Source organism: Sphingomonas sp. P3_C6 (genome assembly GCF_056402595.1).
This window is the reverse complement of the sequence record NZ_JBFUHB010000006.1, coordinates 57672-113656: the sequence shown is the minus strand read 5'-3', so window position 1 is coordinate 113656 and position 55985 is coordinate 57672. Positions and strand designations below refer to the sequence as shown.

55 protein-coding genes (2 of these 55 cut by a window edge) are annotated in these 55985 nt (G+C 66.3%); 35 read left to right on the top strand and 20 right to left on the bottom strand.

Translation table 11 applies throughout. The features are described from left to right. Positions 1-403 carry the 5' portion of a lysozyme inhibitor LprI family protein gene (locus AC1DT7_RS09205; protein WP_478035639.1) on the bottom strand. Its footprint begins 287 nt before the window's first position, so 403 of the gene's 690 nt are visible here — the first part of the coding sequence; it begins with the start codon at positions 401-403; the stop codon falls past the left edge of the window. Between the two features lie 187 nt (positions 404-590). Continuing rightward, entirely contained in the window at positions 591-1346 is a 756-nt protein-coding gene (locus AC1DT7_RS09200; RefSeq protein ID WP_478035638.1) for a competence/damage-inducible protein A, read from the bottom strand. A 65-nt stretch (positions 1347-1411) separates the two neighbouring features. Here AC1DT7_RS09200 and map point away from each other — a divergent pair, with 65 nt between their 5' ends. Then, positions 1412-2239, top strand: a complete 828-nt coding sequence (map, locus tag AC1DT7_RS09195) for a type I methionyl aminopeptidase (protein WP_478035637.1) — start codon at positions 1412-1414, stop codon at positions 2237-2239. Between the two features lie 18 nt (positions 2240-2257). Here map and AC1DT7_RS09190 read toward each other — a convergent pair whose 3' ends face one another. After that, positions 2258-3463, bottom strand: coding sequence for a TCR/Tet family MFS transporter (locus tag AC1DT7_RS09190; RefSeq protein WP_478035636.1), 1206 nt, complete (start codon positions 3461-3463; stop codon positions 2258-2260). Between the two features lie 170 nt (positions 3464-3633). Between AC1DT7_RS09190 and AC1DT7_RS09185 the strand changes: the two genes are divergently transcribed. From AC1DT7_RS09185 to glnA, 5 genes are all read left to right on the top strand, one after another. Further along, on the top strand, positions 3634-4020 hold the full coding sequence (locus AC1DT7_RS09185; RefSeq protein ID WP_478035635.1) for a hypothetical protein: 387 nt from the start codon (positions 3634-3636) through the stop codon (positions 4018-4020). Positions 4021-4326: 306 nt separating this feature from the next. After that, positions 4327-5988: a YbaL family putative K(+) efflux transporter gene (gene ybaL, locus AC1DT7_RS09180; protein WP_478035634.1), complete on the top strand. Its 1662-nt coding sequence runs from the start codon at positions 4327-4329 to the stop codon at positions 5986-5988. Positions 5989-6046: 58 nt separating this feature from the next. Beyond that, on the top strand, positions 6047-6589 hold the full coding sequence (locus tag AC1DT7_RS09175) for an RNA 2'-phosphotransferase (protein ID WP_478035633.1): 543 nt from the start codon (positions 6047-6049) through the stop codon (positions 6587-6589). Positions 6590-6966: 377 nt separating this feature from the next. Further along, positions 6967-7305 carry a P-II family nitrogen regulator gene (locus tag AC1DT7_RS09170; RefSeq protein ID WP_260598561.1) on the top strand — a complete coding sequence of 113 codons (339 nt, stop codon included), beginning with the start codon at positions 6967-6969 and terminating at the stop codon, positions 7303-7305. Between the two features lie 99 nt (positions 7306-7404). Next, the gene (gene glnA, locus AC1DT7_RS09165) at positions 7405-8817 is read left to right on the top strand and encodes a type I glutamate--ammonia ligase (protein ID WP_478035632.1); all 1413 of its coding nucleotides are present in this window, start codon (positions 7405-7407) and stop codon (positions 8815-8817) included. A 107-nt stretch (positions 8818-8924) separates the two neighbouring features. On the opposite strand, the gene AC1DT7_RS09160 is transcribed toward glnA, so the two are convergent. Continuing rightward, entirely contained in the window at positions 8925-9680 is a 756-nt protein-coding gene (locus AC1DT7_RS09160; RefSeq protein WP_478035631.1) for an SDR family NAD(P)-dependent oxidoreductase, read from the bottom strand. Positions 9681-9864: 184 nt separating this feature from the next. Here AC1DT7_RS09160 and AC1DT7_RS09155 point away from each other — a divergent pair, with 184 nt between their 5' ends. From AC1DT7_RS09155 to AC1DT7_RS09120, 8 genes are all read left to right on the top strand, one after another. Next, positions 9865-10815 (top strand): AraC family transcriptional regulator, encoded by a 951-nt coding sequence (locus AC1DT7_RS09155; protein ID WP_478035630.1) that lies wholly within the window; start codon positions 9865-9867, stop codon positions 10813-10815. A 302-nt stretch (positions 10816-11117) separates the two neighbouring features. Then, on the top strand, positions 11118-11519 hold the full coding sequence (locus AC1DT7_RS09150; RefSeq protein ID WP_478035629.1) for a GreA/GreB family elongation factor: 402 nt from the start codon (positions 11118-11120) through the stop codon (positions 11517-11519). After that, positions 11516-12322 (top strand): uroporphyrinogen-III synthase, encoded by an 807-nt coding sequence (locus tag AC1DT7_RS09145; RefSeq protein ID WP_478035628.1) that lies wholly within the window; start codon positions 11516-11518, stop codon positions 12320-12322. Before AC1DT7_RS09150 ends, AC1DT7_RS09145 begins: the two co-directional genes overlap by 4 nt. Before the next feature lie 78 nt (positions 12323-12400). Beyond that, positions 12401-12919 (top strand): DUF2975 domain-containing protein, encoded by a 519-nt coding sequence (locus tag AC1DT7_RS09140; protein WP_478035627.1) that lies wholly within the window; start codon positions 12401-12403, stop codon positions 12917-12919. After that, the gene (locus tag AC1DT7_RS09135) at positions 12919-13134 is read left to right on the top strand and encodes a helix-turn-helix domain-containing protein (protein WP_478035626.1); all 216 of its coding nucleotides are present in this window, start codon (positions 12919-12921) and stop codon (positions 13132-13134) included. Before AC1DT7_RS09140 ends, AC1DT7_RS09135 begins: the two co-directional genes overlap by 1 nt. Continuing rightward, positions 13134-13874 carry a hypothetical protein gene (locus AC1DT7_RS09130; RefSeq protein ID WP_478035625.1) on the top strand — a complete coding sequence of 247 codons (741 nt, stop codon included), beginning with the start codon at positions 13134-13136 and terminating at the stop codon, positions 13872-13874. Before AC1DT7_RS09135 ends, AC1DT7_RS09130 begins: the two co-directional genes overlap by 1 nt. A gap of 96 nt (positions 13875-13970) precedes the next feature. Continuing rightward, positions 13971-15842: an AsmA family protein gene (locus AC1DT7_RS09125; RefSeq protein ID WP_478035624.1), complete on the top strand. Its 1872-nt coding sequence runs from the start codon at positions 13971-13973 to the stop codon at positions 15840-15842. 52 nt (positions 15843-15894) lie between these two features. Beyond that, positions 15895-16503, top strand: a complete 609-nt coding sequence (locus tag AC1DT7_RS09120; protein WP_478035623.1) for a flavodoxin family protein — start codon at positions 15895-15897, stop codon at positions 16501-16503. A gap of 99 nt (positions 16504-16602) precedes the next feature. On the opposite strand, the gene AC1DT7_RS09115 is transcribed toward AC1DT7_RS09120, so the two are convergent. Then, positions 16603-17577 carry a quinone oxidoreductase family protein gene (locus AC1DT7_RS09115; protein WP_478035622.1) on the bottom strand — a complete coding sequence of 325 codons (975 nt, stop codon included), beginning with the start codon at positions 17575-17577 and terminating at the stop codon, positions 16603-16605. A gap of 120 nt (positions 17578-17697) precedes the next feature. Here AC1DT7_RS09115 and AC1DT7_RS09110 point away from each other — a divergent pair, with 120 nt between their 5' ends. From AC1DT7_RS09110 to AC1DT7_RS09090, 5 genes are all read left to right on the top strand, one after another. Next, entirely contained in the window at positions 17698-19122 is a 1425-nt protein-coding gene (locus AC1DT7_RS09110; protein ID WP_478035621.1) for an aldehyde dehydrogenase family protein, read from the top strand. A 4-nt stretch (positions 19123-19126) separates the two neighbouring features. Further along, positions 19127-19960 carry an ATP-grasp domain-containing protein gene (locus AC1DT7_RS09105; RefSeq protein ID WP_478035620.1) on the top strand — a complete coding sequence of 278 codons (834 nt, stop codon included), beginning with the start codon at positions 19127-19129 and terminating at the stop codon, positions 19958-19960. Between the two features lie 97 nt (positions 19961-20057). Continuing rightward, a complete protein-coding gene (locus tag AC1DT7_RS09100; protein WP_478035619.1) occupies positions 20058-20417 on the top strand; it encodes a hypothetical protein in 360 nt (119 codons plus the stop codon). A gap of 157 nt (positions 20418-20574) precedes the next feature. Further along, positions 20575-20958 carry a hypothetical protein gene (locus AC1DT7_RS09095; RefSeq protein WP_478035618.1) on the top strand — a complete coding sequence of 128 codons (384 nt, stop codon included), beginning with the start codon at positions 20575-20577 and terminating at the stop codon, positions 20956-20958. A gap of 137 nt (positions 20959-21095) precedes the next feature. Continuing rightward, positions 21096-21536 carry an Imm30 family immunity protein gene (locus tag AC1DT7_RS09090; RefSeq protein ID WP_478035617.1) on the top strand — a complete coding sequence of 147 codons (441 nt, stop codon included), beginning with the start codon at positions 21096-21098 and terminating at the stop codon, positions 21534-21536. 175 nt (positions 21537-21711) lie between these two features. On the opposite strand, the gene AC1DT7_RS09085 is transcribed toward AC1DT7_RS09090, so the two are convergent. From AC1DT7_RS09085 to AC1DT7_RS09070, 4 genes are all read right to left on the bottom strand, one after another. Continuing rightward, entirely contained in the window at positions 21712-23487 is a 1776-nt protein-coding gene (locus AC1DT7_RS09085) for an SLC13 family permease (protein WP_478035616.1), read from the bottom strand. 179 nt (positions 23488-23666) lie between these two features. Next, positions 23667-27851, bottom strand: a complete 4185-nt coding sequence (locus tag AC1DT7_RS09080) for a translocation/assembly module TamB domain-containing protein (protein WP_478035615.1) — start codon at positions 27849-27851, stop codon at positions 23667-23669. Continuing rightward, positions 27848-29860, bottom strand: coding sequence for an autotransporter assembly complex protein TamA (locus AC1DT7_RS09075; protein WP_478035614.1), 2013 nt, complete (start codon positions 29858-29860; stop codon positions 27848-27850). Before AC1DT7_RS09075 ends, AC1DT7_RS09080 begins: the two co-directional genes overlap by 4 nt. Before the next feature lie 53 nt (positions 29861-29913). Continuing rightward, the gene (locus tag AC1DT7_RS09070) at positions 29914-30126 is read right to left on the bottom strand and encodes a hypothetical protein (RefSeq protein WP_478035613.1); all 213 of its coding nucleotides are present in this window, start codon (positions 30124-30126) and stop codon (positions 29914-29916) included. A 166-nt stretch (positions 30127-30292) separates the two neighbouring features. On the opposite strand from AC1DT7_RS09070, the gene AC1DT7_RS09065 reads away from it, so the two are divergent. Next, positions 30293-30472 carry a hypothetical protein gene (locus AC1DT7_RS09065; RefSeq protein WP_478035612.1) on the top strand — a complete coding sequence of 60 codons (180 nt, stop codon included), beginning with the start codon at positions 30293-30295 and terminating at the stop codon, positions 30470-30472. A gap of 18 nt (positions 30473-30490) precedes the next feature. On the opposite strand, the gene AC1DT7_RS09060 is transcribed toward AC1DT7_RS09065, so the two are convergent. Then, positions 30491-31105: a S24 family peptidase gene (locus AC1DT7_RS09060; RefSeq protein WP_478035611.1), complete on the bottom strand. Its 615-nt coding sequence runs from the start codon at positions 31103-31105 to the stop codon at positions 30491-30493. Positions 31106-31217: 112 nt separating this feature from the next. On the opposite strand from AC1DT7_RS09060, the gene AC1DT7_RS09055 reads away from it, so the two are divergent. Both AC1DT7_RS09055 and AC1DT7_RS09050 read left to right on the top strand, forming a co-directional pair. Further along, positions 31218-31397 (top strand): hypothetical protein, encoded by a 180-nt coding sequence (locus tag AC1DT7_RS09055; protein WP_478035610.1) that lies wholly within the window; start codon positions 31218-31220, stop codon positions 31395-31397. Beyond that, complete coding sequence (locus AC1DT7_RS09050) at positions 31394-31711, top strand: hypothetical protein (RefSeq protein ID WP_478035609.1); 318 nt, start codon at positions 31394-31396, stop codon at positions 31709-31711. The genes AC1DT7_RS09055 and AC1DT7_RS09050 overlap by 4 nt, the downstream gene beginning before the upstream one ends. Here AC1DT7_RS09050 and AC1DT7_RS09045 read toward each other — a convergent pair. Together AC1DT7_RS09045 and AC1DT7_RS09040 are read right to left on the bottom strand one after the other, a co-directional pair. Then, on the bottom strand, positions 31708-32973 hold the full coding sequence (locus AC1DT7_RS09045; protein ID WP_478035608.1) for a hypothetical protein: 1266 nt from the start codon (positions 32971-32973) through the stop codon (positions 31708-31710). The two genes, AC1DT7_RS09050 and AC1DT7_RS09045, sit on opposite strands and share 4 nt — an antisense overlap. After that, on the bottom strand, positions 32943-34184 hold the full coding sequence (locus AC1DT7_RS09040; protein WP_478035607.1) for a TIGR04063 family PEP-CTERM/XrtA system glycosyltransferase: 1242 nt from the start codon (positions 34182-34184) through the stop codon (positions 32943-32945). The genes AC1DT7_RS09045 and AC1DT7_RS09040 overlap by 31 nt, the downstream gene beginning before the upstream one ends. A 91-nt stretch (positions 34185-34275) precedes the next feature. On the opposite strand from AC1DT7_RS09040, the gene AC1DT7_RS09035 reads away from it, so the two are divergent. The 3 genes from AC1DT7_RS09035 to AC1DT7_RS09025 are packed head-to-tail and all read left to right on the top strand — an operon-like array spanning position 34276 to position 36906. Next, positions 34276-34422, top strand: coding sequence for a hypothetical protein (locus tag AC1DT7_RS09035; RefSeq protein ID WP_478035606.1), 147 nt, complete (start codon positions 34276-34278; stop codon positions 34420-34422). Then, entirely contained in the window at positions 34415-35782 is a 1368-nt protein-coding gene (locus AC1DT7_RS09030) for a putative O-glycosylation ligase, exosortase A system-associated (RefSeq protein ID WP_478035605.1), read from the top strand. The genes AC1DT7_RS09035 and AC1DT7_RS09030 overlap by 8 nt, the downstream gene beginning before the upstream one ends. Then, on the top strand, positions 35728-36906 hold the full coding sequence (locus AC1DT7_RS09025; protein ID WP_478035604.1) for an acyltransferase family protein: 1179 nt from the start codon (positions 35728-35730) through the stop codon (positions 36904-36906). Before AC1DT7_RS09030 ends, AC1DT7_RS09025 begins: the two co-directional genes overlap by 55 nt. Before the next feature lie 41 nt (positions 36907-36947). On the opposite strand, the gene AC1DT7_RS09020 is transcribed toward AC1DT7_RS09025, so the two are convergent. Further along, the gene (locus AC1DT7_RS09020; RefSeq protein ID WP_478035603.1) at positions 36948-37499 is read right to left on the bottom strand and encodes a type 1 glutamine amidotransferase domain-containing protein; all 552 of its coding nucleotides are present in this window, start codon (positions 37497-37499) and stop codon (positions 36948-36950) included. 103 nt (positions 37500-37602) lie between these two features. Between AC1DT7_RS09020 and AC1DT7_RS09015 the strand changes: the two genes are divergently transcribed. From AC1DT7_RS09015 to AC1DT7_RS09005, 3 genes are read left to right on the top strand one after another with little or no spacing between them, the layout of a single operon-like run. Beyond that, positions 37603-38607 carry a DNA topoisomerase IB gene (locus AC1DT7_RS09015; RefSeq protein ID WP_478035602.1) on the top strand — a complete coding sequence of 335 codons (1005 nt, stop codon included), beginning with the start codon at positions 37603-37605 and terminating at the stop codon, positions 38605-38607. Positions 38608-38611: 4 nt separating this feature from the next. Continuing rightward, positions 38612-39868, top strand: coding sequence for a mechanosensitive ion channel family protein (locus AC1DT7_RS09010; RefSeq protein WP_478035601.1), 1257 nt, complete (start codon positions 38612-38614; stop codon positions 39866-39868). Next, positions 39865-40236, top strand: coding sequence for a nuclear transport factor 2 family protein (locus AC1DT7_RS09005; RefSeq protein ID WP_478035600.1), 372 nt, complete (start codon positions 39865-39867; stop codon positions 40234-40236). Before AC1DT7_RS09010 ends, AC1DT7_RS09005 begins: the two co-directional genes overlap by 4 nt. Positions 40237-40288: 52 nt before the next feature. Here the strand turns inward: AC1DT7_RS09005 and AC1DT7_RS09000 are convergent, their stop codons facing one another. Then, positions 40289-40780: a hypothetical protein gene (locus AC1DT7_RS09000; RefSeq protein ID WP_478035599.1), complete on the bottom strand. Its 492-nt coding sequence runs from the start codon at positions 40778-40780 to the stop codon at positions 40289-40291. 137 nt (positions 40781-40917) lie between these two features. Next, positions 40918-41847, bottom strand: coding sequence for a DUF2167 domain-containing protein (locus AC1DT7_RS08995; RefSeq protein WP_478035598.1), 930 nt, complete (start codon positions 41845-41847; stop codon positions 40918-40920). A 293-nt stretch (positions 41848-42140) separates the two neighbouring features. On the opposite strand from AC1DT7_RS08995, the gene AC1DT7_RS08990 reads away from it, so the two are divergent. From AC1DT7_RS08990 to AC1DT7_RS08980, 3 genes are all read left to right on the top strand, one after another. Next, complete coding sequence (locus AC1DT7_RS08990) at positions 42141-42599, top strand: MaoC family dehydratase (protein WP_478035597.1); 459 nt, start codon at positions 42141-42143, stop codon at positions 42597-42599. Positions 42600-42734: 135 nt separating this feature from the next. Further along, positions 42735-43913, top strand: coding sequence for an acetyl-CoA C-acyltransferase (locus tag AC1DT7_RS08985; RefSeq protein WP_478035596.1), 1179 nt, complete (start codon positions 42735-42737; stop codon positions 43911-43913). 149 nt (positions 43914-44062) lie between these two features. Then, positions 44063-45019 (top strand): glucokinase, encoded by a 957-nt coding sequence (locus AC1DT7_RS08980; protein ID WP_478035595.1) that lies wholly within the window; start codon positions 44063-44065, stop codon positions 45017-45019. Between the two features lie 12 nt (positions 45020-45031). Here the strand turns inward: AC1DT7_RS08980 and AC1DT7_RS08975 are convergent, their stop codons facing one another. After that, the gene (locus tag AC1DT7_RS08975; protein ID WP_478035594.1) at positions 45032-45181 is read right to left on the bottom strand and encodes a hypothetical protein; all 150 of its coding nucleotides are present in this window, start codon (positions 45179-45181) and stop codon (positions 45032-45034) included. Between the two features lie 115 nt (positions 45182-45296). Further along, positions 45297-46511 carry a polyhydroxyalkanoate depolymerase gene (locus tag AC1DT7_RS08970; RefSeq protein WP_478035593.1) on the bottom strand — a complete coding sequence of 405 codons (1215 nt, stop codon included), beginning with the start codon at positions 46509-46511 and terminating at the stop codon, positions 45297-45299. A 167-nt stretch (positions 46512-46678) separates the two neighbouring features. On the opposite strand from AC1DT7_RS08970, the gene AC1DT7_RS08965 reads away from it, so the two are divergent. From AC1DT7_RS08965 to AC1DT7_RS08950, 4 genes are all read left to right on the top strand, one after another. Next, positions 46679-48481 (top strand): ABC transporter transmembrane domain-containing protein, encoded by a 1803-nt coding sequence (locus AC1DT7_RS08965; protein ID WP_478035592.1) that lies wholly within the window; start codon positions 46679-46681, stop codon positions 48479-48481. A gap of 1 nt (position 48482) precedes the next feature. Next, positions 48483-49937: an FAD/NAD(P)-binding protein gene (locus AC1DT7_RS08960; protein ID WP_478035591.1), complete on the top strand. Its 1455-nt coding sequence runs from the start codon at positions 48483-48485 to the stop codon at positions 49935-49937. Between the two features lie 98 nt (positions 49938-50035). After that, positions 50036-50932, top strand: coding sequence for a glyoxalase (locus tag AC1DT7_RS08955; protein WP_478035590.1), 897 nt, complete (start codon positions 50036-50038; stop codon positions 50930-50932). Positions 50933-51152: 220 nt separating this feature from the next. Then, a complete protein-coding gene (locus AC1DT7_RS08950) occupies positions 51153-52316 on the top strand; it encodes a saccharopine dehydrogenase family protein (protein WP_478035589.1) in 1164 nt (387 codons plus the stop codon). A gap of 201 nt (positions 52317-52517) precedes the next feature. Here AC1DT7_RS08950 and AC1DT7_RS08945 read toward each other — a convergent pair whose 3' ends face one another. The 3 genes in view from AC1DT7_RS08945 to AC1DT7_RS08935 are tightly spaced (at most 17 nt apart) and all read right to left on the bottom strand, a layout consistent with a single transcriptional unit that may run on beyond the window. Next, positions 52518-52820 carry a hypothetical protein gene (locus AC1DT7_RS08945; protein ID WP_478035588.1) on the bottom strand — a complete coding sequence of 101 codons (303 nt, stop codon included), beginning with the start codon at positions 52818-52820 and terminating at the stop codon, positions 52518-52520. Continuing rightward, positions 52817-55162: a ribonuclease R family protein gene (locus AC1DT7_RS08940; RefSeq protein WP_478035587.1), complete on the bottom strand. Its 2346-nt coding sequence runs from the start codon at positions 55160-55162 to the stop codon at positions 52817-52819. Before AC1DT7_RS08940 ends, AC1DT7_RS08945 begins: the two co-directional genes overlap by 4 nt. Before the next feature lie 17 nt (positions 55163-55179). Continuing rightward, positions 55180-55985 carry the 3' portion of a spinster family MFS transporter gene (locus AC1DT7_RS08935; RefSeq protein ID WP_478035586.1) on the bottom strand. Its footprint extends 547 nt past the window's final position, so the window shows 806 of its 1353 coding nt (coding positions 548-1353); its start codon lies beyond the right edge, outside the window — the gene reads right to left on this strand; the stop codon is at positions 55180-55182.

Below are 55985 nucleotides of genomic sequence, written 5' to 3'. Positions count from 1 at the left end.
AGCTGAACTGCATCGGGCCTTCATGCGCGATGTGGAGATAGGCGACATCGGCCGTCTTGTAGCTGGCCAACCAGTCCTCCTCCCTGAAGCCTTCGAGAAAGGCGAGCTGCTGCGTGTAATCGCGCTCGACCTCGGCGGCTCGGCAGGTCTTTGCGCAATGCGTGCGCAGGATCTGCTGCCAGTTGCGCTGCTGGGCGCGGAACGCGACCTTGTCGAACACGATGGCGAGCTTGTCGCGATAGGCCTCGGCCACACGGCTATTGAGCAGGGCGAGTTCCTCGCTGCCGCAGATCGTCTTTTCGAGCGGGTGTGTCGCCCTGGTGCAGCTGAAGCTGGGTTGCTGCTGGGGCGCGGCGGGCGTGCCGAACAGCGCGGCCATCAACAGCGGAATCAGGTCGATCATCAGGGCCTCCCGGGTTGGCCGTGCAACGTTCCTGGGGAGGATTATGTCATGGCTGCACCGACCGGGGAAGGTCGCGCTTCTCCCCTCCGACTTGTGGGAGGGGTCGGGGGATGGCCTGTTTTCCTCGCAGACACCTGCACCTGCGGACAGGCCCTCCCCTAGCCCCTCCCGCGAGCGGGAGGGGGATTTAGATTCCGTCGACCACTACGGCCCTGCCCTCGGCTTCGAGCCGGGCGGTGAGGTCGGCTACGCAGGCGTCGAGCACCGCCTGGTCGGTCGAGCGGACCACGAAGTTCGCGCCGGTCCGCCCCTCGCGAAAAAAGGGGTAGCTGCCGATCGCGACGCCGTCATGGGCGCGCTCGACCGCCGCCAGCGTGGCGGCGACCTCGCTCTCCGCGACCCAGCAGCCGATGGTGCGCGAGAGTACGGGCAGGCCGCCTTCGAGCGTGCCGGTCAGGGCGTCGAGCATGCCCGCCGTGATGTGCGGCACGCCGGCCATCACGAAGATGTTGCCGATGCGGATGCCGGGGGCGCCGGACATGCGGTTCTCGATCAGGTCGGCGCCCTCGGGCACGCGCGCCATGCGCTTGCGCACCTCGGTCAGGCCGCCGCGGGTTTCGTAATAGCGCTCCAGCACCGCCACCGCCCTGGGGTGAAAGGTGACGGGCACGCCAAGCGCCTCGGCGATGGCATCAACCGTGATGTCGTCGTGAGTCGGGCCGATACCGCCGGTGGTGAAGAGATAGTCGTTGCGGGCGCGCAGCGCATTGACCGCCTCGACGATGGCCGTGGTCACGTCCGGCACCACGCGTACCTCGGCGAGGCGGATGCCCTGCACGTTGAGCCACGTCGCGATCTGCGCGACATTCTTGTCCTGGGTCCGGCCCGAGAGAATCTCGTCGCCGATCACGACCAATGCAGCAGTCCAGATCCTCTCGCTCATGGAACTGCGCATAGACCGGTAACCCCACTCTCGCAAAGTGCGCCGTTGCGCGCTATATCAGCCGCATGACAGATTATGTAACCGTCACCCCGGATGCGCCCGCCGGCCGCACCGGCGCGATCAAGCTGCATGGACGCGAGGCGTTCGAAGGTATGCACCGGGCCGGCCGCCTGGCCGCCGAGACGCTCGACATGGTCGTGCCGCACATGGTGCCCGGCGTCGCCACCGCCGACATCGACGACATGATCCGCCAGTTCATCGTCGACGGCGGCGGCGTGCCCGCGACGCTGGGCTATCGCGGCTATACCCATTCGAGCTGCATCTCGATCAACCATGTGGTGTGCCACGGCATCCCGAGCGAGAAGACGCTGAAGGCCGGCGACATCGTCAATGTCGACGTGACCCCGATCCTGGACGGCTGGCATGGCGATTCGAGCCGGATGTACCTGATCGGCGACGTGCCGATCAAGGCGAGGCGGCTCGTCGACGTGACTTATGAATGCCTGATGCTCGGCATCGAGCAGGCCAAGCCCGGCAACCATCTGGGCGACATCTCCAACGCGATCCAGGTCCATGCCGAGAAGCATCGCTACGGCGTGGTGCGCGATTTCTGCGGCCATGGCCTGGGCCAGCTGTTCCACGACGCGCCCGAGGTGGTGCATGTCGGCCGCCCCGGCACCGGGCCGGAACTGAAGCCGGGCATGATCTTCACGATCGAGCCGATGATCAATATCGGCCGCCCGGACGTGAAGCTGCTCGACGATGGCTGGACGGCGGTGACGCGCGACCGATCGCTGTCGGCGCAGTTCGAGCATTCGATCGGCATCACCGAAACCGGCTGCGAGATCTTCACGACCAGCCCCAAGGGCCTGCACCAGCCACCCTATGCCTGATCATGTGACGGCCGGCCGCTAAAAACAGCGCCGGATCGTCCGCGCCAGCAGCAGCCATGCCGCGATGATCAGCACGCTCGCCAGCACGAACGGCGCGCCGGGGAAATACACCCCCTTCGCGTCGGCGAAATGGCCGAAAACCCAGGTCATCACCAGCGGGCCGACGATCGATGTCAGGCCGATCGTGCTGGCCACCGCGCCCTGGAGTTCGCCTTGCGCGTCCTCCTCGATCCTGGTGGTCATCATGCCCTGGATCGCGGGGAAGGTGACGCCGGTCATCGCGCCGATTATGATGCCGAGATAGACGGCCCAGCCCGAGCCGGCGACGGCGAGCACGATATAGCTGGGCAGGCCGAAGGCGAGGCTGATCAGCGCGCTGCGCCGTTCGCCGAAGCGGGCGATGGCGTGGCCGGTGACCACGCCCTGCACCACTGCGACCATGATGCCGAAGGTCGCGACCGACAGGCCGATCAGCAGCGGCGACCAGTTCAGCCGGGCGATCAGGAAATAGGGCCAGGTCGACAGCTGGGACTGGGCGGCAAGCTGCATCAGGAAGATCGTTCCGAGCGCGCCGAGCACGAAGGGATAGCGCCTCATGCGGATCAGCGTGCCGAACGGGTTGGCGCGCGCCATGGTGAAGGGGCGCCGCCGTTCGGGCGGCAGCGTCTCGGTGAAGATGACATAGCCGATCGCGGCGCCGGTCAGCGCCAGCGCGCTTGCCGCCATGAACGGCAGGCGCAGCCCGATCGTGCCGAGCAGCCCCCCGATCGCAGGGCCGAGCACGAAGCCCGACGCCCCTGCCCCGCCGAGCAGGCCGAACAGCCGGCCGCGCTGTTCCGGCGGATAGAGATCGGCGATGCAGCTGTTCGCCGCGGCCCAGGTCGCGCCCATCACGCCGGAGATGATCCGCCCGGCGAACAGCCAGGCGAGCGTCGGCGCCCAGGCCATCATTGCATAGTCGATGCCGAGCGCGACCAGGGTGCCGAGCAGCACCGGCCGGCGGCCGAACCGGTCGCTCAAGCCGCCGATCACCGGCGAGAACAGGAACTGCATCGCCGCATAGGCGAACAGCAATTCGCCGCCGATGAGCGCGGCGTGCGCGACATCGGTATGGCCAAGGCTTTCGACCAGCGAGGGCAGGATCGGGATGATGAGGCCGATGCCCGCCATGTCGATGAAGACGATGAACGCGATCAGCGGCAGCCGATTGTCGGTCCCGGACATGCAATCCCCCCAGACGCGCCGCCCTCCCGGCGCAGCGCTCTTATGCAGATTTCCCGGCGAAAGCCATGCGGCCGAATTCGGGCCGGAGCGGATCGTTTACGGAAATGGCCCGTTATGCTATAGGCCCGGAAACACAAGCTGGAGACACGGTGCCTATAGCGAAGCCTGGAATGACGATATCAAGCCTGCGCCTGTTTGCCGGTTCGATATGGCTGACCGTCGCCACCACGCTTCTCTGCGCCCTTCTCCCGCTCGGCCTGCCGCAAACGAGCAGCGTCGGATCGGCCTTCAGTCCATCGACCACCGTCGTCGCGCTACAAAGCAGCGAGCCATCGTCGCGCCTGGTCCGCGCGGAAGCCGTGCGACCGCGGGACGGCAATGCGGCAACCGGCGCGTCGGTGTTCCTGCCGATGGCCGCGACCGCCTTCAGCTTCGTCCCGGCGCCGGCCACAGCATTGTATGTCGGCATCGGCCGATCCTGGTCCGTCTTCACCCCCAGCGGCGCGGCTTTTCCCCGTGGACCGCCTGACCCGGCAGCGCGGTCGCCCGCTTCCTGACGAGCGGCCCTTCCGCCGCGGCGATCCTGCCGGCCGAGCCAGCCGATCCCCGCGCACCGAAACCATGAAGCGCCCGTGAGGCCGCAACAGCCCCGTCGCGCTTCCGCCAAGGAAAGACGATGGCCAGAAAAACCAAGCGACCACCCTGGTGGTTCGCCCCCGCCCTTTGGGCCGGTTTGGCGGCAAGCGCGGCGATGATCGCCGCAGTCGCCACCACCGGATCCTGACACCGACCGCCGGCGGGCCGCCCAGGCCCGCCGGCACATTTCTGCACGGGCGATCCCGATCGCCCATCGAGGAGACCCAATGCATCATACGCCCCTGATCGCCACCATCGTTGCCGCCCTGTTCACCGCCTTCATCACCGGATCGATCGCACACCGCCTGAAAGTGTCGCCGATCGCCGGCTATCTGCTCGCGGGCGTGATCGTCGGGCCGTTTACGCCCGGGTTCGTCGCCGATGGCGACCTGGCGAACGAGCTCGCCGAGATCGGCGTGATCCTGTTGATGTTCGGCGTCGGGCTGCATTTCTCGCTGCGCGACCTGATGTCGGTACGCAAGATCGCGGTACCCGGGGCAGTCGTGCAGATCGCCGCGGCGACGTTGCTCGGCATGGGGCTGGCATGGGTGCTCGGCTGGGGGCTGCTTGCGGGCGTGGTCTTCGGCCTTGCCCTGTCGGTCGCCAGCACGGTGGTGCTGCTGCGGGCGCTGCAGTCGCGCAAGCTGGTCGAGACCGAGCGCGGCCGGATCGCGGTCGGCTGGCTGATCGTCGAGGACCTCGCCATGGTCCTGGCCCTGGTGCTGCTGCCCCCGCTGGCCGGGGTGATGAACGGATCGGCGGCTGGCGGCGCGTCCAGCCTGGTGGTGCCGTTGCTGATCACCTTCGCCAAGGTCGCCGGATTCATCGCGCTGATGCTGGTGGTCGGGCGGCGCCTGATCCCCGCGGCACTGCATTGGGTGGTCCATACCGGATCGCGCGAACTGTTCCGGCTGGCGGTGCTGGCGATCGCGCTCGGCGTGGCATTCGGTGCGGCCTATCTGTTCGACGTGTCGTTCGCGCTCGGGGCGTTCTTCGCCGGCATGATCCTGGGCGAGACGGAGCTCAGCCGTCAGGCGGCGGAAGAGACGCTGCCGCTGCGCGACGCCTTTGCCGTGCTGTTCTTCGTGTCGGTCGGCATGTTGTTCGACCCGTCGGTGGTGGTGCGCCAGCCGCTGCCGCTGCTCGCCACGGTGGGGATCATCATCTTCGGCAAGTCGATCGCCGCCTATTGGATCGTCCGCATTTTCGGCCATTCCAGCCGCACCGCGCTGACCGTCGCGGCCAGCCTGGCCCAGATCGGCGAATTCTCGTTCATCCTCGCCGCGCTCGGCACCAGCCTGGGGATATTGCCGGCAGCGGCGCGCGACCTGATCCTGGCTGGCGCGATCCTCTCCATCTTCCTCAACCCCTTCATCTTCTCGCTGGTGGCGTCGCATCTGCGCAAGGCGGAGGACGACCCGGCCGATGCGCCGCAGCCCGCGTCGCGCAAGGGCCATGTGGTGCTGATCGGCTATGGCCGGGTAGGCAGCATGATCGCCCGCGATCTCGCGGCGCGCGGCCGGGATACCATCGTGGTCGAGGACAAGGACGTGGCGGCGAAACGCGCCGAGTCCGACGGGGCCACCGTCGTGCGCGGCAATGCCGTCGATGCCGAGACGCTGAAAGCGGCGGGCATCGACAGCGCCGCCAAGCTGCTGATCGCGATTCCGGAAGGGTTCGAGGCCGGCGCCATCGTCGAGCGGGCACGAGCGCTCAACCCGACGATCCCGATCATCGCACGGGCACATTCCGATGCGGAAGTGCAGCATCTCGAGAAACTGAGGGTGGCGCATGTCGTGATGGGCGAGCGGGAGATCGCGGCGCGCATGCTCGAGCTTGCCGGACACGCGGCGGCGGGATCGGGCGTGCCGACACCTGCCGCGGCGTGACGGGACCGTCGGCCGCCCAGGGAGGGGGGCGGTCCGGCGACTATGCTATACTCTGCGGATGACGACTGACGACAAGACCCTTTCCAAAACCATGTCCCTCTGGCTGCGGCACCGGCCCGATGCCGCCGGACTGACGCTCGACCCGGCCGGCTGGACCGATACCGACAGCGTGCTGGCCGCGCTGGCGGCGAAGCGGATCGACTGCGACCAGGCACGCCTGCTCGCCGTGGTGGAGGGCAGCGACAAGCAGCGTTTCGAGCTGTCCGCCGACGGCGCGCGCATCCGGGCGCGGCAGGGCCATTCGGTCGAGGTGGAACTCGGCTGGCCGCAGGCCGAACCGCCCGAGTTGCTCTATCACGGCACGGTCGAACGCTTCTTGCCGGCGATCCGCGCCGAGGGGCTGAAACCGATGCGGCGGCACCATGTGCACCTCTCGCCCGACGAGGCGACCGCGACGGTCGTCGGCGCCCGGCGGGGCGAGGCGGTGATCCTGACCGTCCGGGCCGGCGCGATGGCGGCGGCGGGGCATGTGTTTTTCCTGACGGGGAATGGCGTCTGGCTGACGGATCGGGTGCCGGTGGAATTTTTGGAGGGCGTGTGAGGCTTTTTCCCTCTCCCCCTGTGGGAGAAGGAGGGAGGAGCGAAGCGACGGAAGGATGAGGGGGAATGAGGTTCGTGACACTCATCATTTCGAGTGTCCCCCTCACCCTTCCCAAGCTTCGCTTGGGCCCCTTCCCTCTCCCACAAGGGGAGAGGGAGAATTGCGCACATGCACCGCCAGCTACTGCCGCAAAATAGGGCAGTGGCTGCCTGTCTGCACGGGCGTTAGGCAGGCCGATGCGCGCGAATCGGGCGGTGTGTCGTGGCGTTCCTCGCTCGCGCGGCTGGCACGCTTGTTGTAAGGGTCACCGACAGGCAGAGGCGTCCGGTTCCATGACGGCTCGTACTGGCCAACCACTTACCCGGGGGCGTACCGACGTGAAGAAGATCGAGGCTATCATCAAGCCGTTCAAGCTGGACGAGGTGAAGGAGGCGCTTCACGAAGTCGGCGTGTCCGGCATCACCGTTACCGAGGCCAAGGGTTTCGGCCGCCAGAAGGGACATACCGAGCTGTATCGCGGCGCGGAATATGTCGTGGATTTCCTGCCCAAGGTGAAGCTCGAGGTGGTCGTCGAGGACGCGCTGGCCGAGCGTGTGGTGGAAGCAATCGCGGCGGCCGCGCAGACCGGCCGCATCGGCGATGGCAAGATTTTCGTCATTCCGGTTGAAACCGCGCTGCGGATCCGTACGGGAGAGCGCAACGAAGACGCCATTTGACGCAACGCAGCATATTGTGACAGCAGGGCCTTCCGGGGCGACAACATCATTCCCGATTCTATCGGGCGAACGACATTTCTAGAAAGGGCTAGGGGCATTATGGCGAATTCGGCAAACGACGTCCTCAAGTTGATCAAGGACCAGGAGATCGAGTGGGTCGACCTGCGTTTCACCGATCCGAAGGGCAAGTGGCAGCATCTGACGATGGTCGCGGGCGTCGTCGGTGAAGACGAGCTGACCGACGGTTTCATGTTCGACGGATCGTCGATCGAGGGCTGGAAGGTCATCAACGAATCCGACATGATCCTGAAGCCGGATCTGGACGCGGTGTGGACCGATCCTTTCTCGGCAACCCCGATGCTGATCCTGGTGTGCGACATCGTCGAGCCTTCGACCGGCGAGCTCTACGCCCGCGATCCGCGCTCGACCGCGAAGCGTTCCGAGGCCTATCTGAAGACCACCGGCATCGGCGACACCATCTATATCGGCCCGGAAGCCGAGTTCTTCATGTTCGACAATGTGCAGTTCGAGACGAGCTACGCCACGTCCTACTACAAGATCGACGATATCGAGCTGCCGACCAACACCGGTCGCGAATATGAGGGTGGCAACCTTGGCCACCGTCCGCGCGCCAAGGGCGGCTATTTCCCCGTCGCCCCGGTCGATTCGGCCACCGACATCCGCGGCGAGATGGTGTCGACCATGCTCGAAATGGGCCTGCCCTGCGACAAGCATCATCATGAGGTTGCCGCCGGCCAGCACGAGCTGGGCCTGACCTTCGGCACGCTGACGACCACTGCCGATCGCATGCAGATCTACAAATATGTCTGCCATAACGTCGCGCAGGCGTACGGCAAGACCGTCACCTTCATGCCCAAGCCGATCAAGGAAGATAACGGCTCCGGCATGCACACCCATCTGTCGATCTGGGAAGGCGGCAAGCCGCTCTTCGCCGGCAACGGCTATGCGGGCCTGAGCGATACCTGCCTGTATTTCATCGGCGGCATCATCAAGCACGCCAAGGCGCTCAACGCCTTCACCAACCCGTCGACCAACAGCTACAAGCGCCTGGTCCCGGGTTATGAGGCACCGGTGCTGCTCGCCTATTCGGCGCGCAACCGTTCGGCATCGTGCCGCATCCCGTACGGCACGGGCGCCAAGGCGAAGCGCGTCGAAGTGCGCTTCCCGGACGCGATGGCCAATCCGTATCTCTGCTATGCAGCGCTGCTGATGGCTGGCCTGGACGGCATCCAGAACCGCATCCACCCGGGTGAGGCGATGGACAAGAACCTGTACGACCTGCCGCCGGCAGAGCTCGCCGAGGTTCCGACCGTGTGCGGCTCGCTGCGCGAGGCTCTGGAGAGCCTGGCCGCCGACAACGATTTCCTGCTGAAGGGCGGCGTGTTCACCCCCGACCAGATCGAATCGTATATCGAACTGAAGATGGCCGATGTGGCGCGCTGGGAAATGACCCCGAGCCCGGTCGAGTTCGACATGTATTATTCGTACTGATCGATCCGCATTTCGAGAGGGGGGCGTCCGGAGCGATCCGGGCGCCCTTTTCTTTTGGGGCAGAGGGCAGGTCGCGGGCGCCGCCCAAGGCAGCACCCGGCCGGCGATCAGATGGACTGGCCGCCCGAGACCTCGATGCGCTGAGCGTTGACCCAGCGGTTTTCCGGGCCAAGCAGGCTGGCGATCATCGGGCCGATATCATCGGGCACCCCGACGCGACCAAGCGCGGTCATATTGGCGAATGCCTGGTTGTAGTCGGGCGTGTCGCGCACCGCGCCGCCCAGGAAATCGGTCTCGATCGCGCCGGGCGCGACGACATTGACGGTGATGCCGCGGCTGCCGAGTTCCTTCGCCATATAGACGGTGAGCGTCTCCACCGCGCCCTTGGCCGCCGAATAGGCGGAGAAGCCGGCAAATGAGACCCGGGTGAGGCCCGAGGAGAAATTGACGATGCGTCCGCCGTCGGCGAGCACCGGGAGCAGGGCCTGAGTCAGGAAGAACACGCCCTTGACGTGAACGTCGAACAGGGCGTCGAACTGGGCCTCCGTAGTGGTCGCGAAATCGGCCATCTCGCCGTGACCGGCGTTGTTGACGAGGTGGTCGATCGAGTCACGGCCCCAGCCTGCGGCCAGTGCGGCGCGCACCCCCTCCACAAGGGCGGGGAAGGTCGACACTTTGCCCGTGTCGAGCTGCAGCGCCACGGCCTTGCGGCCGAGCGCTTCGATCTCCGCGACGACCGCCTTCGCGTCATCGGTGCCGCTGCGATAGGTGAGGATGACATCGCCACCGTGGCGGGCGATGCTGATGGCGGTGTTGCGACCAAGGCCGCGGCTGCCGCCGGTGACGAGCGAGATGGTGGGCATGACGTGTCTCCTGTCGTTGTACAGCCGGTATGCGCCGACGACCCCGAACCGTGTTGCGCGATCATCCGGGATTCTTGCCTGATCCTGCATTATTCGAAGATCCCTGACCGTAGGATGGGTGGCGGACGCTGGCTAAACTGCCGCAGCGCCGACACGACGGGTCGTTCGAGAACATCGCTCGTCGTTGCCCGATCATCTTGCGCCCGTTGCCGTCCGCCAGCACTGGACATATAACAAGGGCATGACCGGCCAGCTTCTCGACCTCGCCCGGCGCTACGCCGATGCCATGGCCGATCGGAACGGCGTGGCAGTGACGCCGGTCAAAGGTCTCGTCATCCTGCGCGAGACGGCCCCGACCGTGCTGCAATTTGCGATATCGAAGCCGCTGGTCGCCCTGGTCCTGCAGGGCGACAAGCGGGTGACCATGGGAAGCAGCAGCTTCGACTTCGGTGCCGGCGACTCCCTGTTGATCACCACGGACGTACCGACCGTCAGCCAGATCACCCGCGCGACCGTGGTCGCCCCCTATTATTCTCTGGTCATGGAGCTGGACGCCGCGGTGATCGCCGACCTGGTGAGCGAGATCGGGCCCCTTCCCTTCGCGGCGGACCAGCCGGTACGGGTCGACCCGACCGAGGCGGAGGTCGCTGACGCGGCGGCCCGCCTTCTGCGCCTGCTCGACCGGCCCGATACGCTGGCGGTTCTTGGCGGACAGCTTCTCCGTGAGCTGCATTTCTGGCTTCTGTCCGGCCGTCATGGTGGCGCGATCCGTGCGCTCGGCGTCAAGGACAGCCATGCGCAGCGGGTGGCGCGCGCCGTCACCATCCTGCGCGATCGTTACGCCGAGCCGGTTCGCATCGAGCAGCTCGCCGAGGCAGCGGGGATGAGCCTGTCTGCGTTCCACGCCCATTTCCGCACCATCACGTCGCTGACGCCCTTGCAGTTCCAGAAACAGCTCCGCCTGATCGAGGCCCGGCGCAGGATGCTCGCCGAAGGCAGGGCGATCAGCGACGCCGCCTATGATGTCGGGTATGAGAGCGTGTCGCAGTTCACCCGCGAATATGGCAGGCTGTTCGGCGCGCCACCCGCTCGCGACGTTCGACAGGCCCGTGCGCAGGCGGCGATCGCGGCCTAGACTGAACCGTCTGTCGGGCAGTGACCGGAGCTGTCCACATTACCGCCCTCAGACGCGGGTTTGACACGCCAGCGTGCCCGGCGCATCCTGTCCGCCATGCAGTTCCCTGCTCATCACGACCGCTTTCGCGACCATTCGGGACAGCTCGCCGCACGCGGCTAGCCCGGGTTTCGTGCGGCCTTGCCGCCGATGCCCGGGTGCTATCCAATTTTGAAAACAACGGTGCTGCCGGTTCGGCGGCGCCTTTCAGCGGATGGACGATCGTGATCCCCCAACCTGCCCCTATACCCCATCTGGCGCCCGTGCCGCGCCTGATCGATACCGAATGCCGCCGCCTGGAAATGCTCGCGCTCGAGGGCGAGCATCTCAATCCCCAGGCATCCGCGCTGCTGCTGGCCGAGCTCGAGCGGGCCACCCTGTACCCGGCGGCCGAGCTGCCGCCCGGCACGGTCACGATGGATGCCGAGGTCGACTATGTCAACGAAAGCAGCGGCGTGCTGCGTTCCATCCGGCTGGTCTATCCCAACGAGGCCGATGTCGCGCGCGGGTGCATCTCGATCCTGACGCCGGTTGCGGCCGGCCTTATCGGCCTGACCGTCGGCGACCGGATCGAATGGCCCGACCGCCAGGGCCGGACGCATATGCTGCGGATCGTGAAGGTCGCGCTGCCCGAGATGGGACCGGATGCGGGAGAAACCGCATGACGATATGGGTCACACGCTCGGCGCCCGACAATCTTGCCACCGCGCGGCGCCTGCGGGGCATGGGCTATAGCTCGGTACTGGTGCCGGTGCTCCGGACGCGGCGCATCGAGCATGTGCGGATCGAGGGCCGGCCTGACGCGATCGTCTTTTCCAGCACCCATGCCGTCCGCCATCACCAGCGGCCGGCGGTGAACGACACGGTCGCGGTGTTCGCAGCCTCCGATGGGGTCGCGCGCGCGGCCCAGTCGGCGGGCTATGCCAACGTCACCTCGACCGGCGGCGACGAGGAAATCCTCGCCGGGCTGCTCGCCCATGTCCTGCCCCGCCGCGGCCGGGTGGTGGAGTTCTGCGCGCGCCGCACCTCCCCGCTGTTGCGCGACGCCCTGTCGGGCCAGGGGTTCAGTATCGAGCCGGTGCCGGTGTACGACGCGGTACCGATCGCGGCGACGGAGGTCGGCGATGCCGCCCTCTCCTCCGGCATCGGCGGAATCCTGGTCCATTCCAGCGCCGGGGCCCGCGCGGTAAGCCGCATCGTCCAGCGGACGGGCTGGCGTGGACGGATCTGGTGCATCTCGCCGGCAAGCGCCGCGCAGCTGGCCGGCCTGGACGGCGTGACCGTTTCCTGCGCAGCGGAGCCGACCGAGCTGGCCTTGCTCGCGCTGGTCGAGCAGGAGGCGCTGCCGACGCGCTGGCCGGCACAGGCGATGCCTGACCGGATGCCGCTGAAGCCCGTACGGATCGGGCGCCATCATGGGCGAGCGGCGAATGACGGCGACGATGGAGGATCGCCCCCGGCCGCATGACGCTCCCATCAATTTCATATTGATTATCGATAAATACTATGTTGATAATCGATAAGGGATGCCGACGGGGGACTGGACATGGACGGGGTGGCGACGACGTTGCTCGCGCGGGCGCTGAAGCTGTTTCGCGTCGTGAACTATGGCTGCGGCGTCTTTTTCCTGGTCGCGATTACCGCGAGCATCGCCGCCGCCGGTTTTTTCGCTGCCCGCCTCGCCGCGAAATATGGCGCGGCGATCGACGTTGCGGGCACGCTGATGGCCATGCGGGTCGTGCTCCTGTTCGGCCTGTTCGCGGTCTATGCGGTCGACCGGCTGTTCGCCGCGCTGATCGCGATGGTGGAGACGGTACGGGCCGGCGACCCGTTCGTCGCCGGCAATGCCGGGCGCCTCGACCGGATCGGCTGGGCGCTGCTCGCGCTTCAACTGCTCGATCTGCTGGGCGGCGTCGCGAGCTGGTGGTTCAAGGCGCATGGCGTGGACTATATCGACTGGACGCCGTCGCTGACCGGCTGGCTGGCGGTGCTGGTCGCCTTCGTGCTGGCACGCGTCTTCTCGCAAGGGGCGGCGATGCGCGACGATCTGGACGGTACGATCTGATGCCGCTCAGGGTCCATCTCGACGATGTGCTGCACGACCGCCGCATGACACTCACCGAGCTGAGCGACGCTGTCGGGCTGACGCTCGCCAATCTGTCGATCCTGAAGACCGGCAAGGCGAAGGCGATCCGATTCTCGACGCTGGAGGCGCTGTGCCGTGCGCTCCAGTGCCAGCCCGGCGACATCCTGACCTATGACGACGAGGAGACTGTGTGATGTGGTGGCTGAAGCGCTATTTCGCCGATCTGGTGGGCGCGCATGTCGACGGCCTCCGCGTGGCACGCGGCCTGCCGCTGCTGTTCGCCATCATGGTGGCATGGGAATTCGGCCAGCACATCGTCGAGGTTCGCATCGGCCTGTTCGACAGTGAGACTGCGGCGAAGGCCGTCTCGCAGGACGGGTCGCGCATGGCCCTTGGCTGGATCAAGATGATCCTTGTCTATGCCGGCGGCTTCTTCGCGATCCGGTATCTGGTGTGGGGCAGCAGCGCGCGGACCCTCGCCGTCTCGCGGCGGACCGTCCTGCGCTACCTGCCCTATGTCGCGTATTCGCTGATCCTCTTCGCGCTGATCTTCTATGCGGGCAGCTTCATCGGGCCCGACCAGATCATGGCGTTTCGCGCGACGATCGGATTGGCCCAGGTCCTGATCGAGCCGCTGCTGATGCTTTGGATCGTCTCGGCCGCGACCGACGGGCCGGTCGGGGGGCCGCTACAATCGGCAAAGCTGACCGGCCGCCACTATTTCTGGGCGCTGGCGCTATTCTTCGTCGCGCGGCTGCCGACCAATGCGGCACATCAGCTGCTCAACCGCTATGCCATCGGCCAGCCGCCTGCCCTTGTCTGGGCGATGCTCGCGGTCGATGCGGTGGTGGTCGGGCTGCTCGTGGCGATCGTTCCGGCCATCTATGTCCGGGTGACGCGCCTCGTGATGGAGCGTCGCGGCCCCGCTGGCTGAAAGGGCCGGCCGCGCTTTGACGGGACCGGCGGGACGACGCCCCCGGCGAGGCGGTTCGGCGGAACGAATCCACCCGTCGGTTCGTCCTTGCCCGCAATGAGCATCCGCACCGTCCTCGCCGACCGGCGACTGCATTTCGCCGCCGGCGGCGTGATCGCGCTGCTCGTCGTCCTGCTGATCGCGCTGGCGATGATGCCGTGGGGCCTGTTCAAATCGACCATCGAAGCCAGGCTGAGCGACAGGTTCGGGCGGCCGGTGACGATCGTGTCGGTCGAGCGGCTCGACGCCTTTTCGCTCTCGCCGACCGTCGCGATCCGCGGGCTTCGCATCCCGCAGGCGAGCTGGGCGGGCAAGGGCGACCTGATCCGGGTCGACAGCGCCACGCTGCGCTTTCCCGTGCTGCCGCTGCTCCTCGGCCGTTTCCGCCCCGGCACGATCGATGTGAACGGCGCGCATCTGGTGCTGGTGCGCGATGCGCAGCGCCGCAAGAGCTGGAGCAAGCCGAACGACCCGGCGCAGGACGGCGGCGGCGGCGATTCCCTGGCGTTGACGAGCCTGCGCGTGGCGAACAGCAGCATCTCCTATCGCGATGCCTTCCAGGAGCGTGCCTTCACAGCGAAGATCGCCGCCGACCCGCAGCGCGGCGTGACCCTGGCCGGCACCGGGACGGTGCGCGGCGAGCCAGTGACCATCACCGCGCGCGGGCCGGCGGTCGAGGGCGCTGAGGGCAAGAGCTGGCCATTCCGGGCGACGATCCGCGGGCCCGCACTCGACATGACGGTGATCGGTGCGATGGACGCGCCGCTCGACCCGAGCGGGCTGACCATGGACGTGACCGCGCGGGCCGACGACCTGAAATTCGTCGATTCGATCATCGAGGCCGGACTGTTCGGCACGCGCCCGGTGCGGCTGCGGGCGCATGCCCGGCGCGACGGCACCGTGTGGAAGGTGACCAGCCTGAGCGGGTTGATCGGCCGGTCCGACATTGCCGGCCGCATCACCGTGCGCAAGGTAGATGGACGGACCAAATTAGACGGCGCGGTCGTCTCCAACCGGCTCGATTTCGACGATTTCTCCTCACGTGCCGGCGCAGCGAAAGCGGCCGCCAAACGCCAGGAGATCGGCCCGCGGCTGGTGCCCGACACGCGGATCAACATTCGCCGGATCACGCGCACCGACGGCACCATTGTTTTCACCGCCCGGCAGCTCATCAGCGCCGCACCGTCGTCGCTCCGGGCGATGCGTGGCACCGTCGCGATCGACCATCAGCTGATGACCGTCTCCGACTTCAGGCTCGACCTCGATCGCGGCGCGATCACCGGGTCGATGCGGGTCGATCAGCGCGGCGGGCGCAAGGAACCGTTGGTGAGGGTCGACCTGACGCTGGCGGGCAGCAGCATCGGCGCGCTCGCCGGAGGCAGCGGAGAGGTCGATGGGCGTGTCGACGGTCGGGTCCGCCTCACCGGTACCGGCAGCACGATCCGCGACGTGGTCGGCGCCTCCGATGGCACGATCGGACTGGTTGCGCGCGACGGGGTACTGCCCGCCAAGATCGCCTCTATGCTTGGCTTCGACGCGGCGCGCGGGCTGCTCACCGATGGCGACGAGGTCGCGACCCTGCGGTGCGCGGTCGTCCGCCTCGCGGTGAAGCGGGGGGTGGGCACGGCCGACCCATTCCTGATCGATACGACGCGCAGCCAGTCGAACGGCCATGGCACGATCAGCTTCCCGTCAGAACGCCTCGCCCTTACCGTCACCGGCGCGCCCAAGGCGAAGAGCGTGCTGCGCCTTCCCGGATCGCTGACGATCGGCGGATCGATCAAGTCGCCCGATGTGACCCTTGCACCGGGCACCAAGTCGATCGGCAACATCTTCAAGGCGATCGGACGCTCGATCAGCGGCAATCAGGGCCCGCGTGCGACCGATGCCGATTGCGCCGCGCTGTCGGCCCGCGCGCTGGGTGGATAACGCCGGCCCCTCCGTCGTTTGCCAGCAGACACCCCCAACGAGGAATCCCGACATGACGCTTACCGCGCTCGCCCTCAACTGCACGCTCAAGGCCGACGCGTCGCAGGAATCCTCCACCGACGCGATGATCGCTGTGCTGAAGGACGCGTTTGCCAAGGTGAAGGTCGATGTGACCGAGACGGTGCGGGTCGCCGCGCTCGACATCAAGCCGGGGGTCACGTCGGACGAAGGCGATGGCGACGAATGGCCCGCGCTGCGCGAGAAGATCCTGGCGCATGATATCCTGATCTTCGGCGGGCCGATTTGGATGGGTCAGGTCGGCAGCGTGGGCAAGCGCGTGCTCGAACGGATGGACGCCTTCCTCAGCGAGACCGACGACCAGGGGCGGATGCCGAGCTATTCGAAGGTCGCGGTCGCCGCGATTGTCGGCAATGAGGACGGGGCGCATATGTCCTCGTCGCAGATATTCCAGGCGCTGAACGACGTGGGCTGGACGATCCCGGCCGTCGCCGCCTGCTACTGGGTGGGCGAGGCGATGGGGGATGTCGACTTCAAGGATCTGGAGAAGACGCCGGACAAGGTGCTGGAGACGGCGAAGATGGTCGCGGGGAATGCGGCGCATCTGGCGGGGTTGTTGAAGAGTAAGCCGTATCCGGGGTGACGCGCCGCTCCTCCGCACGAGGGGCTTCCATCGACGTTGCGTTTGGGGAAGCCCCCCTCCACCAGCTTCGCTGGTCCCCCTCCCCGTTCCGGGGAGGAATTAGGGGAGCAGTATTGTGGCGCCGCGTGTCTCGCCTGCTTCGAGCGCGCGGTGGGCGTCGGCGGCATCTTCGAGCGCGAAGGTCTGGCCGATCTCCGGCACGATCGCGCCCTTTGCCAGCAGGTCGAACAGGCGCTCGACGCCCGCCTGTCGTTCCTCCGGCGTGACATAATAGTCGAACAGGGTCGGCCGGCTGACGAACAGCGATCCCTTGGCCGCCAGCACGCCGAGCGCAACGCCGTCGATCGCACCACTGGCATTGCCGTAGCTGACGATCAGGCCGCGTCGGGCCGCCGAGTCGAGCGACACCGGCCAGGTTGCCTTGCCCACGCCGTCCAGGACGACGGGCACGCCCTTGCCGTCGGTCAGCGCGCGGACTTCCTTCGCGACATCGACCTGCTTGTGGATCAGTACATGGTCGGCACCCGCTGCCCTGGCCTGTGCCGCCTTGTCCTCGCTGCCGACGGTGCCGATCACGGTCGCGCCGAGATGCTTGAGCCAGCCGACCAGGATATGACCGACACCACCCGCGGCGGCATGGACCAGCACGGTCTGGCCGGCCTGAACCTTCGCGCAGCGTTCGACCAGGAATTCGGCGGTACAGCCCTTGAGCAGCAAGGCCGCTGCCGTGCGATCATCGACTGCGTCGGGGAGCTTCAGCAATTGGGCGGCCGGCAGGTTGCGATCGGTGGCATAGGCGCCGCGCAGCGGGCCGAAGGTGCCGACCCGGTCGCCCACGGCAAAATCGGTTACGCCCTCCCCCAGCGCCTCTACGACGCCGACCGATTCACTCCCCAGGCCGCTCGGCAGCGGCGACGGGTACAGGCCGGTGCGGAAATAGACGTCGATATAGTTGAGCCCGACCGCTGTGGTGCGCAGCCGGACCTCGCCGGGGCCGGGATCGGGCAGGTCGACATCGCCCCATTGAATCACCTCGGGACCGCCCGTTCGTTCGATCCGTGCCACGCGCGCCATATCTCGACCTCCTGATGGGACAGGCCGCACATAATCATCGCGTTTCAGGTTGCAACGTTTCGCGTTGCCCGCCATCTAGACGCCAGCACCGTACCGCAAATTCAAAAATCGGAGGCGAGGATGAAGAGTTACCTCAAGCACTATATCGACGGCGCATGGGTCGAGAGCGAAGGCGGCAAGCGCCATGAGGTAATCGATCCCGCGACCGAGCAGCCCTGCACCGAGATCACGCTCGGCACCAGCGCCGATGTCGACAAGGCGGTCGCCGCGGCCCGCCGCGCCTTCGAGACCTTCTCCCAAACAACCGTCGAAGAGCGCGCCGCGCTGCTCGGCCGGATCATCGAGGAATATAAGGCGCGTATCCCCGATCTCGCCGCCGCGATCAGCCAGGAGATGGGCGCACCGATCGGCTTCGCCACCGCCGCGCAGGCACCGACCGGCCTCGGCCATTTCATGGGGACGCTGAACGCGCTCAATGCGTTCCAGTTCGAGGAAAAGGTCGGCCGGGCCCGCGTGGTGCATGAGCCGCTGGGCGTCGTCGCGATGATCACCCCGTGGAACTGGCCGCTCAACCAGATCTGCGCGAAGGTCGCCCCCGCCCTCGCCGCCGGCGACACCATGGTGCTGAAGCCGAGCGAGGAATCGCCCGCCTGCGCGATGATCCTGGCCGAGGTGCTGGAAAAGGCCGGCGTACCGGCCGGTGTGTTCAACCTGGTCAATGGCGACGGTCCGGGCGTCGGCGCGGCGCTGTCGAGCCACAAGGATGTCGACATGGTGAGCTTCACCGGATCCACCCGCGCCGGCATCGCCGTGGCGCAGGCGGCCGCCGCGACCGTGAAGCGGGTCCATCAGGAACTGGGCGGCAAGGCGCCCAACCTGGTGCTCGAGGGTGCCGATCTCGCCGCCGTGCTGCCGCCGACCGTGTCGGGCGTGCTCGCCAATTCTGGCCAGAGCTGCATCGCGCCGACCCGCCTACTGGTCCATGCCTCGCAGGTCGAGGATGCGACGCAGATCGTGAAGACGATGATGGAGGCGACGCAGGTCGGCGACCCGTCGGTGATGGGCGCGCATATCGGCCCGGTCGTCAACAAGGCGCAATATGAGAAGATCCAGGGCCTGATCCAGTCGGCGATCGACGAGGGCGCGACGCTCGTCACCGGCGGGACCGGGCGGCCGGACGGGCGCAACGCCGGCTATTTCATCAAGCCGACGCTGTTCACCGGCGTCACGCCCGACATGCGCATCGCGCAGGAGGAAACCTTCGGCCCGGTCGCGACGATCACCTCCTATGACTCGCAGGACGAGGCGATCCGCATCGCCAACGACACGCCTTATGGCCTGTCCGCGACGATCTCGGGCGATCCGGCCGCTGCCTCCAAGGTCGCCCCGCGATTGCGCGCCGGGCTCGTCACGATCAACTCCTGGTCGCCCGAGGGCGGCAGCCCGTTCGGCGGCTACAAGCAGTCGGGCAATGGTCGAGAGGGCGGCAAATTCGGCCTGAGCGACTTCATGGAAGTGAAGAGCATCGTCGGGGAGCCTGCCTGAACCGATGCGATCGATCGATGTGCTGATGCCCGCCACCGCCAGCGACTATGGGGCGATGGCGGCGGAGATTCTCGACCAGTATCGCGACGCCTTTGCGGCGCGCGACATGACGCTTGCCACCCGGCCCTGGGATGAGGGGCCGGGTGAAGGCGACGTGACGCTGGCGCTGTTCGCCTGGGGCTATCATCTCGATGTCGCGCGCTGGGAGGCGATCCTTGCCGGCTGGCCGGTCGAGCAACGGTTGCTCAACGCCCCTGCCCTGCTCGCCTGGAATACACGCAAGACCTATCTGCTAGAACTAGAGGCGGCCGGCATTCCAATCGTGCCGAGCAGCTTCGGCCGGGCGGACGATGCAAGCGTCGCGGCTGCCTTTGCGCGGTTCGGCACCGACGAGCTGGTGGTGAAGCCGCAGGTCTCCGGCGGCAGCTTCCGCACCGTGCGGGTCAGGCCGGGCGACGCGATCGAGCCGCTCGACGATGCGATCATCCAGCCTTTCGTGCCTGCCGTATCGGATGAGGGCGAACTGTCTTTCCTGTTCATCGGCGGCGCGTTCAGCCACGCGGTACGCAAGGTGGCCAAACCGGGCGATTTCCGTATCCAGCCGCAATTCGGCGGGCAGTTCAGCCGGTTCGAGCCGGAGCCCGAGCAACTGGCGCTGGCGGGGACGGTGATCGGCACCCTGCCCGAGCCTTCGTTGTACGCGCGGGTGGATCTGTTGCGCATCGCCGATGGCAGTCTTGCGCTGATGGAGCTGGAGGCGATCGAGCCGGATCTCTACCCGCATATGGAGCCCGAGCTTCCCGCGCGGCTGGCGGAGGCGGTGGCGGCGCGGATCTAGTGGGGAAAATCATATGGTTGGTATCGGGTGGAGCCAAACAGCCAGTTCGCAGTTGCCGCTGTAGCGGTCATTCCGAGATCGCGTACAATGCGCGCTCATGAGCAAGTGGCCGTGGCACATGGATGATGATTTTTGGTCGATCGAGGATGTCGCTCACTTGCACCAACAGGTGCGTGGCGAGCTTCAACGCTTATTCCAGTACTACGAAGGAACGTCGAGCGCGCTTTTTCGGGACTGGCTCCACCAGAACCCCCAATTTTCTCCCGATATCATTTCGCACCAAGGGCCGTTCGATGTCGCACTGCGTGTCCACTACACGTTTGCAGAACATGGCGATCACACTTCCATGGCGTATATCGACTGGCGTCGATCCTTTAACGCCATCTGGGAAGACGGGCGCAAACTCACTCCCTTGCAGGAGTCCATACTCCGGAGCCGGGGATGGGACGGCAGCTAACTACCAGTTCCCTCGTTCCGGCGCCATGGATCGAAGCGCCGCTTCTGAAAGCCGACTGGCAATTTTCGGGACGAAAGGCAGCCGGGCAGCCTTCGCCCAATTGCAACCACTCGTTCGAGCGGTAGTATGCTAGCCACGACTAAGCGGAGAAAATCATGTGGTGAAACGCCTTTACGATCGAGATGATGTAACAGGCATTCGCTTCACCCGGGCGGAACCCCACTTGCGTGGATCGGGACATCGGAATTTACTGGAGATCGTCGATAGCGTTTCTCCTGGTGGTACCGTCTTCCATGTCATCGCCGACACCCCGGATGACACTGGAGACTTGATAGAAATTGTTGTTGATGGGGCGATAGTCGTCCTTTTTGAACTTCCACGTCTTAATGGGAGAGAGCGGCGGACCGCTGGCCCGCCGAGCGACGTCATGATAAAGACGTTAAATGACGTTCGGCGCGCGAATGACCAACGGTCGCACCGCATGTTGGATGTCATAGCTGCCGACGCTCGTCGAGTGATGGTGATGACGAACGGCAACTAAGCACGAGGTCTAACCGTTTGTCTCCCGACGCGGCGACGGCACCGCCTGAAAGCGGCCGGACCGCAAATCAGATGAATGACTACCCGGCGTAAGCCGCCCTAGTTGCCGTCATTCAATAGTCAGCGCAGATTAGGCCAATGCTGAAGGATGAACTAAACAATCTGGGTCGGATCGTGGCCGAGGGCGGAACGGCGGTCGAGATAGATGACGCGCTATTGCCCCTGATCTCGCACTCAGACCCGTGTATCATCTCGCCAATCTTGGCGCTTCTGAACGAGAATGGCGACCAAGACGGCATGTGGTCGATACTTCACACTGCCGAGTCATTTCAGGGAGCCGCGTACGTAACCGGTCTATTGACGGCTTTACCGGTGCTCACCGAGACTTGTCCGTGGTGGGCTCAGACGTTGATAATTCGCCTCCTCAACTCGGACACCTACGCCGCCGAATTTGCTTTCCAGCTCCCAGACGCGCCCGCACGAATGAAACAAGCTGTCGCAACGATCTGCGAGAAGCTCAGCGAGGACCCGCGCTTTCACGCCAAGACCGTGCCGATCCTCGCCGCCATACAGCGGTAACGCGGACCCGCCGTATTCCACCAGACCCGGTCGTTCACGACTCTGGCTCCTGGGTACCAACCGTATGGTTTTCACCAATAGAACCACCTCTCCCCGTTTGGGCCGGGCCTGTCGGGCCGAGAAGAAGGTACGGTGCTTCGAAAAGCTCAGCCCGACCGGGGATGAGCGGTCGCCCTCAGTGCAGCGGCCAGGTCCACAGCACCAACGGCGTGCCAACCAGCACCACCAGCAGCGATAAGGGCGCCCCCAGCCGCGCATAATCGCTGAACCGGTACCCACCCGGTCCGAAGACCAAGGTATTGCACTGGTGACCGATCGGAGTGAGGAAATCGCACCCCGCCCCCATCGCCGTCGCGATCAGGAATGCCTCGGGCCGGTAGCCGAGGTCATGCGCGAAGACCGCTGCGATCGGGGCCATCACCAGCACGGTTGCCGCATTGTTGAGGAACGGCGTCACCGCCATCGCCGCGACCAGGATCAACGCCACCGCACCCCAGGGCGGCAGGGTCGCCCCCACGCCGGCGAGCCAGGTCGCGATCACGTCCGACGCGCCGGTGGTGCGCAGGGAATCGCTGACCGGGATCAGCGCGCCGAGCATGATGAGGATCGGCCATTCGACATTGTCATAGGCCTCGCGCACCGGCAGCACGCCCGTCGCCATGACCAGCCCCGCCGCCGCGAAAAAGGCGACCGCGACCGGGACATACCCACTCGCCGTCGCCGTCATGGCCACCGCGAGAATCGCGATCGCCAGCCATCCGCGATTGGAATTGCCCAGCCTGAGCGAACGTTCGGCCAACGGCAGCGCGCCCAGATCGCGCAGTCGTTCCGGCAACAGGCCGAGCGGCCCCTGCAGCACGATCACGTCGCCGGCATTCAGCGTCGTCTCGCCGATCCGTTTGGTCAGCCGCTCGCCGGCGCGCGACACCGCGATCAGGTTAACCCCGAAGCGCTGCTGGAGCAGCAACTGCCCGGCCGTCCGCCCGACCAGTATCGAGGTGGCGGACACCACTGCCTCGATCACGCCGGTCTCGTCTTTCTCGCTTCCCTGGGGCACCTCGCGCTGCTCGCCCTCGAGCGCGAGCCGGTCGCCGGCGATCACCCGTTCGAGTGCGTCAGGGTCGCCGCCAAGGATCAGCATGTCGCCCTCGCGCAGTTCGGTATCGCGGAGCGGCAGGCTGCGCATGCCGTCGCGTACCAGCGCAGTGATCGTCACCTGTTGCTCGTGCCGTTCGATGAAATCGCCGACCGTCTGCCCCACCGCCGGCGAGCCCTCGACCAGGCTCGCCTCGGTGACATAGCCCTTGATGTCCAGCGCCTCGCCCATGGTCGGTGCGGCGCGGCGGTCGCGCGGCTGGAGGCGATAGGCGAAGCGCAGGAAGATCAGCCCGACCACCAGCAGGCCGAAGCCGGTCGGGAAATAGTCGAACATGCGGAACGGCTCGCCCGTCATGTCCTCGCGCACGCGGCTGACGATGATGTTGGGCGAGGTGCCGACCAGCGTCATCAGCCCACCGAGCAACGACGCGAACGACATCGGCATCAGGAAGACGGAAGGACTGGTGTTGTTCTTCTTCGCCATCGAGAAGGCAGCGGGCATCAGCATCGCCAGCGCACCGACATTCTTGACCAGCGCCGAGGCGATTCCGACCGAGGCGGTCAACACCAGCAATTGCGAGCGCACCCGCTTCACCCGTTTCGACACGAAGGCGAGCGCGATCTCGATAACGCCCGAACGCTGCACCGCCGCCGACATGACCAGCGCCGAGCCGACGATGATGACGATGTCGTCGGAAAAGCCGCTGAACGCTTCCTTGGGCTTGACGATGCCGAGCGCGAGGGCGGCCAGCAGCGCGATGATCGCCGTCACATCGTAGCGAAATCGTCCCCAGATGAAGAGCGCCATCATCCCCGCGAGCGTGGCGATCGATAGCATCTGGGGGAGTGTCATGCGGCCTCATGCGTTGGTGGAATGAGAGGAGAACTCGCGGGGGAACCAGAGTGTCCGTTGCGCGACACATGTTGGAGAAGGATATAGGCGTATGGACAGGGTGCGACGACGGGCCCCATCGACGCCACCGATTTCCGGCACATCCCGGGCCTGTCACTCGACGTCTGGTCGAACCCCGCTCAATAATCCTTCGATACACGAAGGTTCGCGCTCTGCCGGCCGAGCGTGGAGATGCTCGACAGGATCGACAGCCAGCGGGTCACCTGGAATTCGACCTGGGTGGCCGAATAGCCCGCACCGTCGGTGATGATCTCGGCGAATAGCCGCCGGGTGACATATTTCCCCGCAGCCACCGAAGTGCCGGCACCGGTCTGGGGATCGGCGGGCAGGATGCGCAGCCGGTCCAGCCCCGCCGCGCGGCGCACCGCGTTGATCGGGTTGAGCCCGCCCTTGCCGTCGCGCAACGCAGCCACCGCCGCGGCAAGCTGAAGCGCCTCCGGCGCCGACAAATTGGTGATCGAGGTGCCGAACAGCAGGCGCGACAGCAATTCGTCTTCCGGCATCGCGGGCGTGCTGGTGAAGCTGATGTCCGGCTTCTGCGCGAAACCAGTGACCCGGATCGTCGCGCTGAGCCCGGTCGAGTCAGCGTTGGCGGCGATATCCAGCGAAGGATTGGCCGGCACTTCGCCGGCAAACCGGATCCGCCCGCGTTCGAGCTCGAACTGGCGGCCGGCAAATTCATAATCGCCGCGGATAAGGTCGGCCTGGCCGGTGATCGCCGGATTGTCGGGCGCACCACCGATCTGCAGGTTGGCCGACCATTCGCTGGTGAGACCCAGCCCACTGACCATCAGCTGATCGGGCGCCCGCGCCTTGATCGCGAGCCGCCAGGGCTTGCGCGGTATCTCGTCTTCCTCGACTCCGCCGGGCAGGTTGATCTCGCGGATGTTGAGTTGCGGCACCGCGCTTACCGCGCTTGCCTGGCCGAGCCGGTAGCGGCTCTTGTTGAGCAGCAGGTCGCCGCCGATCACACCACCCTGCCCGTCCGACTTGATGGTCAGCGGCCCGGTGACGGTCGCACCGATATCGTCGCGGTTGATCATCACCGCATTCTGGGCCTGGACCGCGAGATCGATGCCGAAGCCATTGGCCGCCGCCAGATCGAAGGTGCCGGTGCCGGTGACGCGCCCGCCCTTGCCGGCATCCGCCGCGAACCTGTCGATCACCAGCCGCGATCCGCCGAAGCGTCCGGTGGCCTGGACATTGGTGAGCAGCGTGCCGGTCACGCCGCTTTCGATCCGCGCATTCTTCGCCTCGACCACGCCGCGGATCTGCGGATCGTTGAGCTTGCCGCCGAGATCGGCGCCGATGGCGACCGGGCCGGTGAGGTCGAACAGCTCCATGCCGGTCAGCCGCCACAGCGTATCGGCCGGCCCGTCATAGCGAAGCTGCGCAAACAGCCCGGCATTGGCGACCTGGCTCGGGAGATCGCCCGATCCCGACAGGGTGAGTTGCGCCTGGGCCCGGCCCACCGTCTTGCCGCCACTCCTGGCCACCGCGCGTGCCGCCGCCTTGCCGGGCTGCAGGATACCGGCGATGCCGACATCGACCGGCTGCGACGACAGGATCAGCCCCGACCGGGTCAACCCGCGCACCGTCATGTCGATCCGCCCGGTCGGTGCCGATCCCCCGCCCTGCGCGAAGGACAGCTTGCCCGAGGCGGTGCCGCCAAGGCCGAGGCCGGGATAGCCGATATCGAGGATCGACAAGGGCATGCGCGACAGGGTCGCGTCGACCGCGCTGGACGCGGCGGTAAAGCGCCCGGCGACCTGCGCATCGCCCCCGGCAAAACTCAACTTGGTCGGCGCGAGGCGCCAGCCGTCACCATCACGGGTGAAGACCGCCGGCGTGACGAGCTGGATCGGCCGGCGGTCGAGCGTGCCCTGCGCCGATACGGCAAAGCTGTCGGGCGTCACTTCGGTGACCGTCTGGATGTCGAAGGCCCGGCCGCGCGACCCGGCGATCGAGGCGCGGATCTGGCCCCGCCCGCCGCGCAGCGAGACATTGGCGGCGAACCGCCCGAGCGAGAGCGTGCCGCGCCTGAGCCCGGCCCCTGTCGCCGTCGCCTCGATCGATGTCCCCGCCGGATCGAGCAGCATGACCGCATCGATCCGCCCGCGCCGCAGGGTGATGTTGTCGGCCAGCTTCGCCGCAGTCAGCGCGATATGCGCCTCGATCCGCTGAATCGTGCCGACCGGCCTGAACAACAATTCGCCTGAGAATCCGCCGCCCGCCATCGCCAGCCGCCCGTCGAAACCGCCATCGACGATCGCCAGGGTCCCGTTCGCGGTGGTGCCGCTGACATGCAGCTCGTCGATCTGTATCGAGCCACCACCGCCCGACGGCAACAGGATCTGGCCCTTGCCGTCGAAAGGCCCCAGCCGCGAACCGCCCCGCGCGGTGAAGGCGAAGCCCTGCGCCGTCGGGTCGAGATGCGCCACGACATCGCTCAGCCCCATCGCCTCGTTGGGACGTTCGAACACCAGGTCGAGCGTCGGCCGTTCGATCCTGCCGTCGAGCTTGAGGGTCAGCGGCCCATAGGTCGCCTGCGTGCCGCGCCCCTCGAAATGGAAGGTCCCGTCGCGCCGCCGGAAACCATTGCCCGCCAGCCGAAGCGACGGCGATGTCAGGACGAGGTTGTTGAGATGGAGAATGCCGTCGGGCGTGCGTTCCAGACCGGTGGTGATCTTGGGCAGGCCACTGGTGAGCGAGCGGAAAAAGGCATTGTCGAGCCGCACCATCTGCGCCGAGCCGGTGCCGACGACGCGCGTGCCATGGCCGCCCGGGCCCGGCACGACGCGCAGGGTGGATTTGACGTCGACGATGCCGAGGCCGGGGATCAGGTACCTCCCCAGGGCGCCGTTGATGCCCACCTCGAACTTGCCGGTCGCGAGGTCGAGGATCAGGTTGATCCGCCCGGTCAGCTTGTCCGACTTCAGCCGGAGATCGTCGCCGGTGACGAACTTGCTGGTGATGCGCAGCACGCCGTCCAGGCTGAGATTGCGCAAGATGCCGCCCGCCACGTCGCCGACGCCGGTCACCCGCTTCGCGGTGAAGCGGACTGGCAGTTTGATCGGCTGTTTCGAAAAATTGCCGGCGCCACCGGCGCGCGCGACGTCAAAACCGGTCTGGTCGAAGGCGAAGCGATCGGCGGTCAGGCGATAGTCGAAATGGGCGGTGGCGAAGACGCCGTCGAGGATCGCACGCAGCTCTATCCCGCGACCGCTCATATTGGGGAACAACGCCTTTGGCTGGAGCAGCCGGGCATGGAGGCGCAGGTTGCGATACGCGCCCTGCCCCAGGTCGATCACGCCCACCGCATCGACCGCCAGCGCGGCCGAGCGCAGATTGAGCGTCCCGTCGAGCCGCCGGTCGGCCAGGGTCGCCGCGCCGGTGACGGTGACGCGCGGCGTCGTCAGCCGCTGCAGCTTGCCCTTGGAAAGCGGCGCCGGGTTGAGCGTGCCGCTCAGCGCATAGGTGCCCGAACGATTGTTCAGCGCGAGATCGATCAGGCGGACATCGCCGATATCGGCCCGTGCCATGCCCTTCCAAATAGCCCAGGTACCGTCACCCGATATGTCGAGCGCGACCGGGCGCGCGAAGCCGGCGAGCTTCGCCAGCACGCCGTTCGAGGCGCCGCGGGCATGGATGTCGGCGTCGAACTTGTTGCGATCGGGCTCGGCGTCGATTTTCAGGGTCAAGGTATCGCTGCCGGCGACCATCGCATCGAGATCGACGAGCGCCCGGCCGGCATGGATCTCGGCCCGCCCCGCCAGCCGTCCGGTCCGCGCCACGCCGGTGATCTTCGGCGACACCGCGAGCCGATCGACGCGAAGCTCGCCGATCCGGATGTCGAAGTCGGGCAGCAGCGGCCCGGCCTTGCCGGTACGGATCGTCTGGGGGAGCTTGGCGAGCGTCGCGCGCGGGATGACGAGGCTGCGGATGTGCAGCCGGTTGTCGAGCCAGGCAAAGGGCACCCAACTCAGTTCCGCACGTGGTGCGGTGAAGATCAGGCCCTTGGGATCGGAGATGCGGACGTCGATCAGGCGCGCCCTGGAGAAGAGCGACCCCTCGATCCGTCCGACGCTGTAGCGCAGGCCGTTGGACGGGCGAAGCGCGGCGATGCGATCCGCCACCCAGCGATGGCCGATGCTCGTGTCGAGCACCGCCAGCCCGACCAGCAACAAGGCGACGATGCCCAGCAACACGCCGACCGGCCACCGCCACCAACGGCGGCGGGGCTTCGTGAAAGCGGCGGCAGGTGCCGCCTCGGCCTCCTGGGGGGGCGCAGCGTCGTCGGTCAAAATGCCTGCCCCAGCGAGACATAGACGGCCACGCGCGAATCCCCGGGCTGGCGGTTGATCGGCGTGCCGACATCGATGCGGATCGGCCCGAAGCTCGAATAATAGCGCACGCCGATGCCGGTGCCGAAGCGGAACTGGGTGAATTTGGGCAGCGGCGTCGTGTAGATATTGCCGCCGTCGAGGAACGGCACCACGCCGAAATTGCCGAACGCCTTCACCCGCGCCTCGACCGAGAATTCGGTCAGGCTCCGCCCGCCGATCGGGTCGTTGTTCGGATCGCGCGGCCCGATGCTCTGATAGCCATAGCCGCGCACCGAGGCGCCGCCGCCGGCATAGAAACGCCGCGATGGCGCGATCGCGTCACGCGGCGCGCCGGCGATCGTGCCGAGCCGCACGCGTCCGGCCATCACGATCCGGTCGCTGACCGACTGATAGGCGCTGGCGTCGAGCTGAAGCCGGGCGTAGCCGAACACCTTGCCTTCGAGCGAGACTTCCGGCGACAGGCGCCCGCCCAGGCGGAAACCCTTGGTCGGATTGAGCAGATCGTCCGACCCGTCATAGGTAAGGTTGGTCGGCAGGGCGCCGATGAAGAAGGTCCGCCGCCGCGGCGCACCGGTAGAGACGATCACGTCGCGCTCGTCCGACGCGGCCAGTTCGGCACCGAGCGACCAGGTCCATTTCTTCTGGAAAAAGATGTTGGTCTGGCGTTCCAGGCTACCCGAGACCGAGAAGGTCCGGGCCTGATAGGCATCGCGCGTCAGGTTGGAGGCGACGACCTGCCCGGTCAGCACCCGGTCGCGCCCCTGGAAATTGTTGCGGCGGAACACGACGCTGGCGAGCTGTTCCTTGGTGCCGAGCACCCCACGCAGGGTCAGCGCGCCTTCGGGCGGGAACAGGTTGCGGTGAGTCCAGCTCACCTCGGCCCGCGCGCCTTCGCCCGTGCCGTAACCGATCTCGCCCGCGATGGTGCGTGGCGGCGCGGGCGCGAGCACGACATTGATGTCGACCACATTGGGGTCAGCGCTCTGCACCGGCTTGATCTCGACGGTCGACACCAGGCTGGTCTGGATCAAGGCGCGGCGCAGATCGTCGAGCGATGCGGCATTATAGGGCTCGCCCGGCCTGAAGCGCGCGATCTCCAGAATGTGCTCCGCATCGAACACCTTGTTGTCGGCCGCTATGGTCACCGTGCCGAATTTTTTCTCGCCGCCTGGCTGGACCGTCATCGCGAGCGTCGCGGTGTGAGTAGCATGGTCGACGACGATCTCGGGCTCGCCCACCTCGGCAAAGGGGAAGCCCTGTTCGCCGATCGCGGTGCGCAGCTGCGCCTCGCTTGCCGCGACCTTGTCGGCATTGACCACATCGTCGGGCTTCAGCCCGAACGCCTCGCGCAACCCCGGTTCCTTGTCGCCAGCCGCGCCGACCCCGGCGAGGGTGACTCCCTGGAATTTGTAGACCACGCCCGGTTCGGCATCGAGCACCACCACCGGCCGGCCGGCGGTCCGCTCGACCCGGGTCGAGACCCGCGCGTCATAATAGCCCTCGGCGCGGAGCAATTCGACCAGCAGCGTCGAATCCTCCCGCGCGCGGCGATCCAGCTGTGCCGCGTTGGCCGGTTCGCCGTCATGCGCGTCCAGGGTGGAAAGGCCGATGAAGCGCTGGTGCAGCAAATTGCTGGTGACCGAATCGATGCCGTCGATGCGGTAGCTGTAGCGCGACTCCCCGCTCATCTCGGTCTGCGCGGCGGGGTCGACCGGCTCGGGCGGGGCTGCGTCGAGATCGGGCCAGTCGACGCCGAGGCCCGGCATCGCGGCAAGCGGCGATTGCGGATCGAGCCCGGAAGACCGGGGTGCGGGGTCGGACGAAGGAGGCGACGAAGGGAGCGATGAGGGCGGCGGTAGCGCGGTCGTCGCCCCTCTGTCCTGCGCAAGGGCACAGGAAGCGGTACAGACAAAGAAACCCGCGGCGACGCACAGCAGTGCGCCTTGCCGACCGACCGTAAGCAACATTGCACAGTCCTAGCGGGCTATTTCCGCCAGTGACAGTGGCTAGGCGCGCCGCGTCAATGAACCGTGCCGATGGCGCTTTCAGCCGAGAGGAGAAGGATCAGCCGCTCGATCTGCCGCCAGCGGCAGAAATGGAGATAATTGCCGACGTCGCGGCTCTCATCGGCACGCGCCGCCGCTTCGAGTCCGGCATCGTCGCCGAACAGCGCCATCAAGGTGGTGGCATCGACGACTTCGCCACGATCGGCGAGATATGGCATGAGTGACATCGAGACTCCCTGGAACGACCCGCGCCAGGACCTTCAAGCCGCATGCCACTTCGGGGAAATCGCCCATGGTGGCGGGTCCTGTTGGTAAACGGCGGTTCCGGGACCGCCCCACCTATCCCATGGCGGGACGCTGGCGTCCTGCGGCGGGACATGGCAGAGGCGGGACATGGCCAGCAAACCACCCACCCGCACCCCGCTCGCCGGCGGCGCCCTGATCGCCTTTGGTGCCATCGGCGGCGCCGTGATCGGTCAATTGATGTACGAGGCGATCCCGGGATTGCTGATCGGCACCGGGATAGGTGTCGCGGTGTCGATCGCGATGTGGCGATTCAACCTGCGGGCATAGGCCCAACCGCATCGTCGATCAGCGCAGTGCCCGCGACAGCCATACGACGCGACCGAGCACCTCGATCTCCCCGGGTTCGCGCAAGGGTATGGGCGGGAAGTCGGCATTGTCGCTGGTGACGGCGATCCGCTCGCCCGCCTTCGCCACGCGTTTCACCATCAGCACGCCGTCCATCCGGATGACGAAGATGCCGCCCCGCGACACGATCCGCCTGTCGCTCTCGTCGATCAGCATGCTGTCGCCGTCTTCGATGGTCGGCGACATGGAATCGCCCTGCGCGCGCAATACCGCGCTTTCGTCAGCCCGCACGCTGAGCGAGGCAAGCACGCGCGGGTCGAACATCTCGCTGCCGAGCAACCGATCATCCTCCGCCAGCCCCCCCGGCCCGGCCGAGGCAGCGATATCCAGCCGGCGAACCTGGGCGACCGCAGGCGCCACCGGTGCCTCGGGTCCGCCCAGCAAAACCTCGCTCACCCGGAAATAGCCGGCGAGCAGCTTTCGGTCGCGCTCCGGCAGCAGGCGCGGCGTGCCGCGCTTCACATATTGCTGAAGATACGCGGCGTTACGGCCGAGCATGCGGGAGAGCGCCGCATAGCTCTCCCCACTCGCCTCGACGAGGCGATCCAGGGCCATGCGAGGATCGGTCGCCTCCATTCCTGTTCCAATAGCATAGGAAAATTCCTAGACAAGTTGGAAATTTCGGAACAGACCATGAACACAATGAAGGGACTCGGGAAGGGTTGCAATGTCGGTGCTGGGAAAGATCGAACGTTATCTACGGAAGACGGAGATGCCGCCGACGCGGTTCGGCCGCCTCGCGGTCAACGATCCGCGACTCGTCGGTGACATGCGCAAGGGCCGTGAACCAGGCCAACGCGTAGTCGCGCGGATCGAGGCGTTCCTGGCGCAGGGGAACGAACGATGAGCCGGGGCCCCGATGCCGACACCCTGCTCCTGCGCAGACTCGAGGCCGATTCGCTACGGGCGGGCTGCCCGGCGCGCGTGATCGATTCGACCTGGACACGGTGGGCCAGCGCGACCTTTGCCGGTGCCCGGCACGAACTGAGCCTGGAGGCGCGCGAATCGGCGGCGCTCGACGCGTGGCTCAATGGATTGCCAGAGGCCGACCTACCGCTGCGGCGCCATCTGGTCGCCGATATCGTGGTTACCGGCGTTTCCCGCGCCAGTGGCGTGGCGACGATCGCGATCGAGGCGCTGACCGTCGAGGAATGGACTTAAGCGCGTGCGGCGAGGCGGCGCAGCGTGACCAGTGCCTCGTGCAGCGAATCCTCATTCTGCGGCAAGGGCGGCGGCAGCGCGACGGTCTCGCGACGGCCGACACCGCGCTCCAGCCGGTCGAGCAGCGCATGGATGCTGGCCGACGGATCCATCTCAACCCGCGCCGAGGCACGCGGCCGCGACGGAGCAAAGGACCGGTGCTGGGCAGTGGCCGTCTCGGCGCGGAACGGGCTTTTGGTGCGGAAGAACTGTGCCGGATCGCTGGCCGGGGTCGGCGCGAAGCCGGGCATCGGCTGGGGTACGACGATCGGCACCGGAACATAAACCGGTGTCGGCGCCGGCTGCGACGCCCGTGCCTCGGTCGGCGCGAATGCGGGCGTCGGCTCGGGCGGTGCGATCGGGGCCGGCGCATAGACCGGCTCCACCGCGTGGATCGTTTCGACGACAGGGTCAGGCAATGGCGGCTCGGGCTCGGGTGCCGGCTTCGGAGCGACGAGTTTGATCGGCGCGCGGATCTGAATCGCGGGCGGCGCAGGCGCCATTTCCCGTTCGAGTTCGGGCTCGGGCTCGATGATCTCTGCCGGCGTAGTCCGGCGGATCAGCGGCGTCAGTTCGAACGTCTCGAAACGCTCACCGGGGTCGAACACCTGCTGGCGCGGCGTGTGCAGCGGCGGCGCCTGCGGGGCCCATTCGGCCGGCTCTTCGGGAATGGCGTCGGGATCATAGGCGGCGAGCGGCATGTCGAGATCGACGGGAAGTGCACGCTCGGTAACCGGCTCCTCGGCGGGCAGGTCCTCGAATTCCGCATCGATGATCGATTCTTCAGCCCTGGCGTGAACCGGGCGATGCGCCCGTACTTCCAGGAAAGGCGTGCCGAGCTCGCGATTGGCCGAGAGCGGCCGGCGCGCGGGCGCATCGGGATGGGCATCGGCGCGGCGCAGCACGGGTGCAGCTTCCTCACCCGAGGCCATATTGGATTTCTGCACGACGATGGCGCGGTCGCCCATCAGCAGGAACAGGCCGAACCACGCGATCAGCGCAGCGCCGCCGCCGGCCGCCAGAATCAGTACCGCGCGGGCAGTGACGCCAAGCGGCGGTTCCGCAGCCGCGACGACCGCGGCGATGCCGCTATCGATAACGAGATCTTCGAGCAGCCCGGTGGGGATCAGCGCGAAGGCGAGCGCGATGACTCCGCCGATCACTGCCGCGACGAGCGGCGCGACGGGGAGGTTCAGGCGTTGACGGCGGGGGGAGTCGACCATGCGTTACCGGATGCCATGGTTTCGGTAAGTTTTTGGTAAACGGGAGCGTAACGCCCGACATTCACCGACCAATTTCTCTCCGTTTCGACAAAGGCTTGTCCCCGTTCCCGCCGCGCATCCCATACGCTGCGATCGGCGAGCAGGCCGGCGAGGCTCTTCGCCATCGCAGCGGGGTCGCCGGGTGGGAAAAGCGTGCCGGTCTCGCCGTCGCGGATCAGCTCGCGGTGCCCGCCGACATCGGAAGCGGCGACGAGGCGGCGCTGCGCCATCGCCTCCAGCGGTTTCAGCGGGGTGACAAGATCGGTCAGCCGCATGCGCTTGCGCGGATAAGCGAGGATGTCGGTCAGGCTGTAATAACGATCGACCTCGGCATGCGGCACGCGGCCGATAAAACGGATATGGCCCGACACGATGGATGCCGCCGCCTGCGCCCGCAGCGCCTCCTCCATCGGCCCGCCGCCGACCAGCAGCAGATGCGCCTTTGGCCGCGCCGCGACCAGCATCGGCATCGCCGCAATAAGATCGTCGAGCCCCTCATAATCGTAGAAGCTGCCGATGAAGCCGATCACCTCGGCATCCTGGAGGCCGAGCGACTCGGCGAGGGCCCGGTCATAAGGCAAGGGCGCGCCGAACATCTCCAGGTCGACGCCGTTGGGCGACACGAAGATCTTCGACTGGTCGATACCGCGCGCCACCAGATCGCGGCGCAGGCCCTCGCAGATCACCGCGACCGCATCGGCCTTGCGCACCGCCCATGTTTCGAGCGCGCGGGTGGCGCGGTAGCGCGGCGATCCCTCGCGCCCGGTGCCGTTGCCGACCGCTGCATCCTCCCAGAAGGCGCGGATCTCATAGACGAATGGCAACTTGCGTTTCTTCGCGACGCGCAGGCCGGCAACGGCGTCGAGCACGGGCGAATGCGCATGGAGGATGTCGGGCCGGAATTCCTCGACCACCGCGTCGATCCGCTTCGCAAAGGCGCCGATCTCGCGCAGTTCCCCAAACGGGCTCGGCCATTGCCCAGGCGCCGTGGTGCGGTGGAAATCGATGCCGTCGACCGTCTCCGCCGCCACCGCGCTCTTGCCATGACGCGGGCCGGTGACGGCCGCAACCTCCCAGCCGCGCCGCATCTGGCTCTTCAGGATGGCACGCGTGCGGAAGGTGTACCCGCTTTGCAGGGGCAGGCCATGATCGAGGATGTGGAGAATGCGCATGGCGTTTCCTTGCCACGCCACTGCTTAACGGAGCCTCAACCCGGGGCGGTTATCCCACCCCTTCAACGTTGGCTGGATAAGGACGAAGGGCATGATCGACAATTTCGCGCTTGCCGTCAGCCATGGCCTGATGCTGCTCGCCGCCTGGTTCCTGCTGCGCCGCCCCGATCTCGACAAGGAGCCCGGTCCGCAGGACTCACCTCCGGCACCCAAGGCCGGAGACCGCCCGGGTGCGTGATCTCGTCTTCGTCGCTTTTCTCGGGGTGTTCTTCGCCGGTGGTTTCCGCCGGCCGTTCCTGTTCGTGCTGGTCTATGTCTATATCGACATCGTCTCGCCGCAGCGACTGACCTATGTGCTGCTCAACTCGGTGCCGATCTCCCTGCTTGCCGTGGCGATGTGTGTGCTGTCCTGGGCAGTGATCGACAACAAGAAGGACAGCCGGGTCGCACCGCGCCAGCTCCTGATCCTCGCGCTGCTGCTCTATTGCGGGATCACCACGCGCACCGCCGATTTCCCGCTGGAGGCGCTCGATAAATGGGACTGGGTGTGGAAGGCGCTGGCCTTCGCCGCCTTCCTGCCGCTGACCCTGCGCACCAAGTTGCGCATCGAATCGCTACTGCTGTTCATGATCCTGTCGGCCAGCTCGATCATCATCGTCGGCGGCATCAAGACGCTCGCCTCTGGCGGCGGCGGATATGGTTCGCTCAACCTGATGGTCTCGAACAATTCAGGGCTCTACGAAGGCAGCACCATCTCCACCGTGGCAATCGCGATCATCCCGCTGATCCTGTGGTTCGCGAAGCACGGCACGATCTTCCCGCCTGACTGGAAGGTGAAAGGCTTCTGCGCCGCGCTGGTCTTTTCGTGCCTGCTCATCCCGATCGGCACCTCGACCCGCACCGGCCTGCTCTGCATTGGCCTGGTCGCGGTGCTGATGCTGCGCGATACGAAGCGCAAGGTGCTGTATCTCGGCATTCTCGGCGTGATCGGGCTTGCCGCCGTGCCGTTCCTGCCGTCGACCTTCACCGACCGCATGAGCACGATCAAGACCTACAAGGCAGACGAATCCGCCTCGACCCGGCTCGCGGTGTGGAAATGGACCTGGGACTACGCGAAGGAGCATCCGTTCGGCGGCGGTTTCGAAATGTATCGCCAGAACCAGATCCGCTACGACACCGAGAAGGTCGAGGGCGATGCGTCGAACAGCACGGTCGACAAGAAACTGACGGTCGACAAGGCCCGCGCCTTCCACAGCGCCTATTTCGAGATGCTGGGCGAGCAGGGCTATCCCGGCCTTGCCATCTGGCTGATGATCAACCTGATCGGCATCGTCCGCATGGAGGTGATCCGCCAGCGCTATCGCAAGGCGCCGCCCGACCAGGCCTGGGTCACCCCGCTCGCCGGGGCGCTTCAATCCGCGCATATCGTCTATCTGCTCGGCGCGGCGTTCATCGCCATCGCGTTCCAGCCCTTCGTCTATATGCTGATCGGCGCGCAGATCGGGCTCGACACCTATCTGGCGCGCAAGCGCAGCGAGCTGGCGTGGCGGCCGATGAAGAAGGTGCGGCCGGTGCCGCTCGAACCCGCCACGTCATGAGCGCGACCGGCCCGGCGGAATTGCGCGCCCTGACCAGCGTGCGCGGCATCGCGGCGTGGTTCGTCGTGCTCTATCATATCCGCCTGTCGATCGCGGGCTTCTCGCCCGATTGGGTTGCGGTCTTCGCCAAAGGCTATCTCGCGGTCGATTTCTTCTTCCTGCTCTCCGGCTTCGTCATCTGGCTGACCTGGGGGGAACGCCTGCGCAAAGGCGGTTGGCGCGCGGTGCCGCAATTCCTGCAGAAGCGCATCGCGCGAATCTGGCCGCTGCATCTGTTCATGCTCGGCTGCGCGGTCGGGCTCGCCCTGCTGCTGGCCGCGACCGGGCGGGCCAACCCGGTCGATTATCCGTTTGGCGAGCTGCCGCTGCACATCCTGCTGCTGCAGAATTGGGGCTTCACGAGCCAGCTCGCCTGGAACGACCCGAGCTGGTCGATCAGCGCCGAGCTTGGCGCCTATCTGCTCTTCCCGCTGCTGGCGCTGGCGATCGACTGGCGGCGCGTGCCTAGCTGGGGTGTGCTGGCCGCGATCACAGCCCTGCTGATCCTGCTCCACGCGGTGATGGCCGATGGCGGCACCGCCAATCTCGGTCATGACATTGCGCGTTTCGGCCTAAGGCGCTGCGTGCTCGAGTTCGCCTCGGGCACTGCCGTCGCTGCGCTCTGGGTGCGGTGGCGCGATGCGCCGTCGCTGCCTGTCTGGGCATCCGTCGGTGTTGCGACGCTGATGCTGAGCGGCTGGGCCGTCGGCGCGCTCTCCGAAACGCTGGCGGTGCCGGCCGCCTTCGCTGCGATCCTGCTGGTGCTCGCCCTCACCTCGGGCAAGCGCGGCAATATGCTGGAAGTCGGGGTGCTGCATTATCTAGGCGAGATCAGCTACGCGACCTATCTCGGCCATTTCCTGCTGTTCGTGGTGTTCAAACTGGCGTTCGTCAGCGATGCAAACGCCATCCCGCCGCTGCTGGTGGCGCTGTATCTGGTGCTAGTGCTCGCGAGTTCGGTGGGGCTTTATCATCTGGTCGAGCGACCCGCGCAGAAATGGGTGAACGCCCTGCGCCTCCCCGGCACAGGGAGGGGGGCTTCCGCAAGCGTTGCGCTTGGGAGAGCCCCTCCACCACCCGCCTGAAGAGGGCGGGCGGTCCCCCTCCCCGTTCCGGGGAGGAGCGATCAGGCCTCCACCATTTCTTCTTCCAGCGCGGCGGTCAGCGCCCGGTTGAACGCGGGAATATCGTCCGGCTTGCGGCTGGTGATGAACTGCCCGTCGCGCACCACCTCCTCATCGACCACCGTCGCGCCGGCATTGGCGAGGTCGGTGCGCACCGATGGCCAACTCGTCATGCGAACCCCGTCGACCACGTCCGCCTCGATCAGCAGCCAGGGCGCATGGCAGATCGCCGCGATCAGCTTGCCGTCATCGGCGAATTCCTCGACGATCTCGACCGCGCGGTCGTCCATGCGCAGCCGGTCCGGATTGGCGACGCCGCCGGGCAGCAGCAGCGCGGTATAATCTTCGGTATCGACCGCATTCAGCACGAGATCGGGCGTGATCGTGTCGCCCTTTTCGTCATGCCTCATCCCCTGGATCGGATCGGTACCGAGCGAGGCCAGGGTCACCTGCGCGCCGGCATCGAGCAACGCCTGGCGCGGTTCGAACAATTCGGACTGCTCGAACCCGTCGGTGGCGAGGATCAGGACGTGCACTTGCGAAAGATCGGCCATGTCGGAACTCCTTTGGTCGGGCTCCCTCAACCCCTGCCCCGCGCGCCCGTTCCGGAACGAAGCGATGGCCTGCGCATTTCTAAAGGCCTGGCGAGGAGCCCCAATGCCGATGAAGATCACCTATTGCGACGACAGCGAACCCGGCATCACCCGGAAGAAGGTGCGGCATGGCTGGGGATACTGGGATGCCGCGGGCAAACGCATCACCGACCGCGACGAGATCGACCGGCTGAACGCGGTCGGCCTGCCCCCCGCCTATCGCGATGCCTGGTATTGCCCGAAACCCAATGGCCACATCCAGGCGGTCGGCTGGGACGAGAAGGGCCGCAAGCAATATCGCTATCACCCCGAATTCCGCGAGGCGCAGGAATCGGCGAAGTACGAGCTTTGCGCCCCGTTCGGCCGCGCGCTGCCGAAGCTGCGCGCCCGGGTCGAGGCCGACCTGAAACGCCGGGGCCTCGACAAGGAGACGGCGGTCGCCGCCATCGTGCGTCTGCTCGATCTAGGCCATGTCCGCATCGGCAACGAAGGCTATGTGAAGGCGAACAAGAGTTTCGGCGCGACGACCCTGCGCAAGCGCCACGCCCTGCTGCGCGGCAAGACGCTGAAGCTGCAATACAAGGCCAAGTCGGGCAAGCTGCGCATCCTGACCATCACCGACGGGTCGCTCAGCCGCTTCGTCAAGAAATGCCAGGACCTGCCGGGCCAGCATCTGTTCCGCTGGATCGACCGCGCCGGCGAGGCGCATCCGGTCACCTCGTCGGACGTCAACGCCTATATCCGGGAGGCGATGGGCGAGGACTATTCGGCCAAGCATTTCCGCACCTGGGGAGCGAGCGTGCTTGCGTTCGAGACGCTTGCGCATGCGGGCCACGACATCAGCCTGAAGACGATGCTCGAACCTGTCACCGAGGCGCTCGGCAATACGCCCGCCATCGCACGTAAATCCTATGTCCACCCCGCGCTGATCGCCGCGGTGAAGGACGGACAGGCGGCGTTGCGCGGAACACCCCTGCCCCGCTCGACCCAATATCTGTCGCGCGCCGAGCGCGGGCTGATCAATTTCCTTGAAAACCCTGGTGCTGCGGCGCCCGCCAAGGCAGCATGATTTCATGAGCGTAACGAACAACAGCCAGGCAGCCAAGGCGCCTGCCCTTTCCGCGTCGAACGTGCAGGATCAGGCCGAGAGCCTGTTCAGCGCCACCTCCACCTGGCTCCAGACCCATTGGCTCCAGATCCTTATCGCCGTCGCCGCCGCGACCGTGATCGTCGTCGGACTGCATTTCCTGCGGCGGCTCGGCCACAAGCTGTGCAACCTGAAGCCTGGTGCCGCCGGCTGGGGCACGGTGTTCGGCCGCGCCGTGGTCAAGACCGGCAATTTCTTCATCATCATGGTCGCGGCCAAGCTGGTCGCCGGCTACGCCAACGCGCCCGCCCAGGTGGCAACCACCATCTCCTTCCTGTTTACCGTCTCCGCAGTGTTCCAGGCAGCGATCTGGGCGCGCGAGATCATCCTTGGGGCGATCGAGCACCGCACCGGCTCGCAAAGCTATTCGGGCGAGGCGATAGGCAGCGCGATGGGCATCATCCGGCTGCTCGTCACCTTCGCCCTGTTCGCCATCGCGCTGATCGTCGTGCTCGACAATCTCGGGGTGAACGTGACCGGCCTCGTCGCCGGCCTCGGCGTCGGCGGCATCGCCATCGGCCTTGCCGCGCAGGGCATCTTCGCCGACCTGTTCGCCGCGCTGGCGATCATCTTCGACCGGCCGTTCCGGCGCGGCGACGCCATCTCCTACGACAACAGCTCGGGCACGGTGGAGGCGATCGGCCTCAAATCGACCCGCGTCCGCGCCGCTACAGGCGAGGAGCGGATCATCGCCAACCGCAACCTGCTCGACAAGGAAATCCTCAACACCAGCCAGCGCGAATATCGTCGCGGCCAGTTCAAGCTCGGTCTGGTGCAATGGACCCCGGTCGAGAAGATGGAGAAACTGCCCGATATCCTGAAAGAGGTGATCGATGGCTGTGGCCGCAAGTTCGTCCGCGCGGGTTTCATCGGCTTCGGCGACTCGAGTTATGATTTCGACGTCGAGTTCGATTCCCCGTCATCGAGTTTCGAGGATTTCTTCAGCGCCCGTCATGCTGTCGGCCTTGGCATCATCAAGCGCCTGAATGCCGAGGGCATCGAGCTTGCCTATCCGACCCAGACCGCCTTCACCGCAGCGCCGCGCGGCGGCATGATCACGCCCTATGCGGATGGGCCGGTCTATGGCGAGAATGCGCAGCCCGTGGCCGACGATCCCGGCACCAGCGCCGAACTGAAGCCCTCGACCGATCGCTCTGCCGTCGACCAGGATTCGACGCCGTGATCGGCGATCACGAAGCCATCGTCCGCGCCCAATATGAAGCGTTCCGCGACCGGCGGCGCGAAGACAGCGAGGCGTTGCTCGCCGCCGACTTCACCTTCACCAGCCCCTATGACGACGCGATCTCCCGCGACGCTTTTTTCGAACGCTGCTGGCCGAACGGCGATCTGTTCGCCGACTTCCAGATCGAGCGCGTCACCGCGGACAGCGACGGCGCCTTCGTGACCTATCTCGCCACCACCCATGGCGGTGACGAGTTCCGCAATACCGAATATCTGACCGTATCGGAGGGCCAGATCCACAGCGTCGACGTATATTTCGGCGCCAGCTATCGCGGCGGGGCTTTCGTCCCAAAGAAGGCCGGGAACTGACCCGAAGAATCGCCCTCCCGCAAGCGGGAGGGGAGAAGAGGCATGGGAAAAGTCACGCCATTTCGGGCACGCGCTGCATGTCGATCGACGCGAGCATCGCGTTCCATTTGCCCACCGTCATCGCGCCGAGATATTCGCCCTGCATCACCGGGGTCATCACCTCGATCATGCGCGTCCCCTCGACCCAGAACTCGATCACGCCAAAGGCGCCGCCGCGCTTGCGGTACTTGGCCGGCCAGCCCTCGCGCTCGGCGACCGCGAACACCTCGGTCGCCCCCATGCGGGTCGCGATGGCGATATGAGTCGCCGACCGGCGGTCGGGCGATCCGATCACGCCATAGCAATCGGCGTCGCCATCGGCCGGGACCAGCTCGGTTCCGCGCGGATACACTTCGATGATGGTGTTACGCTCGTCACCCGCCATCGCGATCCAGCTTCCCTCGATCACCGGCGGGAACGGGGTTGCCTGTCCGTCCCACAGCTCGGCAATCACTTCGGCGACATGGCGCGGATTGTCGGCATCGATCGAAACATGGAAAATCATCTATAAGCTCCAGTGACAGCCGCCAAACGGGGCGCTTCTGGGAGCGTGTTACCGAACGGCCCTGCGCGCGGCCGCAAAAGTGAGACGGAGCCACGCCGGATCGACCAGATTGCGACGAGCCGGCGTGGGAGGGACGATCACTCCTCCCCTTCGATCACATCACGCTCGCGCCGGCCGAACAGGCCGCCGATCCAGCGCCGCATCGTCGCACCAACGACTGCAAGTCCGGCGAGGATCCATTTGCCGAACCCCAGCAGGATCGCGAGTGCCCCGAGTTTCTTCGCCACCACGACGCCCGCACCGGCCGCGACCAATCCGGCCAGGCCATATTCTGCGGTCTTGTCCACCGATGCGTCATAATCCGCGTAGCGCGCGCCGGTGTCGAAAGAGGCTGCCCGGCCGAAATCCGAAGCAGCGCTGCGCACATCGGCCAGATGGTCCATGTCGGACAGCATGTTGAGGCTCAGCACGCCATGGCGACCGAGCAGGCGAACGTCATAGTTGAGCGTGTCGATCTTCGAATCCGAGAATTTCAGGTCGCGCGCCCAGATCAGCGAATGGGAAGCGGCGTCATAGGATGGCTGCTGCGCCCATCCCACCAGGTGAATCGTCGGATAGCCGCCCTTCTGGCGCTCGGTATTCACCTCAGCCTCGCTGCTGCGGATCTGCTCGACGACCTTGTTATAATCCTCGGTCTTGGCATCCTTATCCGGCACATAGCCGGTGTCCTCATAGGTCACGACAGCACCCCACACCTGATCGAAGATCGAGGCCTGTTTCTCGAACACCAGCCCGAGCACGCCATTCCCCGAGTCCGGCGGATTGCCCCAGACCTTGGTGAGCACCGTCTTCGCCTCATCGGCCGGCAGGAAGTAATAACGGTCGCCGAGATGCAACGTCGCATGCGCTTCGGGGATGGCGATATCGCCGGTCCGCTTGTGGAGGCTCTTTTCGAACTGGATCATTTCAGGCGGGATTTTCGGCCCCGACGGGGTCGCGTTGCCGGGAGAAGCCGGTAGCAGTGCCATCGCAAGCGCAAGCGCGCTCGTCGAAATCCTCGCCTTCATTCTGCCAGCCCCCTGATTTCTGCATGCGAATCGCCGCGATGGGAACAGGCCCATAATCCCCGACCCCGTCAAGCCGGACAGCCGCCGGCATGACCGCGACTCGCCGGCACCGATCGCATCCGAAAAACGGCTTTAGAATATCCGGTCCGCCGCGAATCTGCCGTGCCGCCGGCAATTTACGTCCATTGGACGCTACGTCACCGTGCCGGTTAAAGTTTCCGGTCGGCCGAGACTTGCGCCGGCCGGGCCAGCGTGCCTAGAGGATCGCGAAGCCAACAACAGCCGAGGACATCATGCCGACCATCACCGCGCAGGAAATGGCGGGCCGCATCGGCACCGAGACCGTCTCCGACTGGGTCGAGGTGAGCCAGGAGATGATCGACAAGTTCGCCGACGCGACGGGCGACCACCAGTTCATCCATGTGAACCCGCAAATGGCGGCGATGACCCCGTTCGGCGGCACCATCGCACACGGGTTCCTCACCTTGTCGCTGATGCCGCTGCTCGCCTCCAAGGTCCCCGACGCGCCGCAGATCGAGGGCGTGAAGATGGGCATCAATTATGGCGGCAACAAAGTCCGTTTCCTCCAGCCGGTGCGCTCCGGCAAGCGCGTGCGCGGCCGGTTCAAGCTGCTCGAATTCGCCGAGAAGCGCCCCGGCCAGTGGCAGCAGACCAACGAATTCACCGTCGAGATCGAAGGCGAGGAGAAGCCGGCGATGATCGCCGAATGGATCGCCCAGATTTTCGTTTGAGTGCTTCTCCCCCTCCCGCTTGCGGGAGGGGGCCGGGGGGTGGGCACCCGCTCTCCATCGATGTTTCGCCCGCATAGACCGGGCGCCCACCCCCAGCCCCTCCTGCAAGCGGGAGGGGAGTTAGAAAGGACCTCCATGCGTTCCGCCGTTATCGTCTCGACCGCCCGCACACCCATCGGCCGCGCCTATCGCGGTGCGTTCAACAACACGCCCTCGCCCACGCTCGCCAGCCATTCGATCAAGGCCGCCGTCGAGCGCGCCGGGATCGATCCGGCCGAGGTCGACGATGTCGTGTTCGGCTGCGCGCTTCAGCAGGGTCACCAGGCCGGCAACATCGCGCGCACCTCGCTGCTGCGCGCCGGCCTGCCGGTCAGCGTCGCCGGCCAGTCGATCGACCGCCAATGCTCGTCGGGCCTGATGGCGATCGCGACAGCCGCGAAGCAGATCATCACCGACAACATGGAGATCACCATCGGCGGTGGCGTCGAAAGCATCTCGCTGGTGCAGACGCCCAAGATGAACGTCGCGCCCGATCCCGAGCTCGTCGCGATGCACAAGGACATCTACATGCCGATGCTCGGCACCGCCGAGGTCGTGGCCAAGCGCTACGGCATCAGCCGCGACGTGATGGACGAATATGCGCTCCAGTCGCAGCAGCGCACCGCCGCAGCCCAGGCCGCCGGCTATTACGACAAGGAGATCGTGCCGGTCACCGCGACCATGGCGGTGGTCAACAAGGAGACCAAGGAGGTCACCTACAAGGAAGTGACCCTCGCCAAGGATGAGGGCAACCGTGCCGACACCACGCTGGAGGGCCTGAAGGCACTGCAGCCGGTGATGGGTCCGGGCATGACGATCACTGCCGGCAATGCCAGCCAGCTGTCCGACGGCTCCTCATCATCGGTATTGATGGAAGAGAAGCTGGCCGAGAAGCGCGGGCTCCAGCCGCTCGGCCGTTATGTCGGCATCGCGGTGGGCGGCACCGAGCCCGACGAAATGGGCATCGGCCCAGTCGTCGCCATCCCGAAGCTGCTCCAGCGCTTCAATCTCAAGATGGACGATATCGGCCTGTGGGAACTGAACGAAGCGTTCGCGGTGCAGGTGCTCTATTGCCGCGACAAGCTCGGCATTCCCAATGAACTGCTCAACGTCTCGGGCGGCGCGATCTCGATCGGCCATCCGTACGGCATGACCGGCGCCCGTGCGACCGGCCATGCGCTGATCGAGGGCAAGCGCCGCGGCGCGAAATATGTCGTCGTGACGATGTGCATCGGCGGCGGCATGGGCGCGGCCGGCCTGTTCGAGGTCCTCTGACTTGACCGGGGAGGGTGTCGGAAGACATCCTCCACCAGCCGGCGATACCACTGATTTCGGTGGTAAATTAGCGACTAGGTAACGGACTGCCCCTATGGTAGCGCTCACATGATCGACCCTCCGCATAGGAGGGCGTCGGGAGAGTGCGCATGTCCGGTGATGGAATTGGGTTGGTGGCCGATATCGGCCGCCAGTCGGTAAGATTTGCGCTGAGCGGCGGGGACGCCGGCATCGCGCCGCGCGATACGCGCAGCTACAACACTGCCGATCACGCCACCTTCACCAGCGCCCTGCTCGAGTATCTAGCCGAGGTCGGCCAGCGCGACGCGGTATTGCCGAGCGTCCTCGCCGTCGCAGGCGCGGCGCGCGGGGACCTGATCAATCTCACTGGCAGCCGCTGGTACATCTCGCTTTCGGGCGTCGAGGCGGTGCTTCGCTCCCGCCCGCGTGCGCTCAACGAATGCGCGGCCACCGCGCTCGCCCTCACCACGCTCGGCCAGAGCGCGTTTACGCCGGTGGGTACCCAGCCCATCCGCACCGTCCAGCCGGGCGGCAACTATATCGTCATCAGCGTCGGTACCGGGCTTGGCGTCGCGGCGCTCGTGACCGGATCGAACGGCAAGCTCGTGCCCATCGCAAGCGAAGCGGGCCATATGACCTTCTCACCGGGCAGCCCGGAAGAGGAGAAGTTCGCCGCCCATGTCCGGGCGCGCGGCGCCGCTAGCGCCGAGACGCTGCTCAGCGCCAATGGCCTGGTCACCGCCTATGCGGCCCTGGCCGAGGGTGGGAGGACCGTCCGCAGTCCCGAGGAAGTGACGCGGTCGGCAGGACGCGACCCGGTGGCGACCGCGGCCGTGCGTATGGTCGCCGGCTATCTCGGCGCGTTCATCGGCAATCTCGTGCTCACCTTCGGCGCTTGGGAGGGGGTCTATCTGACGGGGCCGATCGCGCGCGCGCTGCTCGTGCAATTGAACGACCCACGTTTCCGCACTCGGCTCGAAGCGAAAGACGCCTTTCGCCGCCAGTTGGGTGACGTGCCGGTCGCGATCGTCAACCAGTCCGGCCTGGAACTGATGGGCGCCGCCGCCGCCCTGCATCACGGCTGACGCGCAAATTCGTCAGCGACAATGGTGGCGGCCATGATGGTCGCCGCGGCGATGGCCATGGTGCCGGTCGCTGGTATTGCCCGGATGACCGCAGCGGCAGCCCGAAACGGTCAAGCCGGCCAGAGCCGGAGCGGCGGCAAGCGCGATCCTGATGCCACGCATTGATCTTCTCCGAGAAGGAGCATGACCAACCAATGGCAGGGATGCCAGTCCCAGCCCGACCGGGCAGGCCTCACCCAAGCGTCATCCAACCGGAGTCAGATGACGGCGCGACGTATCAGGCGTTGGTCTTCATCCACTCTTCAAGCACCGGCGCGATCTGGTTGCGCCATTTGCCGCCGTTGAAGATGCCGTAATGGCCGGCATCGGCCACCAGATACTTCTTCTTGTCCTTGGGCAGCTTCGTGGCGAGCGTCAGCGCCGCCTTGGTCTGACCAAGTCCCGAGATGTCGTCGCGCTTCCCTTCGATCGCCAGGATACCGATATCGGTGATCACCGCCGGATCGACCGGACGGCCGCGATGGGTCATCGTACCCTTGGGCAGCGAATGATCCTGGAACACCACGTCGATCGTCTGGAGATAGAATTCGGCGGTCATGTCGCAGACCGAGCGATATTCCTCGTAGAAGTCCTTGGTCGCATTGGCGCTTTCATCCTCGCCCTGCACCAGATGTTTGAACATCTCGTAATGCGACATCATGTGGTTGCCGAGGTTCATCGTCATGAACCCGCTGAGCTGCAGGAAGCCAGGATAGACCCTGCGCCCGGCGCCCGGATAGGTCGCCGGGATAGTCGCGATGACATTGTTCTCGAACCAGCTGTGGGGCCGCTCGGTCGCCAGCGTGTTGACCGCGGTCGGCGCCTCGCGCGTGTCGATCGGGCCACCCATCATGGTCAGGGTCCTGGGACGCGACGGGTTCTTGTCCGCGCTCATCAGGCAGGCGGCGGCATAGCACGGCACGGACGGCTGACAGACCGCCAGCATGTGAGATCCCGGGCCCACATGCTCCATGAACTCGATGATATAATCGATATAATCGTCGAGATCGAAGCTGCCATCGCTCAGCGGCACCAGCTTCGCGTCGCGCCAGTCGGTGATGTAGACGTCGGCGACCGGCAGCATCCGCTCCACCGTGCCGCGCAGCAGCGTCGCGTAATGGCCCGACATGGGCGCGACGATCAGCAGCTTGGGGCCACCCTCGACACCGTCGCGCTTGAAGCGCTTGAGCTGGCCGAACGGCTTACGCAGAACGACTTCCTCGACCACGCTGACCTGCTTGCCGTCGATAACGGTATGATCCAGCCCGAAGGCCGGCTTGCCGCGCGGCGCCGCGGCATGGGCGAACACCTCGAGTGCAGAGCTGATGATCGATCCGCCGCCGAAATAGGCAAAGGGATTGGCCGGATTCGAGAGCATTCCTGCACCGAAATTGGCCATCGCACTGGCACCCGCCAGCATCGATTTCTGCATTTCATAGGCGTTATAGAGCATCGCATACCCAATATCGGAAAACGGTTACCTTATTGGAGGACATAGGTGTGCAGCGCAGCATAAGCAATCGAAACGGACGTTCTATGCAGGGACATGCCCCAGACCGGGCTGCACGCTCTCCTCTCTCCGCCATTGCGGGAACTCAGGACAAGCCCTAGTCCGCCGTCATGGCTGAGCCCTCCCCTGCGTCGCCCGCCCTTTCCGAAGCGAAACCCGCCGAATCGCGGCGTCAGCTCGGCAATCTCCGTATGGTGTGGCAGCACGCCTCACAGTATCCGCGCCAGATCGCAACCGCACTGATCGCGCTGCTCGTCACCTCCGCGGCAACCATCGCGATTCCGTACGGCTTCAAGAAGGTCATCGATCGCGGGTTCGGCCCCGGCGCGGACGGGTCGGTCACCAACTCCTTCCACTATCTGCTGATGATCGTGGTCGTGCTCGCCTTCGCGACCGCCGTGCGATTCTATTATGTTTCCTGGCTCGGCGAGCGGGTCGTCGCCGATATCCGCGCCGCGGTGCAGCGCCATCTGCTCACCCTCGCCCCGCGCTTCTTCGAGGAGAACCGCCCGTCGGAAATCTCGTCGCGCCTGACGTCGGACACGTCGCTGATCGAGCAGGTCGTCGGCACCACCGTATCGGTCGCGCTCCGCAACAGCTTCACCGGCGTCGGCGGGATGATCTACCTGTTCGCCCTGTCGCCCAAGCTGGCCGGCATGCTGATGCTCGGCATCCCCGTCATCATCCTGCCGATCATGCTGCTCGGCCGCCGCGTGCGCAACTTCTCGCGCACCTCGCAGGACCGGGTCGCCGATGTCGGATCGATCGCGTCGGAAACGCTCGGCGCGATGAAGATCGTCCAGGCATTCGGCCAGGAAGAGCGCGAGGCCGCCCGGTTCGGTGCCGCGGTCGACGCGACCTTCGCCGCCGCCAAGCGCCGCATCGCACTGCGCGCGGTGATGACGGCGATCGTCATCGGCCTGATCTTCGGGTCGATCACCCTGGTGCTGTGGGAAGGCGCGGTCGATGTCGCCGCGGGTCGGATCAGCGGCGGCTCGATCGCAGCGTTCGTGCTGACTGGCGGGCTGGTTGCCGGTGCGTTCGGTGCGCTGACCGAGGTCTATGGCGATCTCCTGCGCGGGGCCGGTGCCGCCGGCCGACTTGCCGAACTGCTCGACGAAGTGCCCGAGATCCGCGCCCCTGCCAACCCGGTGCCGCTGCCCGCCGTGGCGCGCGGCGCGATCGACTTCGACCATGTCACCTTCCGCTATCCGACCCGGCCCGAGGTTTCCGCGCTGGACGATTTCTCCCTGTCGATCGCACCCGGCGAGACGGTCGCGGTGGTCGGCCCCTCGGGCGCCGGCAAGACGACCCTGTTTCAGCTGATCCAGCGCTTCTACGATCCCGATGCCGGCCGCGTGCTGCTCGACGGCGTGGCGCTGCCCGATGCCGACCCGGCCGATATTCGCCGCCATATCGCGATGGTCCCGCAGGAGACGGTGATCTTCGGCGCCTCTGCCCGCGACAATCTTCGCTACGGCAGGTGGACGGCAAGCGACGACGAGCTCTGGGCCGCTGCCGAGATCGCCAATGCCGCCGAATTCCTGCGCAAGCTGCCCCAGGGACTCGACACCTTCATGGGCGAAGGCGGCGCGCGCCTGTCGGGTGGCCAGCGCCAGCGCGTGGCGATCGCCCGCGCCGTGCTGCGCGACGCACCGATCCTGCTGCTCGACGAGGCGACCAGCGCGCTCGACGCCGAAAGCGAAAGGTTGGTGCAGGAGGCGCTCGAACGACTGATGGAGGATCGCACCACCCTCGTCATCGCCCACCGCCTCGCCACCGTCCGCGCCGCCGAGCGGATCATCGTGATGAGCGACGGGCGCATCGTCGAAAGCGGCACGCACGGCTCGCTGATCGGCCAGAACGGCCTCTACGCACGGCTCGCCAGCCTGCAGTTCAGCGAGGCGGCGTAACGTGACTGGAGCCGGTGTCCACACCGTCGCGATCATCGGCGGCGGCATGGCCGGTGCGCTGTTCGGGCTGAAGCTGTCCGCCGCGCGCCCCGATTTCCGCGTCATCGTGATCGAGGCAACCCGGCGTATCGGGCGCGGTCTGGCCTATGGCGCCTGCTCGCCCCAACATCTGCTGAACGTGCCGATCAGCCGTATGGAGATCGGACTTTCCCCCGGTTTCGCCGACTGGCTCAAGGCTAACCCGGACGCACAGGAAGCGCTGGCGACCGGACTCGAGGAAAGCGGCGGCGACCTGCCCGGCGTGTTCGTGCCCCGCGCGCTGTTCGGCGCCTATCTCGAGGAGCGGCTCGAAGAGGCCCTTCTCTCGGGTGGCAGTATCTCCGGCGACGGCCCCGGCCTCTCGCTGATCCGCGGCGAGGCGGTACGCGTGCTCGCCCGCCCCGACCGAGCCGTCCGCCTGAGCGACGGACGCGAGATTCCGACGGATGCCGTGGTGCTGGCGACCGGAAACCTCGCCCCGCGCGCACCGGGCGGGCCCGACCAATGGTTCTACGACACGCCCGGATTCGTACCGGACCCCTGGGCGCCCGACGCGTTCGACGGGCTTTCGCCCGACGATCCGCTGTTGCTGCTCGGCACCGGCCTCACCACGGTCGATATCGTGCTGAAGCTGAGCAGGGCCGGTCATCGCGGCCCGATCCTCGCCACGTCGCGTCGCGGGCTGTTGCCGCAGGTCCATGCCGCCGGCGGCACCTGGCCGGCCTTTCTAGAAGCTGCCCTGCCCGCGTCGCCCCGCCGGCTGATGCGGCTGATCCGCGAACAGGTCGCGACCGCCGAGGCGGACGGCATTCCGTGGCAACGCGTGTTCGACGCCGCCCGCCCCGCCATTCCCGCCGTGTGGAGCAGCTGGTCGACACGCGAGAAACGCCAGTTCCTTCGCCACCTCCGCACCCGCTGGGACGTTCACCGCCATCGCATGGCGCAGCGCATTCATGACGCACTCGATGCCGAGAAAGCCGCCGGCCGGCTCGAGATCCTGCCCGCGCGCCTGCGCAGCTATCGCCTGACCGACAGCGGCGTCGAGGTCACGCTCGTCCCCCGCAGCGGCGGGGAACGCCGCTTCACCGCTGCCCGCGTGGCCAACTGCACCGGCCCGCGCCGCGACGCGGGCGCGATCGCCATCCCCCTGATCGCCGACCTGCGCGATCAGGGCCTCGCCTTGCCCGATGCGCTCGGCCTCGGTTTAGAAACCGAAAATTGCGCGCTGCTCGACGTGGATCGTCGCACCTCGACCTGGCTGTACGCGCTCGGTGCTCTGACCTGCCCGCAATGGTGGGAGATCACCGCCGTGCCGGAGATCGCGGTGCAGATCGACCGGCTGGTCGGACAACTGGCCAATCCGGAAGCTGCGCATCTCAGCGCAGGCGACTTCCTCGACCTTGGGGCGGGTATCTAGGTGTCGAGGGTCAACCGCGGGAATGCGCCAATCGAACAGGTTTCCGGGTCGGTTCCGATAGGCCGGCTGGGCGACAACGGGCTTGATGGAGAATGACGATGAAATGCCTGCCCCTGCTGATCGCTACCGCCATGCTCGGCATCGCTTCCATCGCAGTCGCCGAACCAGGGCAGCACGCGTCCGCCCTCGATTTCGCTGTCGGGCCGCAATATGATTCGACCCATGTCTATGTCGCAGCGGAGGATTTCGACAGGTTCATGACAAGCTTTGTCGCGACGTTCGGCGGCACCACCAGCAAACAGGGCGTATTTCAGGTCACCCCGACGCCAAGCCAGACCATCTCGCAAGTCGCGTTGACGCCGGCCGGGACGATTTCGGTATTCGGTTTCAAGACACCGATCCCCTATCCTTTCGGAGTCGAGCGCACCGGCTATCTCGTCACCGATCTGGATGCGGCCATCGCCGCGGCGCGCAAGGCTGGCGCGACCCGGTTGGTCACGGCGTTCCCCGACCCGATCGGCCGCGACGTTTTGGTCCAGTGGCCGGGCGGCGTGAACATGCAGTTCTACTGGCACACCACCAAGCCCAGCTATGCGCCGCTCGGCACGATTCCGGAGAACCGCATCTATCTGACCGCCGACGCAGCCGACGCTTTCGTGGGCAGCTGGCTCGCCTTTTCACATGGTCGAATAATCTCCGATGACAAGGCCGCTCCGGCGATCGAGATCGGCCAGCCGGGAAAGACCTATCGCCGCATTCGCCTCAGCTCGGGCTATGGCGAAATGGCGATACTGGTGAGCGATGGCGCCTTGCCTTGGCCCTATGGCCGCGAATTGGCCGGCTATGCGGTAGCCGATCTGCCGGCCACGCTGGCAAAGGCGACCGCGGCCGGGGCCGAAACACTCGTGCCGGCACATGCGGAGCAGGGCCGGGTGTCCGCAATGGTTCGCTTCCCCGGCGGTTATATCGCCGAAATCCACGCGGCCTCTCACTGACGAGGCAAGCGCGCCGCAGCGCGCTCAAACGCCTGAAGGACAGGTCTCCGAAGGATCGACTCGCATCATCGCTCGATCGGCAGTTGATCGGGACCATCCGATCCGACTGGCCGCGCGCACGCCACACTTGTCCCGGCCCGCACCATGCCGCACACTCCGCCGTCGCCCGTCGAGAGGCGAACCCGGCACCAACCCGGCGTGACGAGCAGAGGACAAGATCATGCGCGACTTCGACATCATCGTGTACGGTGCCACCGGCTTCACCGGCCGCCTCGTCGCCGAATATCTGGTCCAGACCTATGCCGGTCCCGATGCGCCGCGCTGGGCCATGGCCGGACGGTCGCTCTCCAAGCTGCAGGAGGTGCGTGACGAGATCGGCGCACCCGCCGATATCCCGCTGCTCACCGCCAATTCGGACGACCCGGCGAGCCTGAAGGCCTTGTGCGAGCGCACCGCCGTGATGCTCACCACCGTCGGCCCGTACCAGCTTTACGGCAGCGATCTCGTCGCCGCCTGTGCCGGGACCGGCACCGCCTATGTCGATCTGTGCGGCGAACCCGCCTGGATGCGCCACATGATCGACGCGCACCACGAGACGGCAAGGCGTACCGGCGCGCGCATCCTGTTCTCCTGCGGGTTCGATTCGATCCCGTTCGATCTTGGCGTGCTGACCCTGCAGGACGCCGCCAGGATGAAATATGGCAGGCCCGCCCCGCGCGTGAAGTGCCGGGTGCGCAAGATGGTCGGCACCTTTTCCGGCGGCACCGCGGCCAGCCTCAAGGCGACGCTCGCCGCGGCGGCGCGCGATCCCTCGATCCTCGGCCTGCTGACCAATCCCTTTTCGCTGACTCCCGGCTTTCAGGGCCCAAGCCAGCCGCGCGGCCTGCTGCCCGACTATGACAAGACGATCGAGGCATGGGTCGCCCCCTTCATCATGGCGCCGATCAACACCAAGAATGTCCACCGCACCAACTTCCTGCTCGGCGAGGCCTATGGCGCCGACTTCGTCTATGACGAGATGATCGTCGCCGGCCTGGGCGACATCGGCAAGGCAGCGGCCGAGGCGATCGCGAAGATCAACCCGCTCGCCAGCGACAAGGGGCCCAAGCCCGGCGAAGGCCCCTCGAAGGAGGAGCGCGACAATGGCTATTACGACATATTGTTCATCGGCGAGATGCCCGACGGCACCCGCATCGACTCCGTCGTCACCGGGGATCGTGATCCGGGTTACGGCTCGACCAGCAAAATGATCGCCGAGACCGCGCTGTGCCTGGTGCGGGACGTGGCGGGAGAAGGCGGCATCTGGACGCCCGGCGCACTGCTGGGCGAGGTGCTGGTGAAGCGGCTGGAAGCGAAGGCTGGCCTGACGTTCCGGGCGGGCTAGCGGCATCAGCGTGCGTCCGCTTCAGAGTAGAGCCCGGGCAAACGCGTTGAACGTTGGAGCGCCTTGTGCGGAACAGGAAAGTCCCGCGCCAGCTACTTTGGTGGAACGCGAGGTGTCCGAGATTCCAGCCGTGCACGAGGCACCGGCATCGGGCATGTTCTGGCCCGATCAGGCGTTATTGAAGGCCTGAAGCGGCCCGGGTCACCCGCGATAGAACAGCATCGCCAACAGCGCGACTAAGACTGACAAGGCAATCGCGATCGGGACCAAGCGCTTGCTGAACGCCTGCGCGTCGAGGTGATAGGCGATCAGGTCGAACCAGTATCGCCCCGGCGCAGCCTCGCGCAGCACGCCCCGCTGGCGGAAACGATCGAACCACCAGCGTTCGACCCGATCCCCGGGCACGAAGTCGATCGCATCCTCCGGCGCCAGCGCATGATGCGCCAGGAAATGCCCCGCCACCGGCCCGCGCACGCGCCGGGCAGCCGCGGGAAGCTCGCTCATTTCTTGCGGCCTTGGTGGCGGATGTTCGCCGGCCGACCGCGTCGCTTGATGACGCGCTGCGGACGCGCGTCGCGCTCGGGTCGTGCGCCCCTGCCTCCGCCGCCACCATCCACCATCTCGAACCGCAGCGCGCCCGATACCGGGTTCGCCTCGGCCAGCCTGAGCTGGAGACGCTGGCCGCTGGCATATTCGGTGCCGGTTTCGTCACCGACCAGCCGCCGCGCGGTTTCGTCATAGCGGAAATATTCGCCGCCGATGTCGCGCACCGGCATCAGGCCGTCGCCGCCTATCCCTTCGACCGTCGCGAAGAATCCGAAATTGGCGACGCCTGTGATCCGCACGTCGAGCACCTGCCCCACCCGCTCGGCGAGGAAGGCAGCGACATAACGGTCGATGGTGTCGCGTTCCGCCTCCATCGCGCGGCGCTCCATCATCGAGATGCTTTCGCCGATCTTCTCCATCGACGCCGCCTCGCCCTCGGTCAGCCCGCCGGGGCCGAGCTTGTAGGCGGCGACCAGCGACCGGTGGACGATCAGGTCGGCATAGCGCCGGATCGGCGAGGTGAAATGTGCATAGCTGCCGAGCGCCAGCCCGAAATGGCCGTGATTTTCCGGGCCATAATAGGCCTGGGTCTGGGTGCGCAGCACCTGCTCCATGATCTGCGGCCGGAAATCGACCTCGCCGATCTTGTCGAGGATATGGTTGAAGGTGCCCGGACGCACCACCTGGCCCAGCGCGAACTCTACGCCGAAGGTCTTGAGATATTCCTTGAGCGCGACCAGCTTCTCGCGGCTCGGCGGCTCATGGTCGCGGTACATGACCGGGGCCTTTTTCGCCTCCAGCGCCTTGGCTGCCGCAACGTTGGCGGCGATCATGTAATCCTCGATCAGCTTGTGCGCATCCAGCCGCTCGCGCGGCGCGACGGAGAGGATGCGGCCCTTTTCGTCGAGCACGACGCGCCGTTCCGGCAGGTCAAGATCGAGCGGTTCGCGTTTTTCGCGGGCCTTGTTGAGGGCGCGCCAGCAGGCCCAGAGCGGGAGGAGGGCAGCGAGGATGTCCGCGTCGCCCTTCTTAACCCCCCTCCCGCTTGCGGGAGGGGTTGGGGGTGGGCTCGCGCTCTCCCCAGGCGATGCGTCCGTGGAAGCCGGGAGCCCACCCCCGGCCCCTCCCGCAGGCGGGAGGGGGGAAGAAGAGTCGATCATCGCCTGCGCATCTTCATACGCAATATTCGCCGCGATCCGCACCACGGCTCGGGTGAAACGCCAGCTCTTGAGTGTTCCGTTCTTCGCGACCTGCAGATGGCAAGCCAGCGCAGCCCGGTCGACGCCTTGCTTCAGCGAACACATATCCGCCGAGAGCCCCTCCGGCAGCATCGGCACGACGCGGTCGGGGAAATAGACGCTGTTGCCGCGCCGCCGCGCCTCGCGGTCGAGCTCGGAGCCGGGGCGGACATAGAAGCTGACATCGGCGATCGCGACGATCGCCTTCCACCCGCCCTCGTTTGCGGGATCGTCGTCGGGCGCTGCCCAGACGGCATCGTCATGGTCGCGCGCATCGGCCGGGTCGATCGCGACGATCGGCAGATCACGCAAATCTTCGCGATCATCCCCCAACGGGGTCTGCGCGACCCGTGCGGCTTCTTCGATCGTCTCGGGCGTGAAGACATTGGGAATGCTGAGCTTATGGATCGCGATCAGCGAGAAACTGCGCGGCGCAAAGGGATCGCCCAGTATCTCGGTCACCCGAACGGTGATCCGTGGCGGCCGGCCGGCTTTCTCCGCGAGAACCAGATCACCCGGCTCGGCACCGCCGGCGTCGGACACCATGAACTCGCGCCGTTCCTTCTTCTCGACGCCCTGCAGCCAGAGTTTGCCGCCTTCCTGATGCAGCACGCCGAGCACCAGCTCCTCGCCGCGCGCGAGCTTCTTCATCGGATGCGCGATCCAGCCGTTCCCGGCCTCTTCGGTCCGCGCCAGCACCCGGTCGCCGACGCCGAGCGCACCACGCTTGCTTTCGCGCACCCGCAGGCGCGGCGACGGCGCGTCCGAGTCCCATCGTTCGGGCACCGCCCATACATTGCCGCCATCGTCGACATCGGCGATGCGCAGCACCGTCACCTTGGGCAGGCCACCCAGCTTGTGGAAGGCCCGGCCCGGGGCGCTGTCGATCAACCCCTCGTCCGCCATGTCCTTGAGCAGCGCCTTGAGGCCGATCTTCTCCTGCGCGGTCAGGCCGAAGGCACGCGCGATCTCGCGCTTGCCGGCCGGCGTGGCCGACGAGGTGATGAAGTCGAGAATCTGCTCTCTTGTGGGAAGGCCGGTCGAACGCTTTGGTTTGGGCATCGACGAGAGATAGGGCTTTACGCCGCTGCCGTCACCTGCTGGCTCACCTGCCCCCGCTGCTTCAGGATCACGCCGGCCCGCCAATAATGGAAGATCGCCCAAGGCGTCGCCACAGCGAAGACGAACATCGCCCAGCGAAGCGATTCCTCGCCATAGGTGGGACGCAGCATGTCGCTGATCTTGCCGACCAGGGTCGGCCCCAGCCCAAGCCCGATCAGGTTGATGACGAGCAGGGTGATCGCCGCCCACAGCGCGCGCAGCCGCATCGGCGCCAGCCCCTGCAGCAGCGCGAAGGTCGGGCCGAGATAGCTGGACGCAAACAGCAGTGCGAAGAAGTAGGCGCCGATCGCGACATTGGTGTCGTGGAGGAAATAGAAGATCAGGCTGAACGGCAGCGCGATCGTCTTCAGTATGCCGACCATCCAGCTCTGCCAGTGGAGCCCGCGCTTCTTCGCCAGCCGGTCGGCCAAAATCCCGCCGACCACGCCGGAAACGGTCGCGAAGACCGCACCGATCGGGGCGATCACCCAGGAGATCGTCAGCAGCGAGACGTCGAACGAGCGCAGGATGAAACTCGGCCCCCATTGCGCATGGCCGTAACCGATCATTGAGGTCAGCGTGACGGCGATCACCAGGTGCCGCGCCGCGCGATCCTGCCAGATCGAGGCGAAACCGGCGCCCAGGCTCGGCATCGCCTCCCGTTCATGGTCGGCCTGGCTCCGCCCGTCGGAAAGGCCGCGCCGCGGTTCGACCACGAAGAACCAGACGATCACCGCAAGCAGGATCCCGGGCAGGCCGACGACGAACATCGCATGCCGCCAGC

Bases quoted from the DNA above. Each gene is read 5' to 3' on its own strand.
- AC1DT7_RS08955 (WP_478035590.1), top strand. From the start codon at position 50,036: ATGAAATGCCTGCCCCTGCTGATCGCTACCGCCATGCTCGGCATCGCT.
- AC1DT7_RS08965 (WP_478035592.1), top strand. From the start codon at position 46,679: ATGGCTGAGCCCTCCCCTGCGTCGCCCGCCCTTTCCGAAGCGAAACCC.
- ybaL (WP_478035634.1), top strand. From the start codon at position 4,327: ATGCATCATACGCCCCTGATCGCCACCATCGTTGCCGCCCTGTTCACC.
- AC1DT7_RS09000 (WP_478035599.1), bottom strand. From the start codon at position 40,780: ATGATTTTCCATGTTTCGATCGATGCCGACAATCCGCGCCATGTCGCC.
- AC1DT7_RS09130 (WP_478035625.1), top strand. From the start codon at position 13,134: ATGTGGTGGCTGAAGCGCTATTTCGCCGATCTGGTGGGCGCGCATGTC.
- AC1DT7_RS08970 (WP_478035593.1), bottom strand. From the start codon at position 46,511: ATGCTCTATAACGCCTATGAAATGCAGAAATCGATGCTGGCGGGTGCC.
- AC1DT7_RS09125 (WP_478035624.1), top strand. From the start codon at position 13,971: ATGAGCATCCGCACCGTCCTCGCCGACCGGCGACTGCATTTCGCCGCC.
- AC1DT7_RS09020 (WP_478035603.1), bottom strand. From the start codon at position 37,499: ATGGCCGATCTTTCGCAAGTGCACGTCCTGATCCTCGCCACCGACGGG.
- AC1DT7_RS08975 (WP_478035594.1), bottom strand. From the start codon at position 45,181: ATGCGTGGCATCAGGATCGCGCTTGCCGCCGCTCCGGCTCTGGCCGGC.
- AC1DT7_RS08985 (WP_478035596.1), top strand. From the start codon at position 42,735: ATGCGTTCCGCCGTTATCGTCTCGACCGCCCGCACACCCATCGGCCGC.
- AC1DT7_RS09115 (WP_478035622.1), bottom strand. From the start codon at position 17,577: ATGGCGCGCGTGGCACGGATCGAACGAACGGGCGGTCCCGAGGTGATT.
- map (WP_478035637.1), top strand. From the start codon at position 1,412: ATGACAGATTATGTAACCGTCACCCCGGATGCGCCCGCCGGCCGCACC.
- glnA (WP_478035632.1), top strand. From the start codon at position 7,405: ATGGCGAATTCGGCAAACGACGTCCTCAAGTTGATCAAGGACCAGGAG.
- AC1DT7_RS09045 (WP_478035608.1), bottom strand. From the start codon at position 32,973: ATGGTCGACTCCCCCCGCCGTCAACGCCTGAACCTCCCCGTCGCGCCG.
- AC1DT7_RS09055 (WP_478035610.1), top strand. From the start codon at position 31,218: ATGTCGGTGCTGGGAAAGATCGAACGTTATCTACGGAAGACGGAGATG.
- AC1DT7_RS09160 (WP_478035631.1), bottom strand. From the start codon at position 9,680: ATGCCCACCATCTCGCTCGTCACCGGCGGCAGCCGCGGCCTTGGTCGC.
- AC1DT7_RS09110 (WP_478035621.1), top strand. From the start codon at position 17,698: ATGAAGAGTTACCTCAAGCACTATATCGACGGCGCATGGGTCGAGAGC.
- AC1DT7_RS09175 (WP_478035633.1), top strand. From the start codon at position 6,047: ATGACGACTGACGACAAGACCCTTTCCAAAACCATGTCCCTCTGGCTG.
- AC1DT7_RS08980 (WP_478035595.1), top strand. From the start codon at position 44,063: ATGTCCGGTGATGGAATTGGGTTGGTGGCCGATATCGGCCGCCAGTCG.
- AC1DT7_RS09085 (WP_478035616.1), bottom strand. From the start codon at position 23,487: ATGACACTCCCCCAGATGCTATCGATCGCCACGCTCGCGGGGATGATG.
- AC1DT7_RS09190 (WP_478035636.1), bottom strand. From the start codon at position 3,463: ATGTCCGGGACCGACAATCGGCTGCCGCTGATCGCGTTCATCGTCTTC.
- AC1DT7_RS09135 (WP_478035626.1), top strand. From the start codon at position 12,919: ATGCCGCTCAGGGTCCATCTCGACGATGTGCTGCACGACCGCCGCATG.
- AC1DT7_RS08945 (WP_478035588.1), bottom strand. From the start codon at position 52,820: ATGAGCGAGCTTCCCGCGGCTGCCCGGCGCGTGCGCGGGCCGGTGGCG.
- AC1DT7_RS09185 (WP_478035635.1), top strand. From the start codon at position 3,634: ATGACGATATCAAGCCTGCGCCTGTTTGCCGGTTCGATATGGCTGACC.
- AC1DT7_RS09070 (WP_478035613.1), bottom strand. From the start codon at position 30,126: ATGTCACTCATGCCATATCTCGCCGATCGTGGCGAAGTCGTCGATGCC.
- AC1DT7_RS09040 (WP_478035607.1), bottom strand. From the start codon at position 34,184: ATGCGCATTCTCCACATCCTCGATCATGGCCTGCCCCTGCAAAGCGGG.
- AC1DT7_RS09075 (WP_478035614.1), bottom strand. From the start codon at position 29,860: ATGTTGCTTACGGTCGGTCGGCAAGGCGCACTGCTGTGCGTCGCCGCG.
- AC1DT7_RS08950 (WP_478035589.1), top strand. From the start codon at position 51,153: ATGCGCGACTTCGACATCATCGTGTACGGTGCCACCGGCTTCACCGGC.
- AC1DT7_RS09140 (WP_478035627.1), top strand. From the start codon at position 12,401: ATGGACGGGGTGGCGACGACGTTGCTCGCGCGGGCGCTGAAGCTGTTT.
- AC1DT7_RS08995 (WP_478035598.1), bottom strand. From the start codon at position 41,847: ATGAAGGCGAGGATTTCGACGAGCGCGCTTGCGCTTGCGATGGCACTG.
- AC1DT7_RS09060 (WP_478035611.1), bottom strand. From the start codon at position 31,105: ATGGCCCTGGATCGCCTCGTCGAGGCGAGTGGGGAGAGCTATGCGGCG.
- AC1DT7_RS09010 (WP_478035601.1), top strand. From the start codon at position 38,612: ATGAGCGTAACGAACAACAGCCAGGCAGCCAAGGCGCCTGCCCTTTCC.
- AC1DT7_RS09105 (WP_478035620.1), top strand. From the start codon at position 19,127: ATGCGATCGATCGATGTGCTGATGCCCGCCACCGCCAGCGACTATGGG.
- AC1DT7_RS09120 (WP_478035623.1), top strand. From the start codon at position 15,895: ATGACGCTTACCGCGCTCGCCCTCAACTGCACGCTCAAGGCCGACGCG.
- AC1DT7_RS09065 (WP_478035612.1), top strand. From the start codon at position 30,293: ATGGCCAGCAAACCACCCACCCGCACCCCGCTCGCCGGCGGCGCCCTG.
- AC1DT7_RS09200 (WP_478035638.1), bottom strand. From the start codon at position 1,346: ATGAGCGAGAGGATCTGGACTGCTGCATTGGTCGTGATCGGCGACGAG.
- AC1DT7_RS08940 (WP_478035587.1), bottom strand. From the start codon at position 55,162: ATGCCCAAACCAAAGCGTTCGACCGGCCTTCCCACAAGAGAGCAGATT.
- AC1DT7_RS08990 (WP_478035597.1), top strand. From the start codon at position 42,141: ATGCCGACCATCACCGCGCAGGAAATGGCGGGCCGCATCGGCACCGAG.
- AC1DT7_RS09015 (WP_478035602.1), top strand. From the start codon at position 37,603: ATGCCGATGAAGATCACCTATTGCGACGACAGCGAACCCGGCATCACC.
- AC1DT7_RS09100 (WP_478035619.1), top strand. From the start codon at position 20,058: ATGAGCAAGTGGCCGTGGCACATGGATGATGATTTTTGGTCGATCGAG.
- AC1DT7_RS09090 (WP_478035617.1), top strand. From the start codon at position 21,096: ATGCTGAAGGATGAACTAAACAATCTGGGTCGGATCGTGGCCGAGGGC.
- AC1DT7_RS09050 (WP_478035609.1), top strand. From the start codon at position 31,394: ATGAGCCGGGGCCCCGATGCCGACACCCTGCTCCTGCGCAGACTCGAG.
- AC1DT7_RS09145 (WP_478035628.1), top strand. From the start codon at position 11,516: ATGACGATATGGGTCACACGCTCGGCGCCCGACAATCTTGCCACCGCG.
- AC1DT7_RS09035 (WP_478035606.1), top strand. From the start codon at position 34,276: ATGATCGACAATTTCGCGCTTGCCGTCAGCCATGGCCTGATGCTGCTC.